This window comes from Streptomyces anthophorae (genome assembly GCF_049310305.1).
Taxonomy (GTDB): Bacteria; Actinomycetota; Actinomycetes; order Streptomycetales; family Streptomycetaceae; genus Streptomyces.
This window is the reverse complement of record NZ_JBLWQQ010000001.1, coordinates 9,337,230-9,378,844: the sequence shown is the minus strand read 5'-3', so window position 1 is coordinate 9,378,844 and position 41,615 is coordinate 9,337,230. Positions and strand designations below refer to the sequence as shown.

Sequence of the window (41,615 nt, the reverse complement as noted above, 5' to 3'; positions counted from 1 at the left end):
GACGCGGCGAAGGCACTCGCGCTGGGGGCGACCGCGGTCGGGGTCGGACGGCCGTACGCCTACGCCCTCGCGGCCGGGGGCACGGACGGTGTGGTGGCACAGCTGCGGGCGCTCCTCGCCGAGCTGGATCTCCTGATGGCCATCGACGGCTTCCCGACCCTGGCCGACCTGCGGGCAGCGGGCACCGTCCGGTACGGGCCTGAACTCCTGCGCGCAAACGGGACACCAAGATCGTCACACGGACCGGGAGAGGTACTCATGACCACGCAACAGCTGCCGTCGTTCCGGGAAGTCCTGGGCCACTTCGCCTCCGGGGGTGACCGTGGTGACCGGCATCCATGACAACGAGCCGGTGGGCTTCACCTGCCAGTCGTTCTCCTCGCTGTCCCTGGAACCGCCACAGATCGTCATCCTGCCGGGACGGACGTCCACCACCTGGCCGCGCATCGCGGCCGGCGGCCGATTCTGTGTCAACATCCTCGCCGACCACCAAAGCGACATCAGCACGACCTTCGCGACGCCGGGCATCGACAAATTCGCCGACGTCGCATGGACCCCCTCCCCCTCGGGCCTGCCCCGACTCGACGAGACCTGCGCATGGCTCGAGTGCACGGTCGCGGCGGTCCACCCCGGCGGGGACCACCTGATCGCCGTGGGCACGGTCCATGATCGCGGGACCACGCCGCACACCCGTCCCCTGCTGTTCCACCGCGGCCTCTACGCGGGCATGACCGGACTCCAGCCCCGGCCGGCCCTGCCGCACAGAAGGTCCGCGTGAACCCGGACAGGCGCCGGCTCCCCGGCAGGTCGGTGGCCGTGACGGCAGGAGCAGCGACACCGGCCGTGTTCCACGGGGGCACCCGCGCCGACGCCGGGACCGGTCACGAGCACACCATGCGACTGGCCATCGAACAGGCCAGGAAAGAACCCCAGGCGGCCCTTCGGTGCCGTCATCACCGCCACCCGCACCGGCGACGCCCTGGCAAGCAGCGCCAACGACACGGCGGGCGCCCCCTGCTGCACGGCGAAGTGGCCGCCCATGAACGACCTGCGTACGCCGCCATGGCCACCAGGGGCGGGCCACCACCCTCTACACCACGGGGGAACCCTGCCCGATGCCCAGGAGCACGACGGCCCGGTGCCCGGGCGAACCCGAGACGCGCCGTCCGGACAAGCCCGGTCGACGAAATCCGCCGTACCGGAATCCCACCGTGAGACCTCACCGCACAACACGTGGCTGCCTCCGCGAAGTCCTGCTACGCCCCGCAACTGCCCCTGGGAGGCGTACTGGAACAGCACACGAACCGCCTGTTCCAAGAGGCCCGACGCCCTGCGGAGCCGACCGCCCCCGCAGCACGGCCGGACCACGACGGCACCAGCCACGGCCGTACGACACCCCCTCCCGGACCAGCTCCGCAACAAGGGAGTTGAGAGCACGAGGTTCGACACCGTCAACGTCGGCGTGTTCCTGGGCCTGGACGCCGGCAAGACCACCCACCAAGGCGACGCGCTGCGCCGGCACTCGGGCCAGAACACACACCTGCGCCGCACTCGCCACCAACGGTGAGGACCCCGCGGCGCTACGGCCCGGGAACCGGCGGGCCGGCGGGCGGCCACGACGGCTTCCCGAACCGGGCGTCCACCAGCCCGGGCCGGTGGACGCCCGGCCGACGAGCAGCTGCCGCCTGACGTCGATTGCACACGGACCCCGCCCCCGCCCCGCCCGGGCGGGGCGCGGTGGAGTGGGGTGGGGTGGGGGGTGGGGTGGGGGTGGGGGTGGGGGTGGGGTGGGGGTGCGGTGCGGTGGCGGCGCGATGGGGTGGCGGCGCGGACGAAGAGCCGTCCTCACGCCCCCGGGCCGCTCCCGGTCAGGGCTTCGCGCACCCGCCGGAACGCTTCTTGCGGGCCAGGACGCGCAGGCCCACGCCGGTGGCGACAAGGAGCGCGGCGAGCGCGGCGAGGATGCCGCCCCGGGACTCCTGGCCCGTCTCGGCGAGCTGCGGCCCGCGCGGGGACGGGGCGGCCGGCGCCGTCGGCGGTGCCGTGACCGCCGGCGCAGAGGAGGAGGGCGCGGCGGGCGGCGTCGACTGACCGGCCGGCGGACCCGTCGTGCTCGCACTCGGGGTCGGGGTCGGGGGTTGGAGTCGAGGGCGTGGTCGTGGGAGGTGTCGTCGACCCGCTCGGGGTCGGGGAGGGCGTGGGCCGGTGCTCCCACCACCGACGACGGCGTGGGCGCGGCAGGAGTGGGGGCTTCCTCCTCGCCGTAGCCGGAGGACTCCTCCCCCGAACCGGAGCCGTACCCGTGGCCGTGGTCCTCGTCGCCGTACCCGGCCGCGGGCGCCGGGGTGTCCGCGGTCCCGTACCCGCCCTCGCCGTCCAGTGCGTCGGCCGGGACCTTCTCTTCGCTGACGGCGCCCGATGGCCCGGCATCGGCGGCCAGCGCCGAAGCCGGGGCCGCGGCACAGCCGATCGCGGCGGCCGTCACGGCCCCCACCACCACCCTGCGCACGCCGGCCGGCAGGCCCCCACGACTAAAATACGTGTAGTTTTCGTGCATAACGGTGATAATCGGGCGGCAGCCTGGCACAGACAAGGCAACGCGCCGTCCGGGCACCTGCCCCGCAGGACAGTCGTGACGCAAAACCCGACAGCGCCCCCACCACCGCCCGTCGACCGCGATCCGGTGGGACGAGGTCCGCTGCACGAAGAACCCGCAGCACCGCCCGACAGACCCCCGCACCTGACGGGGCGGCTTGTCCACGAGAACGGGGTCCGGCCTGCTCCCCGTGGTGGCGCACACCGCGTGCCGCCGACCTCCGGCCGACGGCTGGTGATTTCACCCGGAACACCCGGAAGACACCGGCGGCGAGAGGGCCGGCCAGGGAGGCGCCGCCGACGACATCGACGTAGGCCGCAGCTCCCAGAGGTACTGCTCCCGTCAGCAGCGGGCGGCCCTGTCGTGGCACTCGCCGCGGCCGGGCCGGCATCCAGGCGCAGGCCCGCGGGGATGCCCGCGGGTGTCCGGCACTCCCCCGCTCCCTCGCCTCGCACTGCCGGCCGACGGCATCAGCGGCACGGGACGCGGCCGGGAAGGAAACCCTCCGGCCAGGCAGAGCCCAGCGGGAAACCGGAAGCCGGAAGCCGGAAGCCGGGGTCGAGTGGCGGGATCCCGGGGTGCGTGGCGGGGTTCGACGGAATGTTCCCGCAGGTCAGCCCGTGTGAGGCAGGACCACGATCTGCACGTCGTCCTCGTAGATCACGCGCCCCGGGTCGGTCGACTTCACCGCGCGGCAGTCCACGCCGTGCGCTGACAGGATCTCCAGATACCCCGCCACCCGCTCGATGAGATGGGACGCCGAGGGCTTGAACCAGGCCGCGGCCCCGGGATGGACCGCCGGGTCGTACACACTCGGGTCCACCGTCGACGGGTCCGGATAGGCGGCGTCGTACCACGCATTGTTCTCGCTTCGGAACCGATCCTGCTCCGCCGTCAGCCGCCCGGTGCGGGCAAGGTTGTTGACCAGCCCGAACACACCCTTGAACTGGCCCCGCTCATCGGACACGGCCGACTGGAACCGCACATACTCGATGGACATCACCCGATCCTGCCACGCGCGTGCCGGCGCCGGGAGGGGGGTTCTCCAGGCCGTGCCGAAGCCATGCCAGAGCGGGCGGGGCCACGGGACGGCAGCCGCCAGGAAGCCGCTGCGGAAGGGCCGTTGGGGCGCTCCCCCGTGATTCGGAGTGATTCGGACGCCAACCCCCGCCAGATCACCGGCACGGCTTGCGAGGGCAACGACGCTTCAGGCGGCGGACCTCCTCCCCGACGGCTCGGAGCCCGGGCACATCGGGACACCCCGAAACCCGGACCGCGCGAACGACACCGTCACCGCACTGAAGCCGGCGACCGACACCGGCCCCGCGGCCGTCACGGCAGACGCCCGGGCACCACGGCCGAACCGGGGGGCTGCAGGCCCGTGCGGCTACCAGTTCATGTGGCGGGGCATACGGCACTTCCCGGCGAAGTCCGTCGAGGGGCAGTCGTCGTCGCCGATCGCGATGACGAGCGCCGCGCACAGCGCCAGCACGACGAGGACGACCACCAGGCCGGTACGGGTGAGCAGGAACCGGCCGAGGCGGGTCCCGGTGCGGCCGGGGCGCCGGCCGCGCGGCACCGTGGCCCGGCGCAGGTTCCAGACCGCGCAGACGGCCACGGTGACGGCCCCGAAGGCGGCCGACACCCCGCCGTCACGGAAGAGGCCCTGGGCGACGTAGGCGACCATGCCGCCGAGGAACAGCGCGTACATGACCCGGACGAGCACCTTATTGATCACCCTCGTCCCCCCGGGGTATCGGCGTGCCACTGCCACCGGCCGAAGCGGGGGCGCCGCAGGGCGGCCCTCACCGCCGTACCGCCCGGACTGCCCCGTGGCCGGCGGTGAGGCCCAGGGCGCCGCAGACGACGATCGCGACAACCCTCGCCAGGGCCCGCCTCTCCATCCCCGCCCCTCGCCTTCGTCGTCCGGCCGGGCGGTGCGGCGGTCCCACCACCGGTACAGCAAGGCTGTCGATGTGCCCAGGGGACGCTGGGCGGCGAGCCGGCCGCGGAGGAAACTGATCACGGGAGTTCGTTACGGGTCTCACACCCGCCCAAGGGGGGCGAGGAGTCCGGACAGCTCCCGGCCCGGACTCCTCCCCGTACCGACTCGACGCCGCCCTCCCCGCGAACCCGCCGCCCCACGGTCCGCCGCGCCATGCCGCCGGCCGCGCGCGAGAGGGCGCAAGCCAGCCCGGCCCGCCCTGCCGCCGATCCACACGCCGCAAACCACCCCCTGCCCAGCTTCCGCCCGGGGCGAGCGCGGAGGCGCCGAGAGCTCCCGGCTTCCGCCCACGGGCCCGCACCCGCAAGCCGCGCAGCCCCCGGCCGTGGGGTTCTGAGGGCGCCCCAGCCGTGTCGTCACCGGCCGCCCCGGCCCGCCCCGGTTCAATGACCGTGCCAAAACCACTGACCGGCGACGTGCCCGCCCCGCACCACTGCCCGTCACCGGACCGGAGACACGGGGCGAGCAGAGACAGGAGAACCCCCATGCGCATCCGCACCCTGTTCGTGTCCACCCTGCTGGCGGCCTGCGCCGTCCTCGGCGGCGCCGGTATGGCCGCAGCCGACGACGACGGCCCCCAGGAACTCACCCCCAGAGAGCAGGCCGGCCTGGAAGCCGCGACGTCGATCGTCGACGCCCTGCTCGGCGGGGGCGTACCGATCACCCGGTAACACCATGGGGAGCCCGGAGCCCGGAGCCGTCACCGACCTGTCTCCACGCACTACCCCAGGGGGCAGGGGCTGGCGGCGGGGTGTCAGGAGCAGGGCCGCAGGCCCAGGGCCGGTGGAACATCTTCCAGTTGTCGCGGGCATGGAGGGCGAGTTCGTCATGTCCTGGCCGTACGTGACGTTCGCGTCGGGGGGCCACGTCGCCCGGGCCGCGGCCCGGCACGGACAGCAAGACCTGCCGCTCGTCGACGCCGTCGCCGGCGTCGACGAGGAGGAGGTCCAGGTCCGGGCGCGTGCGGGCGGCGAGACGGGTCGCGGTCTGCTCACTGTCCCACGGGCGTCCCCCTCACTCCCCCGCGTCACACCATCCGTGAGGAGATACAGCGGAGCCACCTCCAGCGGAGCCACCTCCAGCGAAGCCCTCGGGCCGGTGCGCACCGGCGGAGACTGCCGGGCTCCGAGCGGATCCGGTCTGTCGAAAGTGGTGATCCGTACATGGCATGCTGCTCACCGGCCCGCGCGTGGCACCGGCCGGTGCCACGCGCGGCCACCCGTCCCCTGATCAGTTCCTGCCTAGGTGAGCACCACAGTGAAAGAAAAAGTGAGATTCCCCAGCGTCGTCGGCCCCGAACTGGCCGGGGTGATCGACCTGCCGGACGGCGAGGTTCGCGGCTGGGGGCTCTTCGCACACGGCTTCACCCTCGGCAAGGACTCACCGGCCGCCTCCCGCGTCAGCAAGCAGCTGGCCAAAGAGGGCATCGGCACACTCCGCTTCGACAACCTCGGCATCGGCGACTCCGACGGCGACTGGGGGGATGGCTCCTTCACCGTCAAAGTCCAGGACACCATCCGCGCCGCCGCCTTCATGGCCGACCGCGGCACCCCCGTCGACCTCCTCGTCGGGCACTCCTGGGGCGGCGCCGCCGCCCTCGCCGCCGCCCGCGAGATCCCCGGCCTGCGCGCGCTGGCCACCATCGCCGCACCCGTCGACCCCAGCCACGTCGAGCGCCAGTACGACTCGGTGCTGGACCGCGTCCTCAGCGACGGCTCCCACCAGTGGTTCGTCGGCGGGCGCACCCTCGTCCTCAAACGCGCCTTCGTCGAGGACGTCCGCAAGGCCCACCTGCGCGAGACGATCGGCGAGCTCGACCTTCCCCTCCTGGTCGCGCACTCCCCCACCGACTCCACCGTCGGCATCGACAACGCCGCAGAAATCTTCCAGGAAGCCCGCCACCCCCGCAGCTTCATCTCCCTCGAAGGCGCGGACCACCTGCTGACCGCGCGGGGACAGGCGCAGCGCGCCGCACACATCATCAGCGCCTGGGCCGACCAGTACCTCGACGAACCACGCCCCTGACCTCACGGTCCCGCGCCGTTGTGTGAACGTCTGCACTGGTGCAGAGCACCGGCCGGCCCCCGCGAGAAGGTGAAGGTGGGCGGGCACCACCGTCATGCGAGGTGAGCGGGACCGTGCGCCGCCATACCGGCCCCCGCCGGCCCCGCCACCGCCGTCGGGTGCGGCGCGGCGACGGCCCGCCACCACTTGCGACCGGGCTGCGCATCGCCTTCGTGGGCAGGACCACCATCGCCGCCCGTGACAAGCAGACGGCCGCGGTCTCGTTGTCACGGGTGGCTTCCTGCGACCTGCCCGGTGGTTTCGGGCTAGCCGCCGGGAAGGGGGTCGGGGTAGCGCTTGAGGACCTGGGCCGGCTGGTCTTCGTCGGTGGGCCAGAGCACCACGTGGTAGCGGTCCTCGCCGTCCAAGGCGTCCTCGGAGAGGGTGTTCAGGCCGTGGGAGCAGATACGCACGGCATAGTTCCCGGGGGCCAGGGGGATGCGGGGGATCTCGTCGCGGGTGTCCTGCATGGAGACCAGCAGGCGCCCGGAGGGCAGCGCGAGACGGGCCTGGGTGACGTGGTCGGCCCGCTCCAGTTCACTGTCGCCGGCCGGGGGCGTGCGGCGCACATCCACGGTGACCGGCACGGTGAAGGGGCGGGCGGCCCCGATCGCGACGACGCCGGGCGCCGTGTTGATCCAGTTGCCGGCCAGGGCGTCGAACCAGGCGTGTCCGGGCTCGCCCAGGCGGGCGTCGTCGTCCTGGAGCAGCAGGGTGGAGTAGTCGGCGAGAACGGTGAGTTCGTGGCGGGAGAGCAGGCCGGGGTCGCCGGGCGGCGCGGTGGCGGTCATCTGGACGTGGGCTCCCTCGGGCAGTGAACGGTCCGGGCCAGCGAGCCGCGAATGCGCCCCCACGCACCCACCGCCCTACCCGACGACCCGCACACAGCTGCCACCGCACCGCGACGCCACTGCAACCCCACGCTATCCCGCCCCTGTTGAGCAACCCACAACAGCCACACCCGAACACTCCACAAGCGCCTCACTGCCCGCACAGACACCCTGACAAAGCCCCCCCCAACCCCTGGAACCCCCAGCAGCAACACACGGCGAACCGACCCCGGGACCGAAAGCCGGGCCACACCCGCCGGCACCGGACGCCGCCTGCCCGCCCGCCCAGCCGGCAGCCCCCGCCGGAACACCCCCTCACGCACCGATGAACACACCGATCCGCACGGACGCACCCAAGAAAGAGGCCGGCCCCCGAACAGGGCCGGCCCCTCCCCATCACCTCGAGACGCCTCAAACGCCTCAGACGCCTCAGACGCCTCAGACGCCTACAGCGACGGCAGCGTCTGCGCCGGATCCACACCCGGCAGCGTCGGCAGCTTCGGCAGACCCTCCAGATCCGGCGCCGGCAGATCGCCACCCAGCACGATCGCGACCACCACGTTCACCGTCCCGGTCAACGTCGCCTGCAGCGCGGCGGCGGTCGCCTTCGCGTCCCCGGCGGCGGAGGCCTTCACCAGGGCGTCCACCTTGGTCTGCAGATCCGCCGCCGCCTTCGCCACCAGCTCCGGACCGGGCGCCTGCGCACGCGCCTTGCCGGTCGAAGCCTTCGCCCCGGCCACCAGAGAGTCCAGCGCCTTCTTCACCTCGGCCGCATGCTTGGCCGCCTCCTCCTTGGGCAACTTGCCATCCGGCGCCTTCAGCACACCCGCGACCAGACCGGTCACCGGCTCCACGACCGCACCCGCCCCCGCCAGCGCCGCATTCTGCTTGGCCAGCGCCTCAGCACCCGGCACAGGCGCAACCGACACACCCACCCCACCACGAGCCGGCCCCTCCGCGACCACAGCAAACGCCGGGCCCGCCAAACCCAACGCGAGCACACCGCACAACGCGCCCGACACAAGCACGCCAGCATTCCGGGAAATACGCATGAACCCATCCTCTTCACGGTCGACGAGCACTACACCACGCCCACCCTGCAAGCACCACACACCCCCCGCAACCCGAACAACACACACAGCCACCACCACACCCACCCAAACCAACCACCACCCGACACACACCACCCGACACACCACACCAACCAGCCGACCCACCGATCACGGCTCAATCAACCCCGCCCGGATCGCATACCGCGTCAGTTCCAGCCGGTCGTGCAGGCCGAGTTTGTTCAGGAGGTTGGCACGGTGGCGGTGCACCGTCTTGATGCTGATGAAGAGGAGTTCGGCGATCGACTTCGAGGAATGGCCCTCCGCCACCAGCTTGAGGACCTCCTCCTCACGCGGGGTCAGAAGATCGGCGGAGGCCTCCTCGCCATGCCGGACCCGGTCCAGGTAGTTGCGGATGAGTGCCGTGACCGCTCCCGGGTACAGGAACGGTTCATCACGCATCGCCGCCCGGCAGGCCGCGACGAGGTCCCGGTCGGCGACCGACTTCAGGACGTAGCCGCACGCCCCCGACTTCAGCGCCTGGAAGAGGTACTGCTCGTTGTCGTGCATCGTCAGCATCAGGATTCGCAACCCCGGGTGCCGCGCGGCCAGTTCACGGGCCGCCTGCAGGCCGGTCAGCCGGGGCATCGTGATGTCCAGGACCGCGAGATCCACGCCGTGGGTCCGCGCCATCTCGATGGCCTCCGCCCCGTCGCCCGCCTCCGCGACCACTTCGAGGTCCGGTTCCCGGTCCAGGATCAGGCGCACCCCGCGACGCACCAGCGCATGGTCGTCGGCCAGCAGAATCCGGATCGGGGACATCGCGGGCGCCGACGGACCGGCGGGCTCGGGACGCTCGGCCGGGGTGGGGCGGGACGGGTCGTGCATGGTCACAGCTGCTTCCTGGGGAGAGGGGCGGTGAGCCGGACACGGGTACCCGCCCCCGGCGTGGACGTGATGTCGAGGTCGGCGCCGATCAGCAGGGCCCGCTCACGCATCCCTCGGACACCGGCGCCCTCGCATGCCGTCTCCGTGCCCCGGCCATCGTCGGTGATGGTGAGTGTCACCGCGTCGCCGCTGTTCTCCAGGGCCACTTCGAGGCGCTCGGCGTCGGCGTGGCGGGCGGCGTTGGTCAGACTCTCCTGCGCCACCCGGTACAACACCAGCTCCGCCCCGTCGTCCAGCGCCGGCAGACCGGCGTCGAACCTGCGCACCACCCGCAGCCCGGTATGAGCCGCGAAATCGTTGACCAGCGAGGAGAGCGCGCTGACCAGGCCGAGGTCGTCCAGGACTCCGGGGCGCAGCCGTCGCACCAGGCGCCGCACCTCGTCCAGGCTCCCCCGGGTGATCTCCTGCGCCTGATGCAGTTCCTCGCGCAGCGCCCCGTCGGCCTCGTCCGCGGCCCGCCCGAGCACCAGCAGGACCGCCGTCATGCTCTGGCCGACCTCATCATGCAGCTCCTGCGCGATCCGGCGCCGCTCCGCCTCCTGCGCCAGCAGAACGCGCGCGCTGCTCGCCGCCCGCTCGCTCTCCAATCGCTCGAGCATCGCGTTGAAACCACGGATCAGTTCGGGGACCTCGCCGCTGCCGGTCGCCGGTAGCCGCTGACCGGGACGCAGCAGGTCAACGGTCGCCATCAGGGCCGTCAGACGGGCCAGCGGCGCCAGACCGAGCCGCAGCAGCGCACCGTTGGTGATCAGCATGACCCCCATGCCCACCACCAGAACGACGGCCTCCGTCAGCAGGATCGGCACCGAGACCGTCACCGGGGCCCACAACAGCAGAGCCGTGGCCGCGCCCAGCACCACCGCGTTCAGCCCGAAGATCCGCCAGAACAGAGACACCGCGCAACCCCTCCCTCAACAACACACCCACCACCCCGTACGACTCCACTGTCGGTCATCGCGTGGCCCGGGCGGAAACCGCGGTCCTGGCCGACGATCGGGCATCATGCCAGCCTCTCCCGGCCCGGCCCCGTACGGCGATGGGGCCCAGGCCCCACATTCCGGGGTGCGCCCTGCCCATTCCCTCCGCGACAGGTGCGCTGCCGGGTGATCGGGCCCCCTCGTCGGGAGGCGGATGGAGCCCGTGTTCCGGGGAAATGGGGCTCGCGCCCGATGGGTTCCGCCCGGCGGCCGGGCCAGGGTGGACGGTGAACGGGCCCCGACGGCCCGGCACGCGGCATACCCGCACATCCCCAGCCCCGAAGGGACCCAACATCGTGTCACTCGACGCATCCCGCACCGAGCGGCCCGCCGCTCACGAATCCCGCCGGCGTCTCGAACACGCCCGCACCGCCAGCCTCGCCCAGCTCCAGGCACTCACCGCCGACGGTCACACCGACGAGCAGCTGATGTCCACGCAGAAGGCCGCGATCGAGCAGGCGTTGCAGGACATCGATGCCGCGCTCGCCCGCATCAAAGACGGCACCTACGGCACCTGCCAGAGCTGCCGCACCCCCGTTCCCGAGGAACGCCTCGAGATCCTCCCCTACACCCGGTACTGCGTCACCTGCCGACGCCGCGCCACCATCTGACCCGCCGTATCTCCTCTCCGTCAGCCCCTGCTTCCGCCGCCCATGTCCCTCCCGCCCTGCCCCAAGGGGTGAAGTGGTGAACCACCAGACCGTCAGCGACCACAGCGCGCAGTTGTCACTCCAGGACCTCGCAGCTCTGCGGGACGACCTCGACGAACAGCGGCGCTTCCGTGAGGACCAACTGCGCCGGCTCGCCGAGGCAGCCGCCTCCCGTACCGGTCGGTCCCTCCAGCAGCACTCCCCCGCCCACTCGCAGGTCGACCAGGCGCTCGCGGCCTGCGCCCGCATGGTCCTCACCGACGTGGAGGCGGCCCTCGACCGCATCGCCGAGGGCGGCTACGGGCGCTGCCACCGCTGCCGTCGCACCATCGACCGCGACCGTCTCATGATCGTGCCGCAGGCCCGCTACTGCGCCCGCTGCCCCCACACGCCGGAGACCGGCCCATGATCCTGCTCCGTCACCGGTCCCGGTCCCGGCGTCTTCAGCACCCCGGTGTCGCCCTCGACATGGGCAGCGCACGCACCCGCGCCTGGATCGCCGGGCGGGGACTGATCCTCGACGTGCCGACCGTGACCTTCCCAGGCGCCGGGGCCATCCATCCCATTCAGCGCGGCACGATCATCGATGCGCCCGGCACGGCACGGATGCTCCAGCGGCTCCTCGCCCACCGGCTGCCCCGCTTGTCCCGGCCGCTGATCGTGGTGGCCGCACCGGTCCTGGACGGGCTCGCCTATCGCTCCCAGGCCCGCACCGCCGTCCAGGCCTTGCGTCCGCGCAGCGTGCTGACCGTCCCCAGCGCCCGTGCGGTCGCCCACGCCGCGGGCGCCGACCTGTCCCGGCCGCTGCTCGTCATCGACATCGGCGCTCATCTCACCGAGGTGACCCTGCTCGCCGACGGCGCCGTGCACGACGCGCGCCGTGCCGCTCTGGGCACCGACGACACCCGCAGCCGGACGACCGGGCCCGAGCGGATCGGCGAGGCGCTCGCCGACATGACCGCCTCGATGCTCCGTCAGGACCGCACCTGCCTGACGGCCGACGCACTGGCCCGGGGCCCTCTGCTGGCCGGCGGCGGTGCCCTCCACCCCGACATCACCTGCCGACTCGCCGACCGGCTGCACGTGCCGCTGCGTCCCGTCCCCGCGCCCCACACCGCCGCCGTCCGCGGAGCGGCTCAACTCCTGAACGCCGTACACACCCACCCCACCACCGCACACACCAATCCGTCGGACCCGCCGCGTTAGTTCGCGCGGTTGCTCCCGTCGCCATCCGCCGCCGGAAAGGAGGCACCCCCATGACCGGTGAGATTCCCCCGGCCCAGCCATCACCCACCGGACCCCACCCCGCACGTCGTCCCCGGATCCGCCTCCACCTGTGGCGGTGGAGACGCTCACCGCTGCGGCGGCCCAGCGACCGTCTGCACGCGTGGATCACCCTCACCCTCGCGCTCGCCGTACTGGTCACGGCACCGGCCGCGATGTTCACCGCCGGAAGCAGTGCTCAACGCCACTATCAAAGCACCGCCCAGCACGAGGCCCTCACCCGCACGCAGCGCCCCGCGACCCTCACCCAGGACGCCCCGCGTCACCCCGAGCCGGGGTCGGACGAGGCGAAGGAGGCCCGCTACCCGGTCCCCGTCCGCTACACCGACGCGCACGGCCACCCACGCACCGGAAAGGCCGAGGTCGCCCCGTCGCTGCCGGCCGGCCGCACCGTCCTGGTCTGGACCGACACCGAGGGCCGGCTCACCCGGCCCCCGCTGAGCACGGACCAGGTCCGCAACCACACGATGGGCTGGGCGCTCCTCGCCTTCTTCGCCGTCCCCCTCACCGGCCTCGCGGTCCACGCCGCGGCCGGTCGCCTCATCCACCGCCACAACCTCGCGCAGTGGGACGCCGCCTGGGCCCGTACGGCACCCCACTGGACCACTCACCCGTGACCCAACGAGCCCGCATGGCCGCGACCCACGACGCCCGGGTGCGGGAGGCACCCGGGCGTCAGCGCCTGAACAGCCGGTGGCAGCGCGTGTCACGTGCCCAACGGCACGTCCTTGCCCGACAGTTGGGCGCGGATGCCGTCCTTCGTGACGGCGACGTCACGCAGCCGCAGGTCGCCCGGCAGATCCTTGGGGAGCTGTGCCGAGAACTCCATCTTCTGTGCGACCTTCGGCTCCTGGAGCTTTTGCAGGCCTTCGATCAGCGACGGATCGATCCCCGCGGGCTTGAGCAGCTCAGGGTGATCGGCCAGCGCGTCCAGGGCGCCGCCCTTCACGAGCCTGTCCGGCCGGAGCGGCTGACCCGTGGCCTGTTCGGTCTCACGCCGGTCCATCTTGCTGATCACGGGAGCCGTCAGCTGCAGGCCACCGCCCTTGCCCGGCGTATAGGTGAGCAGTCCCGGCACCACGATCCGGGTGTCCTCCACCGACAGGGCCAGGCCGTGGTCCCCGGTCCGTTCCAGGTGCGCACGGCCCTGGATGCCGGCCTGCTTGCCGCCCACCGGCAGGCCGCCCTTGGCCTGCACGGTGTTCGGCTGCGCGCCGGGGGCCAACTTCACCTGGGAGGCGCCGATTTCACGGTTGAGGTCATCGAAGTCGAGGAGCACGTCGCCGCGCACCTTGCTCAGTACCGCACCCTTCACGGAGGCCGGGACGCTTCCGACGATCCGGATGTCGTCCACGGAACCCTTCACCTGCGCGACCGAGACCGGGCCCGCGGGCACGTGGGGCACATTGACCTCCACATGGTCGATGTTGCCCATGAGGACCTGCCCCAGGAAGGGGAAGCTGTCGATGTGCACCTCGGGTTCGGCGTGCAGCTTCAACCCTTCCTGGACCTTCTTCGCCGCCATGTTCTCGGCGTAGAGCACGGCCCAGCGGTCGCCGAGCGCGAGGAAGCCGAGCACCACGGCCAGGGCGACGACCAGCTTCGCGGTCGTGCGCGCGGGAGAGCGGAGCACCTTGCGCGCCTCGCGTCGACGCGCTTTGCGGGCCTTGCGGTCCAAGGGGGCACCGGAGGAGGCGCCGTGTGTCTCGTCGTACCGGTCCTTGTCGCCGGCAGCGGTGCGGGTGCCCGGGATGCGGGCCGTGGAGTCTTCGGAAGGGCCGTTCTCAATCACCGCCACATACGAACATACGACCCCGCCCGTGCCCAAGTCCCGGCTGCGCCACCGGCACCATGTGTGCAGACGTGCGGGAACGCGTAGGCGTACGCACATCAACTTCCCTCGACGGGCCGACCGTTGGCCATACCTGTCACGGCGGCCGCCACACCATGCGCATCGGTCCGAAGTCCCGTGCCCCACTCGTGAAGATTGCGTATCGACCCCGCGCCCGGCGGGAAGGCGCGCAGTTCACGGTGCTTACCTGCCGGGGTGCGGCCCGCCGCCCGACAGCAGACCGATCGCCAGAAACGGGGAGCAACACCATGGCCAATCTCCACCTGAAGACGCTCAAGTGTGTCGAGACCGAGGACTGGCTCGGCGACGACGACCCCCGGCTCGCCGTGAACGGCGAGAACGTCCCGCTGCCGCGCATGAGCGGTGGCACGAAGTACGCGATCGACACGTACCACGCCTTCGACGGTGACGTCACCATCGCGCTTCACGAAGCCGACGGCCTCCCCGGCGACCGCAGTGACTTCCTGGGCTCGCACACGCTGTCCGAGGAAGGCAGCGGCATCCTGAACTTCACCAAGGACGGCGCCAACTACCAGCTCTCGTACACCCTCACCCGGTCCTGACGCCTCCGGCCCGCTTCACACGCGGGTCTCCTCCACCGCTGTGGGCGCGACGAGGCGGCGGCCGCGCTGTGCCCGGTGTCCGGTGTCCGTGAGCAGTCGGCCGTTGGTCTCCGGGGCCCAGGCGTACGCGGTCACACCTCCGACGAGGGAGACCACGCCCATGCCGGCCATGCACCAGCCCAGGCCGAGGTGTTCCAGGCCGAGGGGCAGGAGGAAGGTGCCGATGGCCGCGCCGATCCTGCTCGCGGCGGAGGCGAGGCCCACGCCCGAGGTGCGGATCGCGGTGGGGAAGACCTCTTCGGGGTACACGCCCGGCAGGATGCTCATGATCCCGTACGAGAAGAGGTACCCGAAGAAGCAGGCGGTGCCCGCCCACACCGGCAGCCGGTGGCCGAGGGCGACCAGGAAGAGGGCGAGCGCACAGCCGAACATCGGCCAGATCAGGATGTTGCGGCGGCCCACCTTGTCGACCAGGTACCAGCCGGTGACGGCCCCGACGAGCGCGATGACCGTGCCGAGCAGTGCTCCGGCCAGCGCCGATTCACCCATGCCGATCGCGGTGAGGACGGTCGGCTGGAAGAACGTCAGGGCGAAGTACGGCAGCACGATGCATATCCAGAACGTGCACACGAAGACGGTGCGCAGGATGTAGTCCGGGGAGAAGAGCATCGAGTAGCGGGTGTCCTCGGCCTGCTCGGCGTGGATGTCGGCCGTGTCGGCGTCCATCCCGTGCGGACCCGCCGTGTGGGGCTCCTGGCCAGGGGCGTTCGTGGCGGCGGCGGAGGGAGGGGTGCCGAAGGACTGGGTCAGGACCTCGAGTGCCTCTTCGCGGCGGCCCTTCGACATCAGCCAGCGCGGGGACTCCGGCAGTCCGTGCCGCAGCATCAGGCAGATCACCGCGGGGACGGCGCTCGCGGCGAGCGTGATGTTCCAGGCGGACGGCCAGTGGGTGTTGATCAGGTAGCCGATGAGGTAGGCCACCACGTAGCCGACGTTCCACAGGATCTCGAGGACGCCGAGATAGTTGCCGCGCCGTGCGCGGGGCGCGAATTCGGCGAGCAGCGGGGAGCCGATCGAGTAGTCGGCGCCCACCGCGAGGCCCATCACCAGGCCCAGGACCATGACCTGCCAGGGGGCGGTCACGAACAGCATGAGCACGGCGCTGGCGAGGAACACCGACAGGTCGATGGTGAACATCGGGCGGCGGCCGACCCGGTCGGTCAGGTAGCCGAGGAAGAGGCCGCCGAAGAAGGTGCCGACGAGTGTCGACGACGAGATGAGGGTGGCCCAGGTGAGGGTGACGCCGATCTCGCGGGACATCGCGCTGCCGGCCAGCGCGGAGGCGACGGAGGCGAATACGAACCCGTCGATGAACATGCCTCCGCCGGTGGCCGCGGTCAGCCGCCACAGGAAGCGGCGGGGGTCACGGCGGCCGCCTCGGGGGCGGGGCAACTGCTCGGCTGTGTGCGCGGCTTGGGACGTCAAGGCGACGTGGGTCCTTCCCTGTGCGGTCGCCGGGTCTGACCGGCCACCCATTTATGTGTAGGACGCACGTGCCCGGAAGCGGCGGGGGCATTCCTGGGCTTCACGGGATCTCCCCCGGGCGGTCGTCAACGCCTCCAGCGGAGCGGGGGCACATACGGGCGAACCCGCGCAGAGTCACCCGTGACGCGGTCGTCGCCTCAGCCGGCGTCCGTCAGTTCCAGCGCCAGGCGCGCGGCCACCGAGTCCGCGAGGGCCGTCGCGGCGTCCTCTCCGAGCCGCGCCGCGTGTGCGTGGGTGCGTACGAGGTGGCGTACGGCGTCGAGTTGGGTCGCGGACAGGCAGCGGAGCTCGGCAGGGCGCTTGGGCGGGCGGCGGAACAGATGGCTCAGGAGTGACTTGCGGCGAGCGGCGCGGCCGTCGGCGGCAGGGCAGGTGGTGCCGCGGGCCGCCTCGTCCAGGGCCAGCCACACCACCGGGGTGACGGGCGCGGTGACGTCGACGTGGCCGCATTCGAGCGGTTCCGCGTCCTCGAGGCTCCGCGCGAACAGGCGGGTGACCCGGCCTTCGTCCAGGTTCGCCAGTTTGTCCAGCAGCAGGACCTCGTCCGGCGCCACCTCGGCGACCACGTCCCGCACCACGTCACGCACCCTCGCGCTCACGACGGCCCTCCCCGTCCGACCACGTGACCATGGTGCCCGGCCACCCCGGGCCGCGTCAGGGCCAGTTCACGCCGCTCCCGTACGGGCCCGGGCCACCGGCGAGTTCACCGGATCGCCCGCACTGCGGCGCGCACCGCGCCGGGCCGGTACAGCAGGTCGGTGCTGTCCGCCCATTGGTCCACGCCTCCCACCAGGGGCCGTTCACGCAGGTCGGGATGTGTGAGGGTGCGGGCCAGCGCCTGGGCGAAGCGTTCGGCGTGCAGCACCAGGAAGGGCCGGGAGTGGTAGGGGCGTCGGGTCGGGTCCAGTGGGGCGGCCAGTCCGGTGGCGTTCTGCAATGCGGCCACGGCCTCGTAGGCGTCGCACATGTGTCTTTCCCTGGTGGGGTGGTCCGGTGCCGTGAGCGCGCCGCGCAGCGACGGGGTCAGCGTCCGCGCCGCCGACAGTCGGCCGAAGGCGCTGCCGAGCCACTTGCCGTACGGGGCGTAGCGTCGGTCCAGGAGCAGGCACAGGCGCATCAGGTCGCGCACGAGGCGGCTTGCGACCAGGGCTGATCCGAGCTCGTCGCCGCTCTCGGCACAGCGTCCCACGAACGCCTCTTCCTGGGAGATGCGCTGCCACTGGCAGGCGAGCAGGTAGCGCCACACCTGGTCCGGGTACCGGGCCAGGGTGCGTCGCAGGGTGGTGAGGGTGCCGAGGTCGTCGCGGAACACGGCACCGGCGGTGGTCTCGAGGAGCCGCTGCTGGGGCATCGCCAGCCACTCGTCCACGCTCGGTTCCGCGTCGGCCGAACGCAGCCCGAGGCGCTCGGCCGCCCAGTCGTCCACCGTGTGCACGTCGACGCGGTGGTTGACAGGGCCGTCGGTGGTCCGCATGTGTCCGACCGGGTCCAGGGGGTCCGCGCTCTCCTGGAAGTGCGTGGGCCAGCCGCGTACGTGCTTGGGCAGTCGCCGCGCGAGAACGTGGTGGATGTGCGCACCGTGCTCGGCCCGGTCCTCGGGGGTCAGGAAGAGTTCGAGCCGTGGGCCCCACTCGTGGTCCGCGGAGCGTGGTGTGTCGAAGCCCAGCACCTCGGAGCCGCTGCCGATGCGGGCCGCCGCGTGGCGCAGCCCGGGGAACGTCTCCCGCAGGATCGGGCGCACCGCCTCCTCGTACAGGGCCCTGGACAGTTCGATGCCGGGGAGGAACCGGGGGTCCGAGTTCGTCATGGCACCACTGTGCTGCACGCCGTTTCGGGCGCGCACGGGGTTATCGCAGCGCTGAGCCCGATCCCGCGTCGGCGTCCCTGTCGCCCAGGGTGTCGGCGGACCAGCCCGAGATCGCTTCGAGGGCCGCGGCGACATCGCCGTGCACACCAAGGGGCAGCCGGTCCGCCCCTGCCGCGCGCAGCACGGTCTGCTCGGCGGCGTCCGCGACGACGGCCAGCGCGCCGCCACCCGCCGCCATGTCCAGGCCCGCCTCGACGAACTGCCGCGCCGCGTCGGCCGCGCAGTGTTCGGCGTCCTGGAAGTCCACCACCAGGCCGGACTGGCCCGTGGCGTCCAGGCGTCCCATCAGCGCGGCCAGCTCCGCCGCGGCATCGGCATCGAACCGGCCCACCACCTGTACGACCAGGACACCTCCGTCCTCCCAGCGCACAGGGAACCGAACCCGAGCCTGCCCCATAACCGTCCCTTCAGCCGACGAGGCGCCATCTCTCCTCGCAGCGCCCCGGCGGCGCGCCTACCCCCTCCCCGTCACTCCACGCATGCCGAAGACCGGCCCTGCGCCGCTCCCCCGGCACACCGGCCCCATCATGCCCGCGCCGCCGCGCTTTCGCGCGTGTCGGGGCGTTCGGGGTGTTTGGGGCGTCCGGGGCGTTCGAGTTCCGGTCGGCCAGGGCCATGAATGGTGTAGACCCTTGTGCCACCCCCGTGGCGCTGCCAGGATCGGCCGGGCTGGAGACCCGTCCTGAGTCATCTGAGACAGGAGTGTCCGTATGCCGTCCTTTCCCCCGCTGTCCCGCCGAGGATTCCTGGGCGCCGCCGGCGCGATCGGCGCCGCCGCAGCTTTCTCCGCGCCCGGTCCCGCCGGCGCCGCGGACAACGATGTCAAGCCCATCGAGTGGCGGAACCTGGGGTCCTATCCGGGAGCGGACGCCGCCGGGAAGCGGGTCAAGACGATTCTCGCCGGGAGCTCCCGCTACCTCATCGGTCCCTGGTACGCGGCGACGTACACGCGCTATCTGCCCGACGGGTACATCGACCTGAAGGGCACCGACGAGCGGGCGGTGCGGCTGCCCGCGATGGCCGCCGTCGCCGCCGCCACCGCGCTGACCACCCGCACCTACGACGAGCGGACGCTGTCCGCCGCCAACGCCACCATCCGGACGCGCAACCTGATCCGGACGCTCGCCGCCCGGCACCGGGCCAACAACCCGGACACCGCGACGCGTTGGGGCGGTGACTGGCAGACCGCGCTGTGAGCGTACTACGCGGCGCTCGCGGGGTGGCTGATGTGGGACGCGCTCGATGCCCCCGAGCGCGGCCAGGTGGCAGCCATGCTGGTGTGGGAGGCGGACAGGCTCACCACCGGCAATGACATTTACCTGGTCGGCACGAGCGGCCACCAGCTCTACATGACCCGCACCGACGGCACCGTCGTCTCCCCGGCGACAGCAAGGCCGAGGAGGACAACTGGAGCGCCGCCGCGCTCTCCCTCGCCGCCGTGATGCTGCCCGGCCACCCCCACAGCGCCCGCTGGACCCGCCGCAACATCGAGCTGCTGCTGGCCGCTGCGGCCTGTCCCGCGGACCTCACGAGCGACGAGACGATCAACGGCATCCGGCTGTCGAGCTGGCTCCAGGGCACGAACATCGCCGACGACGGCACACTGCAGAACCACTCCCGCCTGCATCCGCTCTACATGGTCGCGTTCGACCAGAGCCTCTACCAGGGCTTCGTGTTCGGCCTCGCGAACCGGGCCGCACCGCGCGCCGCGCTGCACAACATCGACCGCACGTACGCGGCGCTGGTCGACAAGCCGTTCCCGCTGCCCGACGGCGGCACCAGTCCCATCTACCGCGCGAACTCGCCGGAGATCTACTACCCGGAGGGCAACGACTGGGGCACCCACTTCCCCTTCTACTTCGGCAACTTCGACCTGCTCGTCTCCCTCACCGGCCAGGACACCGGCATCGACCCGGCCGCCGCCAAGTGGGAACGCCTGCACAACGAGGACCAGTTGACCCTGATGTCCCGCTTCACGGACGGCCGCACGTACGGCGCCAACGCGGAGAACACCTACTACGGCCGCGAGCACCGGATCGGCGCCATGGCGGGACAGGCGTATCTCACCCTGTTCCTCGCCCGCAACACGACGGGCAACCGGCTGCGGTGGCGGTGACGGTGGACCCGCTGTGCATAGGCTTTCCGGCATGGCGCTGAGACCGGTTCAGGTGAACATCAAGGCCCTCGACGACGCGCTCGTCGGGCGGTTCTGGGCGGATGCACTCGGGTGGGGTGTGTCCCGTGAGGCGCCCGGGGTGACCCATGTGGAGCCCGGGGGCGGCTTCGTGTGGCCGGACGCGAGTGCCGTGTGCATCGACGTGGTCACCGTTCCGCACGCCAGGACGGCGACGAAGAACCGTGTGCACCTCGACCTGGCGACCGCCTCCGCCGCTCATCAGGCGGAGACGGTCGCCCGGCTGAAGGCGCTCGGGGCGACGCCCGTGGACGTCGGCCAGGGTGACGTGCCGTGGACCGTGCTCGCCGACCCGGAGGGCAATGAGTTCTGCGTCCTGGAGCCCCGGGAGGTCTACCGGGACACCGGGCCGATCGCGGCCGTGGTGGTCGACTGCGCGGACCCGCGGGACATGGCCCGGTTCTGGGGTGCGGCGACGGACTGGACGGTGCACGAAGTGACCGACGACCAGGCGGTGTTGCGCTCCTCCGTGGGGGTCGGCCCGTATCTCGAGTTCCTGCGCTCGACCGACGGCAAGACCGTGGAGGACCGGGTCCACATCGATCTGCTGCCGTACGCCGGTGACGACAAGGAGGCGGAGGTCGTCCGCGTGAGGTCCCTCGGCGCCACCGACATCGACCCGGGTCAGGGCGACGTCCCGTGGACGTGTCTCACCGACCCCGAGGGGCACGACTTCCGTGTCCTCTGTGGCCTCGGACGGGGCTGACCGTTCCGGCCTCAGGCCTCGGGCGCGTCCCCGAAGTCCGGGATCGCGAGGCGCTTTCCGCCCTGGCGTGCCGAGTCGTGGGCGACGATGCCCGGCAGTGTGTAGCGCGCGGCCACCCAGGCGTTCACCGACGGCAGGGTGCGAGTGTTGACCGCGGTGACGAAGTCGTCCACCAGGAAGTGGTGGCTGCCCTCGTGGCCGTTGGGCATGTCGTCGTAGACGCGGGGCAGCCGGGAGCGGTCGTGGACGGGGGCCGAGCCCGAGGTGAACGCGGCGCGCAGGGCGGGCGCGATCTTCTCCAGTGAGGGGTCGTCGGGGCTGAGCGAGGGCTTCGGTTCGAGGAGTTCGGTGATGTCCCTCACCCCCTTCTTGTCCTGCCAGAAGCTGACCGTGGCGAGCTGTTCCATGCTGGCGTCGGTGCCGAAGAACCGGAAGCGTGACTCCCTGATGTGCGAGGGATAGCCGACCCGCCGGAACTCGTTCGTACGGAACGATCCGCCGCCCGCGACCTCGAACAGTGCGGTGGCGTTGGAGATGTCGTTGCCGAACTGGCTGACCTCGGTGTCGAAGACACCATCACCGCGCTCGTCCTTCACGCCGATCGCGGAGACACTGACCGCGTGGGTCCGCCACGCGCCGAGCACGCCGCCGACCGCGTGCGTCGGGTACAGCAGCGGCGGATAGCTCGCGGTCTCCTTCCAGCGTTCGCCTCCGCTGTACTGGTACGCCTCGTAGAAGCCGAGGTCCATGTCGTGGACGTAGTCGCCCTCCGCGTAGAAGAGCCGTCCGAAGGCACCCTCGGCGATCTGGTTGCGGGCGTGCACGGTGGCCGGGTTGTACTCGCTGGTCTCGCCCATCATGTAGGTGAGGCCGGTGCGGCGGACGGCGTCGATGATGGCCGCGATCTCGTCGCGTGTGACGGCCATCGGGACGGCCGAGTAGACGTGCTTCCCGGCGTCGAGGCCTTGCACGACGAGCGGGCCGTGGGTCCAGCGCTGCGTGAAGATGGCGACGGCGTCGATGGCGGGGGACTCCAGCATCGCCTCGTACGAGGGGAAGGTACCGGCGAGGCCCTCCTTGACGGCCAGTTGTTCCGCCCGCTCGGGCAGCAGGTCGGTGACGTGGACGGCGTCGACGCCGGGGTGGGCGAGGAACAGCTTGGCGAAGCCGCCGGCGAACTGTCCGGCGCCGACGATGCCGAGGGTGAACGTCATGTGCGCATGCCTTTCGGTACGTGCTGCGGTGATCACTGGTCGAGCAGGAGGTTGATCTGGTCATTGGTCTCGTCGAGGCGGCTCGCGGGCGCCCCGTTGCCGAACACGTCCTGCATGGCGGGGTGCATGAGGGCGTACACGTCGGCGGCGTAGTTGGTGAGCGGGAAGGAGAAGGTGCGGTACTGCCTGCGGTCGTCGACCGGGGTGGTGAAGGCCGAGGTGTCGATGCCCTTCTTCTGGTAGGCGGCGACGGCCGCGTCGGTCCCCGAGGGTGTCGCGGGGAGGACGATCCCGTACCTGCCGACCGTCTTCTGGCAGGCGTCGGAGGCCAGGTAGGACACCCACTTCTTGGCGCCGGCCTTGTTGCGGGCGCCCTTGGTGACGGAGTCGGCGAGGCCGTTCATCATGGTGGCGCGCTTGCCGGTCGGGCCGGTGGGGTTGCGGACGGTCCCGAAGTCGATGTCCTTGAATCCGGCGTAGGTGGAGAGCATCCAGGCGCCGTCGAAGGCGGTGGCGGCGCGGCCGGCCGCGAACTGGGCGTTGGGCTGGTTGAGTCCGGCGTTCCAGACGGTGAAGGGCGCCATGTAGCCCTTTTTCGCGAGACCGAAGTACCAGTCGACGACGGACTGGAAGGTCTTGTCGCCGTAGCGATACTTCTCGCCCCAGCGCTTCTTGTCCGTGTAGGACCAACCGGCCGAGCCGGTGAAGGGGCTCCACTGGGTCTGGCCGTCGCCGTCCCCTCCCCCGTTGGTGGCGAGGCCGTAGGTCTTGACGTGGTGCTTGTCGAAGCCGGGTTCGTCGCCGCGTTTGCCGTTGCGGTCGACGGTGAGGTGGGCGATGGCCTTCTCGAAGGTGCCGCCGTCCTTGGGGTTCCAGTTCAGGCCGTCGAGGTCCTTCGCGGACAGGTCGGCGTCGTCGAGCATCTTCTTGTTGTAGAAGAGCGCGACGGTGTCCCAGTCCTTCGGCGCGCCGTAGCGGTGGCCGTCCTGGGCGACCCAGTTCGCGGCGAGGCCCGGCTGGTAGTCGGTGTCCTCGATGCCGAGGTCGTCGAGGGGTTCGAGCACCTCCAGGTCGGCGAACTGACCGAACTTCTGGATGTGGTTGGTGAAGACGTCCGGCTCGGTGCCCGAGATGAAACTCGCCGTGAGCTTGGTCCAGTAGTCCTCCCAGCCGATCTGGGTGAACCTCACGTCCAGGCCGCGGTGCCGCTTCTCGAAGTCCTTGGCGCAGGCCTCGTAGGCGGGCAGCTGGTTGGCGTCCCACAGCCAGTACGTGACGGTGCTCGACGAGCGGGCTCCCGGGTCGCTTCCCGCGCACCCGGTCAGCGACAGTGCCAGCGCTCCGGTCAGCGCGACGAGCGTACGAAATCGCATCCGGTGCCTCCTACTTGAGTCCGGTGAAGCTGATGGAGCTGACGATGCGGCGCGCGAACACCCCGAAGAGCAGCAGCATCGGGAGGGCGGCGATCAGGGTCGCCGCCATCAGCCCGGACCAGTCGAAGCCGGATTGCGGGGTCTGCGCGCGGAACATCGCGAGGGCGACGGTGAGGACGCGGGAGCTGTCGCTGTACGACACCATCAGCGGCCAGAAGTAGTCGTTCCAGGAGGTGATGTAGGTGAGGACGGCGAGGGTGATGACGGGGGTGGACGCCATGGGCAGCAGCACCCGGAAGAAGATCCGGACGCGGCCCGCGCCGTCGAGGAGCGCCGCCTCCTCGACCTCGCGCGGAATGTTCATGAAGAACTGGCGGAGGAAGAAGACCGCGAACGGCGTCATGAACATCGTGGGCAGCGCGATCCCGAGGAGGGAGTCGATGAGTCCGAGTTCCTTCACGAGGACGAAGTTGGGCAGCAGCGTGAAGATGGCCGGCACCATGAGCCCGCCGAGGAACAGCGCGAACACGGTATTGCGGCCACGCCAGTTCAGCCGGGCGAACGCGTAGGCGGCCATGGCGGAGAACAGGATCTGGCAGACGGTGATCAGCGTCGAGACGCCGATCGAGTTGAGCAGATAGCGCCAGAAGTCGAGCCCGCCGCCCGCGCCGCCCTGGGCGACGGCCTCCTTCGTCGACTGAAGGCCGAGCGCCCGCTCGAAGCCGCCGCCCGTCGGGTCGACGGGGAGGACGGAGGTCGGGTCGGCGGCGACGCCCGGGTTGGAGGAGAGCGCGGTGCGCAGCACCCAGTAGAACGGCAGCAGGGTGATGAGCACGATCGCGCCCATCACGGTCCAGGCGGCGGCGCGGCCGATGGAGGGGCGGCGCCGGGCGGGCCGTACGGCGTGGGCGGGTGCGGTGGTGGTGGCCATGTCGGTGCTCCTCTCCTCAGCCGAGGTCGGTGTGTCCGGCGCGGGTGATCCGGTACTGGACGATGGTGATCGCGCTGAGCACGACCAGGAGGGCCACGGACATCGCGGAGGCGTAGCCGAACTGGAAGCGGCCGAACGCCGAGCCGTAGATGTAGAACTGGAGCACGTTGGTGGCGTTGGCGGGGCCACCTGCCGTGGTCACGGCGACGGTGTCGAAAACCTGGAAGGAGCCGATCACGGTCATGATGAGGACGACCGCGAGGACCGGCCGCAGCAGCGGCATCGTGATGCGGGTGAACATCCGCCACTCGCTCGCGCCGTCGACGCGCGCCGCCTCGTACATGTCGTGGGGTATCGCCTGGAGTCCCGCGAAGAGCAGCAGTGCGGTGTAGCCGACGTGTCGCCACACGTTGATGAGGGCGATGGTGGGGATCGCCCAGGTCTCGTCGGCGAGGAACGGAATGCGGTCGAGACCGATGGCGGCGATGATCTCGTTGCCGATGCCGAGCTGGGTGTCGAGCATCCAGAGCCAGACGATGCCGGCGACGACATTGGACATCAGATACGGCGTGAGAACGATGCCGCGCAGGAGTGAGGACTGGGTGAGCCGGTGGAGCAGGACGGCGATGGCGAGCGCCGACACCGTCTGTACGCCGATGTTGATGACGACGTACTCGATGGTGACCTTCAGCGAGTCCCAGAAGATGGGATCGTCCAGCATGCGCTCGTAGTTGGCGAGGCCGACCCACTCCGGTGGGGTGAGGAGGTTGAAGCGGGTGAAGCTCAGCCAGATGCCGCGCAGGGTGGGCCACAGCAGGAAGACGGCGAAGCCGAGCATGGCCGGGGCGATGAAGAGTGCGGCGATCGCGCCGTCCCCGAGGGGGCGTTTGCGCTTCCGCCTCTTCTGCCGTGGGGCGCCCTCGGGGAGCGGGAGGTGTCTCGGCGGGCTGCTGGAGGCGACGGTCATCGGGGGACTCCCTCGTCCGGGTTCGGCCTCGTCCTCGGCATGGTTACTTTCGCGGCAGAACTTTTGAACCGTCAAGACGCGTGCAGCGACTACCTGAAAGGGGTTGCCGCCGCCTGGAGTGGCTGCTTTCCTTTCGCAACAGAAGGAATGGGGAGAGGAGTTGGCGATGGGTGCGGAGGCCGACACCTGGGAGCCGCTCAGTGCGGGCGAGCGGGCCGTGGCGTTGGAGGTGCTCACGCGGGGGCCGCTGTCGCGCAGCGAACTCGCGCGGCGGCTCGGCCTGTCGGCGGGCAGTCTCACCCGGCTGACCAAGCCGCTGATCGAGACGGGTCTGCTGGTCGAGGCGCCGGAGGGACCGGCGCGTGCGGAGTCCCGTCAGGGCCGGCCGTCCCGGCCGCTGGACATCGTCGCCGAGTCCCGCGCCTTCGCCGGATTCAAGATCACCGAGGACACGGTCTACGGCGTCGTCACGACGCTCAAGAGCGACATCGTGGCCTGTCGCGACGCCCCGCTGGCGAGCCGCGAGCCGGGCGATGTCGTCGCCGCCATCGGTGAGTTGACCGAGGCGTTCGCCGCCGAGTTTCCCTCGCTGTGCGGCATCGGGATCGGGCTCGGCGGCCGCGCGCAGGACCGCGCGGTCGTCGACGAGTCGGCGTTCCTCGGCTGGCGGGACGTGCCGCTCGCGCGGCTCGTGCGTGAGCGCACCGGGCTGCCCGCGGTCGTCGACAACGATGTGAGCGCCCTCGTCGAGGCCGAGCGCTGGTTCGGGGCGGGCCGGGGCCTGGACCGGTTCGCCGTGCTCACGATCGGCGCGGGACTCGGATACGGCCTGGTCAGTGGGGGACGACGGGTGGAGACCGCAGAGGACGGGCTCGGCGTGGGCCGCTTCTGGATCGTCGACCCGTCCGGTCCGCTGTCCGCCGACGGCCGGCGCGGCAGCGCCGTCTCGCTCCTCACGATCCCGAGCATCCGCTCCCAGGTGCGGGCCGCCACCGGTGAGGACGCCGGTTACGAGGAGATCCTCGCGCGCGCCGTCGAGGGCGAGCCGCTTCCGGCGCGGGTCGTCGCGGAAGCGGCCCGCGCGCTCGGCACGCTGGTCGCGCAGATCGCCAACTTCGCGATGCCGCAGAAGATCCTGCTCGCCGGGGAGGGCGTGGGCCTCGTCGATGTGGCGGCCCCCGCGATCGAGGAGGCGATCCGCGCGAACCGCCACCCGCGGGCCGACCCGGTCAATCTGGAGACGAAGGTGTCCGACTTCCACGATTGGGCGCGCGGCGGGGCCGTGCTGGCGATTCAGGTCCTGGTGCTGGGTGCCGCCGAGCCGGGCCCCGGCGACCTCGGCGCCTCGGAGACACGGGTACCGTCACCCCGTTGAAGTCCGGCAAGATCCAAAAGGCGGTTACGCATGGCCGACGCGGCACCCGACGCCACAACATCCCCCGGCGTCACGGAAGTTGAGACCCACGGTGTCGAGCGGATTCCCGACGCGGACCGCACGGCAGGCCCCCTCGACCTGTTCCGGCTCGCCTTCGGCGGTGCCAACACCTTCGCCACGTGTGTGCTCGGCGCGTTCCCGATCCTGTTCGGCCTGTCCTTCTGGCAGGGGCTCGCCGCGACGGTCCTGGGCCTGGCGGCGGGCGCGCTCCTGCTGGCGCCGATGTCGGTGTTCGGTCCGGCCAACGGCACGAACAACGCGGTGTCCTCGTCGGCTCACCTCGGCGTGCACGGCCGCGTGGTCGGCTCGTTCCTGTCGCTGCTCACGGCCGTCGCGTTCTTCTCGATCTCCGTGTGGTCGTCGGGCGACGCGCTGATCGGCGCGGCGCACCGGCTGGCGGGGCTGCCCGAGTCGGATGTCTCGTACGGGGTCGCGTACGCGGTGTTCGCGGGGCTCGTCCTGACGGTGTGCGTGTACGGCTTCCGGTTCATGCTGTTCGTGAACAAGATCGCGGTGCTGGCCGCGTCGGCTCTGTTCGTGCTCGGTGTGTTCGCCTTCGCCGGGGACTTCGACGCCGGCTACACGGGTGCGTTCGCGTCCACGTCGACGCCGATGTTCTGGCCGTCGTTCATCGGCTCGGCGCTGATCGTGCTGTCCAATCCGGTGTCCTTCGGTGCGTTCCTCGGTGACTGGTCGCGGTACATTCCGGCGGCCACGCCGCGCGGGCGGGTCATGGGGGCGGCGTTCCTGTCGCAGATCGCGACGCTGCTGCCGTTCCTGTTCGGGCTCGGCACGGCGTCCGTGATCGCCGCGAAGGCGGGGAAGTACCTGGACCCGGCGGCGCCGAACTACGTGGGCGGGCTGCTCGCCGTCTCCCCCGGCTGGTACTTCCTCCCCCTGTGCCTGATCGCGCTGATCGGCGGCATGGCGACGGGCACGACCGCGCTGTACGGCACGGGCCTCGACTTCTCCTCGGTGTTCCCGCGCTTCAGCCGGGTGCAGGCGACCGTCTTCATCGGTTCGCTGTCGATCGCGTTCATCTTCGTGGGCCGGTTCGTCCTGAACCTCGCGCAGTCCATCTCCACGTTCGCCACGCTCATCATCACGTGCACCGCGCCGTGGATGGTCGTCATGATCCTCGGCTACGTGACCCGGCGCGGCTGGTACGACCCGGAGGCGCTCCAGGTCTTCAACCGGCGGCAGCGGGGCGGGCGTTACTGGTTCACGCACGGCTGGAACTGGCGCGGCCTGACGGCGTGGCTGGTCTCGGCCTGCCTGGCCCTGCTGTTCACGAATCTGCCGGGTCAGTTCGTCGGCCCGCTCGGCGGTCTCGCTGGCGGCACGGACATCTCCCTGCCGGTCGGCCTCGCCCTCGCGGCGGTGGTGCACCTCGCCCTGCTGTTCCTGTTCCCCGAACCGCGCGCGGTGTTCGGGCCGGACGGGCCGCGACTCGTGCGGGCCTCGCAGGCGGCGGTGCCGCCGATCACCGGCGAGGTCGCGGAGGCGGCCAACACGTCGCACACGCAGGTGAGTTGAAGCGACGACGACGCCTCGTACGGCCGTGTCCGATGACATACTCACGCCATGACGCCACGGCCCTCCGAGAACCGCATCGACACGAGCAGGCCGCACCCGGCCCGTGTCTACGACTGGCTGCTGGGCGGCAAGGACCACTATCCGGTCGACCGGGCAGTGGCCGAGAAGCTGCCGCCCGAGGCGCGCCACAACGCCCAGCGCAACCGTGCGTTCATGCACCGCGCCGCCGCGTGGCTCGCCGGGATCGGCATCGACCAGTACCTCGACATCGGCACGGGCATCCCGACCGAGCCCAACCTCCACCAGATCGTGCAGGACATCCTGCCGTCCGCACGCATCGCGTACGCCGACAACGATCCGATCGTGCTGCGGCACGCCGAGGCGCTCCTGGTGAGCCACCCGGCAGGGGCCACCGACTACATCGAGGCGGACGTCCGCCGCCCCGGGCCCATCCTCGACCGCGCCCGGACGTTCCTGGACTTCTCGCGGCCCGTCGCCCTGTCGATGAACGCGCTGCTGCACTTCATCGGTGACGACGAGGACCCGTACGGCCTGACGCGGACCCTCGTCGACGCCCTGCCCTCGGGCAGCCACCTGGTGCTTTCGCACGGCACCGCCGATGAACACCCGCACCTCGTGTCCTCGGTGACCAGCACCTACCGCAAGGGCGAGATCCCGCTGCGGATGCGTACGCGGGCCGAGGTCGAGCCGTTCTTCGAGGGCCTCGACCTGGTGGCACCCGGGCTGGTGACCGCGACCCGGTGGTACCGGTCGGGGCCGGCTCCCGCCGAGGAGCTGAGCGGCTTCTACGTCGGTGTCGCCCGCGTGCCGTGATCCCCGTGCCGCCCTGACAGGATGGCTGCGACAGGGCCGGTACCCGGAGCGTGAGAGAGGCCGTCGTGGAAGAGCGTGAACTGGACCATCTGCGCCGGTGTGTGGAGCTGGCCGCCGAGGCGTTGGACGCCGGTGACGAACCGTTCGGCTCCGTGCTGGTGGACGGCGCGGGGAAGGTACGGGCCGAGGACCGCAACCGGATCGCCGCTGGTGACTCGACCCGGCACCCCGAGTTCGAACTGGCCCGCTGGGCGGCCGAGCACCTCACCCCCGAGGAGCGGGCCACCGCCACCGTGTACACGTCCGGTGAGCACTGCCCCATGTGCTCGGCGGCGCACGCCTGGGTCGGCCTCGACCGGATCGTGTACGTGGCGTCATCGGCGCAGCTCGCCGAGTGGCTGACCGCGTGGGGCCGGCCCCGGGGCCCGGTCAACTCCCTGCCGATCCAGGAGATCGCCCCGTCGGTGAAGGTCGAAGGGCCGGTGGACGAGCTGGTGCCGGCCGTGAAGGAACTGCACCGCCGGCTGGCGCAGGGCGCCTGAGGCTCCCGGCCTCCCCGCTCAGCCCAGGCCCAGCTCCCGCTCCCCCAGCGGCGCGAAGCAGCGCTCCACGTCGGCGGCACCGACCTCGGCCAGGGTTGACGGGGACCACTTGGGGTCGCGGTCCTTGTCGATGATCTGGGCGCGGATGCCCTCCGGCAGGTCGTGGGTGTTCAGGGCCGCGCAGCTCACCCGGTACTCCTGGTCGAGGGTCTGCTCCAGGGAGTCGAGGCGGGCCGCTCGGCGCAGGGATTCGAGCGTCGCCTTCACGGCCATGGGTGACCGGGACAGGATGAGGTCCGCCGCCTCCTTGGCCGCGACGTCGCCCGTGGCGAAGAGGCGTTCCACGATCTCCTCGACGGTGTCGGCGGCGTAGCACGCGTCGATCCAGGCGCTCTGTTCGGCGAGGACGCCCGGCGGCGCCTGCTCCGTGTGGCGTGCGACGACCTCGTCGGGCTCCGCTCCGGCCAGCTCGCGCAGGAGCCCGGGCAGCGCGGCGGACGGTACGTAGTGGTCGGCGAGGCCGCACAGGAGGGCGTCGGCCGCGCCGATCGCCATGCCCGTGAGCGCGAGGTGGGTGCCGAGGTGTCCGGGCGCGCGCGTGAACAGGTAGGTGCCGCCGACGTCGGGGACCAGGCCGATGCCGACCTCGGGCATCGCGACCTTCGAGCGTTCGGTGACGATGCGGATGCCGCCGTGCGCCGAGAGCCCGACCCCGCCGCCCATGACGATGCCGTCCATGACGGCGACGTAGGGCTTCGGGTAGTGCGCGATACGGGAGTTGAGGCGGTACTCGTCGCGCAGGAAGGCCTGCGACGGGCGGTGGTCGCCGCTGCGCGCGTCGTCGTGGAAGAGCCGGATGTCGGCCCCTGCGCACAGGCCCCGCTCCCCCGCCCCCCGGAGCACGACCGTCCCGACGGCGGGGTCGCTCTCCCAGGTGACGAGGGCCTGCGCGACGGACCGCACCATCGGGTGGGTGAGGGAGTTCAGGGCCCGGGGCCGGTTCAGGGTGAGGTACGCGGCGCGTCCCTCCACGTCCCGCAGCACGGGGGCGGCGTCGGAGCTCAACGGTGGTTCCTTCCGGTGAAGATCACGGCAGCTCCATCTCTATCACCTGCGGCGCCACCCACGACGCGGTGTGCGACGGGCCGAACAAGGGGGTTCCCGCAATCGAAATTGCGGGGTACGTTTATGCAATCGCACTTGCAGATTGCTCGTTCTCCCAGAAAGCAACGCCCGTGCCTTCACCTCGCACCCCCAAGAACCCCGGCCAGGCCGACTGGCTGGGCGACGCGCTGCCCGACGTGCCGCTGTCCAAGGCCCAGGCCCGCGTCGTCGATGTCGTCGTGCGCAACCCGCAGCTCGCCTCGTACGCCGAGATCGCGCAGATCGCCGAGCGGGCGGACGTGAACAGCTCCACCGTCGTCAGGGCCGCGCAGACCCTCGGCTACCAGGGCTGGCCCGACCTTCAGCGGGAGCTGCGGGCGCGGTACCTGGTGCAGATCTCGACCGAGGACACGCTCACCGAGCACGGCGAGCACCGCAGCCCGCTGCACGACGCCCTGACGCACGACCTCGAGAACCTGCGCCAGACCCTGGAGAGCAACTCCGCGGCGGAGGCCGAGGCGGCCATCGCGGCGCTCGCCGGGGCCCGGTCGATCCTCGTCGTCGGCGTCGGCTCCTTCGCGGGACCCGCCACCGTGATGGCACACCTCGGCTCCACCATGGGCTACCCGATCACGCTGGAGAGCCGGGCGGGAGTGCACCTGGCCTCGGCCGTGAACAGCGTCGGGCCGGGCGATGTGCTCCTGGTCGTGAACATGTGGCGCTCCACGAAGCAGGTCATCGCCGCCGCGGAGGCCGCCCACGAGGCCGGGGCCACCGTCGTCGCCATCACCGACATGCGGCGTGGGCGGCTCGCCACGTCCATCGCCGACCACCTCCTCGTCGTGCCGTCCGAAGGCATCTCGTTCTTCCAGTCCGTCACCGCCGCGACATCGGTCGTCTACGGGCTGCTCGCCGGCATGCAGGAGGCGCAGCCGGAGCGCAGCCGTGCCGCGATCCGCCGCACCCAGCAGCTCTGGCGCGACCTGGACATCTACCTCGACTGACACCCCGAGCGGCGGCGGGACCCGCGTCTCGCCGCCGCCTCCCTCCCGCAAGGAGCACAGATGAGCAAGCACATCGCCGTCGTCGGCCTCGGGTCGATGGGCGGCGCCATGGCCACCGCCCTCGTCGGCGCAGGCTGGCAGGTGCGCGGGTACGACCCCTCCCCCGCGGCGCGTGCCACCGCCCAGGAAGCCGGTGTGGAGGCCGTGGACACGCTCGAGCAGCTCGCCGGCACGCCGTACGTGGTGCTGTCGCTGCCGTCGGCCCAGGTCGTCGAGGCGAGCCTGCCCGTGCTGCTGGCCGGCCCGGGCACGGTGGCGGTCGTCGACACCACGACCTCGCAGCCCGACACCTCGGCGGCGTGCGCGGCGCTCGCGGCCGGTCATGGTGTGTCCTTCGTCGACGCCCCCGTCTCCGGCGGCCGCACCGGCGCCGCGGCCGGTCGCCTGACCGCGTTCGTCGGCGCCGAGCCGGACGCCCTCGATGCCGCACGGCCCGTCCTGGACGCCCTCACCGGCGGCCAGTTCCAACACCTCGGCGGACCCGGCTCGGGCAACGTGGTGAAGCTGCTCAACAACATGCTGGCCGCGGTCAACCTGGTGGCGGTCGGCGAGGCGCTGGCCGTCGCGAAGTCCTATGGCGTCGACCCGGCCGCCTCCGCCGCCGGAATCAGTGGCGCGTCCGGCGCCAGCAAGGCGTCGGCGGCCATGTATCCGGACTGGGTGCTCAGCGGCACGTACGACTCCGGGTTCTCGCTCGGGCTGATGGCGCGCGACGCCGCCCTGGCCGTCGAGACCGCGAAGCAGCGTGGCGAGACACCTCAGTTGCTGGCCGCCGCGAGCGAGCGGTGGCAGGAGGCCCTGGCCGAACTGGGCCCGGCCGCCGACTTCTCCGAGATAGCCCGCACCGTCGCCCCGACCCTCACGCGCTAAGGACCGACGCACCATGAACACCACGACTTCCTTGATCGGCTCCGCCACCTCCGGTGCCGCCACGGCCCGCGCGGCCCTCGACTCGCACTTCCCGCAGGGGCTCGGCTCGTTCGTCGACGGACATGTCGTCCCCGGCCGCGGGGAGGCCGTCCGCCTCACCTCCGCCGCCACCTCGGAGTGGGTGGCCGACTACGCGGACGCCGGCAGGGAGGGCGCCGACGCCGTACTCGCGAGCGCCGCCCGCGGCGCCAAGGAGTGGGCCGCCACGGACCCCTTCGAGCGGGCGGCGATCCTGCGCGAGGTCTCGCGCACCGTCGCGGAGCACGTCGAGGAACTCGCCGCGCTGGAGTCCGCCACCACGGGCAAGCCGATCCGTGACACCCGCGGCGAGGCCGCGAAGGTCGCCGAGATGTTCGGCTACTACGCGGGCTGGGCGGACAAGCTGCTCGGGCACACCATCCCGGTGCCGGGCAACTGGCACACGTACACCGAGCGGGTCCCGTGGGGTGTCGTCGTGGCCATCACGCCGTGGAACGCACCGCTGTTCACCGGCGGATGGAACTCGGCGGCGCCGCTCGCCGCGGGCAACGCGGTCGTCGTCAAGCCCAGCGAGTTCACCCCCGCGTCGACCGTGCGCCTGGCCCAGCTGGCACACCGGGCCGGTCTGCCGGACGGCGTGTTCAACGTCGCCACCGGCCTCGGCTCCACTGTCGGTGCCACCCTCACGACCGACGCGCGCGTGGGCAAGGTGTCCTTCATCGGCTCGGTCGGCACGGGGCGGCGGGTGGCCGTCGCCGCGGCCGGGGCCGGCATTCCGACGGTCCTCGAACTCGGCGGCAAGAGTGCCAACATCGTGTTCGCCGACGCGGACCTGGACCGGGCGGCGGACGGTGCGGTGTCCGCGATCTTCTCGGGGGCCGGGCAGTCGTGTGTCGCCGGTTCGCGGCTGCTGGTGGAGAGGTCGGTGCACGCCGAGTTCGTGGCACGTGTCGCGGAGCGGGCGGCGCGGCTGCGGGTCGGCGATCCGCTCGACCCGGACACCGAGGTCGGCCCGATCATCACCGAGTCGCAGTTCGCCACGGTCACCTCGCTCGTCGCGGCGGGCATCGAGGGCGGCGCCCGCCGCGCGACGGCGGCCGACCTGCCCACACAGGTCACCGACTCCCCGCTCGCGGACGGGCGTTGGGTGCTGCCCACCGTCCTTGACGGGGTCAGCCCCGCCAATGTGCTGGAGACCACCGAGGTGTTCGGTCCCGTCGTCGGGGTCGACTCCTTCTTCACCGAAGCCGAGGCCATCGAGCGCGCGAACGCCACCGCCTTCGGCCTGGCCGGAGCGGTGTGGACCCAGGATGTCGCGCGGGCCCACCATGTGGCCCGCGCGGTGCAGGCAGGTACCTTCTGGATCAACTCGTACAAGACGATCCACGTGGCCGTGCCCTTCGGCGGCTTCGGCGACTCCGGGCACGGCCGGTCCTCCGGCCCCGGCGTGCTGGACGAGTACACCCAGACCAAGGCCGTGTGGACTCCCACGCGTGCCGCCGGTTCCCCGTTCCCGTCGCTCAGCTACTGAGGAGTCCTCGATGAGCCAGACACACACCGTCGCCGAAGGCGACCGACTCAAGAAGGACACCTCGGCCGGTGTCACCGCATGGGAAGGCAAGGTGCTGTCGCTCGCCCGCGGCCTGCACGCCCGTCCCGAGCTCTCCTTCGAGGAGACCGCGTCCGCGGCGGCGATCACCGAGCTGCTCGCCGAGGGCGGGCTCACCGTCGAGCACGGCACCGGTGGCCTGCCCACCGCGTTCACGGCGACCGCCGGCAGCGGCGAGCTGACGGTGGCGCTGTGTGTCGAGTACGACGCGCTGCCCGAGGTCGGTCATGCCTGCGGGCACAACCTCATCGCCGGCGCGTCGGTCGCCGCGGCCCTCGCCCTTGCCCCGCACGCCGACGAGCTGGGCATCACGCTCAAGGCCATCGGCACCCCGGCCGAGGAGCACGGCGGCGGCAAGACGCTCATGCTGGAGGCGGGTGCGTTCGACGGGGTCGGCCTGGCCCTGATGGTGCATCCGGTGCAGGACGGTGTCTCGTACAACCCGGCGGGGACCACGGCGCAGGCGGTCGGCCGCTACCGTGCCGTGTTCACCGGCCGTGCCGCGCACGCCGCGGCCGCGCCGCACCAGGGTGTCAACGCCGCCGACGGTGCCACGATCGCCCAGGTCGCCATCGGCCTGCTGCGCCAGCAGATCCCCGGTGACCATCGTGTGGCGCTGTTCGTGTCCGAGGCCGGTGTCGCCACGAACATCATTCCGGAGCGGGCGGTCGTCGACTTCGAGTGCCGGGCGTTCACCCTGCCCGAGTACGAGGCGCTCCTCGCCCGCGTGCGGCGCTGCTTCGAGGGCGCGGCCTTGGCCAGCGGCACCGAGGTGACCATCGAGGCGACCGAGCCGCTGTACGAACCGCTCGTCCAGGACGACGCGTTGGCCGGGTACTGGACGGCCGCGATGGAGTCGTTCGGCCGTGACACCACATCCGGCGGCCGGCTCGGCGGCGGCTCGACCGACATGGGCAACATCAGCCAGGTCATCCCGAGTCTGCACCCCTGGCTGAGCATCCCCGGGGCCGAAGTACCCATCCATTCCCACGGATTCGCCGCCGTCGCCGACACCGACGCGGCGTACGAGCTGATGCTCGAAGCGGCCCGCGCGCTCGCGTGGACCGTCGTCGATGCGGCGGGCGATCCCGAGCAGCGTGCCCGGTTCGTCGAGGCCGCCTTCCACCGTGACATCAGAAGGGCCGGGTGACGACATGTCCACCCTCCTCAAGCCGGACGACCGCGGCACGCGGACCCGTCAGACGCTGCCGATCGCCGGGCTCGCCCTGGTGATCGCGCTGGTCGTGCAGTTCATCGGCGAGCTCGACATCGATCTGGGCATCGGTTCCATCATCATCTTCCCGATGGTGTGGGGCCTGCTCCTTGGCCTGCTGGTGTCGATCCAGAAGTTCCGTCCGCTCGGCATCGATCTCCAGAAGGTGGCGGCCGCGCTCGTCGGCGTCGCCGTGATGATCCTGGTGGCCCGGCTGGCGTTCAACATCGGCCCCAGCCTGCCGACGCTCGCGGACGCCGGTCCCGCGCTGCTGCTCCAGGAGATCGGGCATCTGCTCGGCACGGTCGCCATCGCGCTGCCGCTCGCCGTACTGCTGCGGATGGGCAAGGCCACGGTGGGCGCGACGTTCTCGCTGGACCGCGAGCCGTCGTTCGCGATGGTCTCGGAGAAGTACGGTCCCGACTCGGACCAGTACCGCGGCGTGCTCGCCATGTATGTGTTCGGCACGATGTTCGGGGCGGTCTTCATCACGCTCCTGACCTCGCTGGTGTCGAACTGGAACATCTTCGACCCGCTGGCCCTGGCGATGGGCGCCGGTGTCGGCTCGGGGTCGATGATGGCCGCGTCCTCCGCCAGCATCGTGGCCGCCTATCCCGGCGACGAGCAGGCGATCCTGGGCATGGCGGCAGTCTCCAACCTGATCACGACGATCCTCGGTGTGTACGTCGGGATCTATGTGGCACTGCCGCTCGCGGACCGCTTCTACCGGTTCCTGACGCGCAGCGGGCGCACGGAGACCGCGGAGAGCGCACCGGCCGAACCGGGCGAGACGGAGCGGAGCGCGGCGGAGAACCGCGCGTTCCGCGAGCAGGTGGCGGCGGCCGGGGGCGAGATCAAGCTTCCGCTCTGGCTGTCGCTCGGGGTGCTGACGGTGCTCGGCCTCGGCACCGCATCGGTCGCGGCGGGGCACGTCAGCCTGGACATCATCGGCGGCTATGCCGTGCTGCTGGCCCTGGTCCTCGTCGGGCTCGTGCTGGCCAAGGTCAGCCGGAAAATCTCGGCGATCGTGTGGATCACCACCGTCGGCGCGTACGTGTCCAGCCCGTGGTTCTTCGCGTCGGACACGCTGAACCGCCTGGTGGCGTCGGTGGACTTCCTGTCCATCGCGACCATCATGCTGACGCTGGCGGGGCTCTCCCTCGGAAAGGATCTGCCGCTGCTGCGCCGCATCGGATGGAAGATCGTCCCGGTCGGGCTCGTCGCCATCACCGCGTCGTTCCTGCTCTCGGTCGTCATCGCCGAGTTCACGCTCGGGGCGTGGGGCTAGCGCCCGTCGATTGGGGCGCCCCTCACGACACCCTCGCGTGCTCCGCTCGGACAGGCCGCTCGTGCTCGGCGCGGGCGGCCTCGAGCAGGCGCCGCCAGGAGGTGACGGTCGGCCGCCGGCGCAGCAGCGCGCGACGCTCGCGCTCGGTCATGCCGCCCCAGACCCCGTGCTGGATACGCTGATCCAGCGCATGGGCCAGGCATTCGGTCTTGATCACGCATCCCCCGCAGATGCGCTTGGCGCTGCTCTGCGCGGCTCCCTCGACGAACAATTCGTCCGGGTCCGTCGTGCGGCATGCCGCCCGGTCCCACCGTGAAGCCTGTTCGTGACGCACTGCTTCCGCCCCCATTCCCGTATCGCCTCTCAGCGTAGTCGAGTCGTCACTTTAGGCCATACGTGCAGCTCGCGCACCCCACCCCCTCTGAACACATGGTCAATTGCGACTTCGAAACGGACAAAAGGCGCGCAACTGCGGGCAGTTGCGCGCCTCCGGACGGGCGTCAGTGCGCGGTCGTCGCCCCCACGGCCTCGCGGCGTACGACGTCGACGAGGGACCGGTCGGTGATCTTGAGGGCGGGTGAGACGGCGAGTGTGAGAGTCGACACGCTCATGAACGGGTTGAGGTGGCGCCAGCCCCAGTTCTCCAACGCGCCCCGCACCGCGGCCGCCTGGTCGGCGACATCTCCGGCCGGGCGTGCCGACAGCACCCCGCCCACGGGCAGCGGCATGCGGGCAGCGATCGTCTCGCCCTCGGGTCCGGCGACCACGGCGACACCTCCCCCGTCCGCGACGACGGTGGCCGCGGCGGCGGCCATCGCCGCACGGGAGGTGCCGATGGTCAGGAGGTTGTGGCTGTCGTGGGCGTACGTCGAGGCCACCGCGCCTTCGGTCAGTTCGCGGCCGAGGAGCGGGGCGAAGACCGCGCCGTCCCGTCCGTAGCGGTTGCGGACGCGGACGACGGTCGTACGGCCCTCCCACTGCACCTCGCCACCGTGGACCGGGAGCTGGACCTCCGCCGCTTCGGTGTAGGTGTCCCGCTCGTTGACCCGCATGGCGCGGAAGGTGTGCACACCGTCCGGCAGGTCGACGGTCCAGCGGAACGTGTCCGGGTCCTGCGGTTCGACGTCGACGCGGCTGCCGAGCGGGGCGACGGACGGCGCCTCGGCGCCCGCATCCGAGCGCGCGGGCGCGCCGTCGCGCCCGACCACCCGTCCGCCGGACAGCACCAACGCCGGGTCGAACGAGGCGAGTTCGCCGCGCAGCAGCACCAGATCGGCGCGCTTGCCCGGTGAGACGACGCCGCGGTCGTGCAGGCGCAGGCGCTGGGCCGGCGTCCACGTCAGGGCCTTGAGGACGACGTGTGCCGGGAATCCGGCGGCCACGGCCACCCGTGCGATGTGGTCGAGGTGGCCCTTGTCGACGATGTGGTCGGCGGCGAGGTCGTCGGTCACCAGGCACAGCGGCGGGAGCTGCGGCAGGGCGAGGAGGGCCTGGGCCACCTCCTCGTTCAGGCACTTCTCCTGAAGCATCATCGTCATGCCGAGCCGGGCCTTCTCCAGGACCACCTCGGTGCGGTTCTTGGTGTGGTCGGAGTCCACGCCGGTGGCGAGGTAGGCGCTGAGTTCGGCGCCGGTCAGGTTCGGGCAGTGGCCGTCGAGGACGACATCCTGCGCTCGGGCGGCGGCGGTGACCTCGTGCATGCGGCGGTCGCCCGCGACCACGGCCCGGTAGTCCATGACCTCGCCGAGCGCGATCACACCGGGCCAGCGCAGCATCTCCGCGATGTCGTCGGCGGACAGCGCGGCCCCCGCGTGCTCCAGGCCCTCCAGGGCGGGCACGCAGGAGGGCACGCCCCACAGCTGGGTCTGGGCGGTCTCCCGGCCCGCGTCGATCATCCAGCGCATGGCGTCGCGCCCGGCGACGTTGACGATCTCGTGCGGGTCGGCGAGCACGGTCGTCGTGCCGCGCGCCAGTGTCACCGCGGCGAACTCCTGCGGCGTCAGGAACGCGCTCTCGATGTGCATGTGCGCGTCGACGAAGCCGGGGGCGACCAGCATGCCCCTCGCGTCGATCTCCTCGCGGGCGTCGGCGGGGGTGCCCGGGGGCAGCACCGCGCTGATCGACTCGCCGCGTACGAGGACGTCGGCGGCGAACTCCTCGCCGGTGAAGGTGGACACCACGCGCCCGCCGCTGATCCGGAGGTCGTGCTGCTCACTCATGGGGTCGTGCTCCTTCAGAAAGGGGGGTCGTCACTCGGGGCGGGGCGCCGTCAGGGGACGAGTGTGTAGAAGTAGTAGCCCAGCGGGACCATGACGATCCACAGCGGCCAGGGCACCTCGCGGATGCGGCCGCTGACGGTCCTGACGAGGACGTGGGCGGCGAGCCCGACCGCGATGCCGGTGCCGAAGTTGCCGAAGAACAGCGTGGTCGCGACGGTGAGGGCCGCCGGGATCGCGTTGGTCGGGTCCTTGAAGTCGACGTTCTTGAGGGCGCCGAGCATGTTCAGGCCGATGTAGATCAGCACGGGCGCGGTGGCCGCGGAGGGGATCAGCGTCGCGAACGGCGTGACGAGCAGCAGCAGTCCGAAGCCGCACGCCGCCCACACGGAGGCGAGGCCGGTCTTGCCGCCCGCGTCCGCCGCGGCGGACGACTCCAGGTAGGCCGTCATCGACGGGGCTCCGACGGCCGAACCACCCATCACGGACACCGAGTCGACGAGGAAGGGGCGGCGCGAGCCGGGGATGTTGCCGTCCTTGTCGAGCAGCCCGGCGCGCCCCGAGACGGCGAGGAGGGTGCCGGTCATGGAGAAGAACTCGGACACGAAGAAGGCGAAGATGTACGGGAAGTACTCCGGCTTGAGCGCGCCGAGGATGTCGATGTGGAAGAGCAGCGGCCCGGGCGAGTCGGGGGCGGAGAAGAGGCTGTCGGGGACGTCCGTGACACCGAGCGGGATGCCGACGACCGTGACGGCCGCGATGGTGATGAGGAACGCGCCGGGCACCTTGCGGGCGGCGAGCGCGGTGAGCAGCAGCAGGCCGCCGAGGGCGAGCAGTCCGGCGGGCTTCGACAGGTCACCGACGGCGAGGGCCGCCTTGTCGGCGTTGCCGACCACGAGGTCGGCGTCGCGGAAGCCGATGAGGGCGATATAGAGGCCGAGTCCGCCGCTGATGGCGTACTTGAGGTTCATCGGCATCAGGCGGGTGACGAGGTCACGGATGCCGAGCAGGGTGAGGACCAGGAAGGCGACGCCGGACCAGAACACCATGCCGAGCGCCGTGTCCCAGGGGACGTGGTCCTGACCGACGATGGTGAAGGCGATCAGCGCCACGCCGCCGAGGCCCGGGGCGACGACGAACGGCAGGTTGGCGATGAGGCCCATCGCGAGGGTCGCCAGCGCGATGGCGATGATGACGGCGGTGGTCGCGGCGCCGTGCGGCACACCCGCGCCCGCCAGTTGGCCGGGGACCACGACGACGGCGTAGGCGGCGGCCATGAACATCGAGGCGCCGGCGACGAGCTCCGTGCGGGGGCTGCTGCCGCGGCCACGGACGCGGAAGAGCCGCTCGACGAGCGAGGGGGACTCGGCGGCGGCGTCGGCCTGCTCGCCGGAGGGCGGAGCGGTGGTGGACATGGGGACCTCGGCGGGATGAGGGGTGGGCAGGGAACTCTGCGGCGACGTCGGCGCGAGGGGCGAGGAGGCGCGGGGCGTGCGGGCACCCGGCTTGGGTACGGTCTCTGCAACCGGTCTCTGCAACCGGTCTCTGCAACCGGTTGCAGAGACCGGTTGCAGGTATCATGACACGGCATAAAGGGAAAGTGAACAGCGGCCCGGGCAGTTCCTTGGAACAGCCGGTGACTCGGGCCGGACCACAGACACGGCACGGGCAAGCAGGGGGCAGCAGTGGCGACGCTCATGGACGTGGCGCAGGCGGCGGGGGTGTCGAAGGCCACCGCCTCCCGGGCGTTGCACCGCCCCGACATGGTCGCGGAGGGCACCCGGCTGCGGGTGCGGGAGGCCGCGGACCGGCTCGGTTTCCAGCTCAACGCCGCGGCCCGCGCCCTGACCACCGGGCGCACGGGCCTTGTCGGCCTGATCGTGCCGACGCTCTCGAACCCCTTCTTCGCTCCCCTGGTCATCGGCGCGCAGCAGGCCGCGGAGAACACCGAGAGCCATCTGCTCATCGCCGTGTCCGAGTACGACGCGGAGCGCGAGGCCGCCCTCGCCGACCGGCTGTCCGAGCAGGCCGACGGCCTGATCATGGTGACGCCGGTGGGCACGGACGCGGCGCTGCGCGAGCGCTTCAGGCGGCAGCCGCTGGTGCTCGTCGACCGGCAGGTGGGACGCCTCCCGGCCGTCGTGGCCGACACCGCGGCGGGCCTGGCCGAGCTCCTCGGCCATCTCCTGGACCTCGGTCACCGCGAGATCGCCTACGTGTCCGGGCCCGCGGGGTCGTGGGCGGACGAGC

Annotated in this window: 43 protein-coding genes (1 of these 43 only partly in view); 24 read left to right on the top strand and 19 right to left on the bottom strand. The window is 71.5% G+C overall.

Annotation, left to right across the window (positions count from 1 at the left end):
- The 3 genes from ACNYS0_RS42850 to ACNYS0_RS42840 all read left to right on the top strand — a co-directional run.
- Nucleotides 1-342, top strand: a 342-nt coding sequence (locus ACNYS0_RS42850; protein ID WP_422482386.1) for an alpha-hydroxy-acid oxidizing protein, incomplete at its 5' end; no start/stop codon positions are given.
- A complete protein-coding gene (locus ACNYS0_RS42845) occupies nucleotides 326-778 on the top strand; it encodes a flavin reductase family protein (RefSeq protein WP_422482384.1) in 453 nt (150 codons plus the stop codon). The genes ACNYS0_RS42850 and ACNYS0_RS42845, both read left to right, overlap by 17 nt.
- Nucleotides 779-1,803: 1,025 nt before the next feature.
- The gene (locus ACNYS0_RS42840) at nucleotides 1,804-2,091 is read left to right on the top strand and encodes a hypothetical protein (protein ID WP_422482382.1); all 288 of its coding nucleotides are present in this window, start codon (nucleotides 1,804-1,806) and stop codon (nucleotides 2,089-2,091) included.
- 1,118 nt (nucleotides 2,092-3,209) lie between these two features.
- On the opposite strand, the gene ACNYS0_RS42835 is transcribed toward ACNYS0_RS42840, so the two are convergent.
- Both ACNYS0_RS42835 and ACNYS0_RS42830 read right to left on the bottom strand, forming a co-directional pair.
- The gene (locus ACNYS0_RS42835; RefSeq protein ID WP_422482380.1) at nucleotides 3,210-3,596 is read right to left on the bottom strand and encodes a hypothetical protein; all 387 of its coding nucleotides are present in this window, start codon (nucleotides 3,594-3,596) and stop codon (nucleotides 3,210-3,212) included.
- 387 nt (nucleotides 3,597-3,983) lie between these two features.
- The gene (locus tag ACNYS0_RS42830) at nucleotides 3,984-4,334 is read right to left on the bottom strand and encodes a hypothetical protein (protein WP_422470501.1); all 351 of its coding nucleotides are present in this window, start codon (nucleotides 4,332-4,334) and stop codon (nucleotides 3,984-3,986) included.
- Between the two features lie 752 nt (nucleotides 4,335-5,086).
- Between ACNYS0_RS42830 and ACNYS0_RS42825 the strand changes: the two genes are divergently transcribed.
- Both ACNYS0_RS42825 and ACNYS0_RS42820 read left to right on the top strand, forming a co-directional pair.
- Entirely contained in the window at nucleotides 5,087-5,272 is a 186-nt protein-coding gene (locus ACNYS0_RS42825; RefSeq protein ID WP_422470502.1) for a hypothetical protein, read from the top strand.
- Between the two features lie 598 nt (nucleotides 5,273-5,870).
- A complete protein-coding gene (locus ACNYS0_RS42820) occupies nucleotides 5,871-6,626 on the top strand; it encodes an alpha/beta hydrolase family protein (RefSeq protein WP_422470503.1) in 756 nt (251 codons plus the stop codon).
- Nucleotides 6,627-6,931: 305 nt separating this feature from the next.
- On the opposite strand, the gene ACNYS0_RS42815 is transcribed toward ACNYS0_RS42820, so the two are convergent.
- The 4 genes from ACNYS0_RS42815 to ACNYS0_RS42800 form a co-directional block, all read right to left on the bottom strand.
- The gene (locus ACNYS0_RS42815; RefSeq protein ID WP_422470504.1) at nucleotides 6,932-7,456 is read right to left on the bottom strand and encodes a hypothetical protein; all 525 of its coding nucleotides are present in this window, start codon (nucleotides 7,454-7,456) and stop codon (nucleotides 6,932-6,934) included.
- A 485-nt stretch (nucleotides 7,457-7,941) separates the two neighbouring features.
- The gene (locus ACNYS0_RS42810; RefSeq protein ID WP_422470505.1) at nucleotides 7,942-8,577 is read right to left on the bottom strand and encodes a hypothetical protein; all 636 of its coding nucleotides are present in this window, start codon (nucleotides 8,575-8,577) and stop codon (nucleotides 7,942-7,944) included.
- 138 nt (nucleotides 8,578-8,715) lie between these two features.
- The gene (locus tag ACNYS0_RS42805; protein ID WP_422482917.1) at nucleotides 8,716-9,366 is read right to left on the bottom strand and encodes a response regulator; all 651 of its coding nucleotides are present in this window, start codon (nucleotides 9,364-9,366) and stop codon (nucleotides 8,716-8,718) included.
- A gap of 68 nt (nucleotides 9,367-9,434) precedes the next feature.
- A complete protein-coding gene (locus ACNYS0_RS42800; protein ID WP_422482377.1) occupies nucleotides 9,435-10,388 on the bottom strand; it encodes a HAMP domain-containing sensor histidine kinase in 954 nt (317 codons plus the stop codon).
- Nucleotides 10,389-10,765: 377 nt separating this feature from the next.
- Between ACNYS0_RS42800 and ACNYS0_RS42795 the strand changes: the two genes are divergently transcribed.
- The 4 genes from ACNYS0_RS42795 (at nucleotide 10,766) to ACNYS0_RS42780 (ending at nucleotide 13,020) form a co-directional block, all read left to right on the top strand.
- The gene (locus ACNYS0_RS42795; RefSeq protein ID WP_422482376.1) at nucleotides 10,766-11,080 is read left to right on the top strand and encodes a TraR/DksA family transcriptional regulator; all 315 of its coding nucleotides are present in this window, start codon (nucleotides 10,766-10,768) and stop codon (nucleotides 11,078-11,080) included.
- Nucleotides 11,081-11,153: 73 nt separating this feature from the next.
- Nucleotides 11,154-11,528, top strand: coding sequence for a TraR/DksA family transcriptional regulator (locus tag ACNYS0_RS42790; RefSeq protein WP_422482373.1), 375 nt, complete (start codon nucleotides 11,154-11,156; stop codon nucleotides 11,526-11,528).
- Nucleotides 11,525-12,325: a rod shape-determining protein gene (locus ACNYS0_RS42785; RefSeq protein WP_422482371.1), complete on the top strand. Its 801-nt coding sequence runs from the start codon at nucleotides 11,525-11,527 to the stop codon at nucleotides 12,323-12,325. Before ACNYS0_RS42790 ends, ACNYS0_RS42785 begins: the two co-directional genes overlap by 4 nt.
- Nucleotides 12,326-12,375: 50 nt before the next feature.
- The gene (locus tag ACNYS0_RS42780; RefSeq protein ID WP_422482369.1) at nucleotides 12,376-13,020 is read left to right on the top strand and encodes an Rv1733c family protein; all 645 of its coding nucleotides are present in this window, start codon (nucleotides 12,376-12,378) and stop codon (nucleotides 13,018-13,020) included.
- Nucleotides 13,021-13,109: 89 nt separating this feature from the next.
- Here ACNYS0_RS42780 and ACNYS0_RS42775 read toward each other — a convergent pair whose 3' ends face one another.
- Complete coding sequence (locus tag ACNYS0_RS42775) at nucleotides 13,110-14,195, bottom strand: LmeA family phospholipid-binding protein (RefSeq protein ID WP_422482367.1); 1,086 nt, start codon at nucleotides 14,193-14,195, stop codon at nucleotides 13,110-13,112.
- Nucleotides 14,196-14,503: 308 nt separating this feature from the next.
- Between ACNYS0_RS42775 and ACNYS0_RS42770 the strand changes: the two genes are divergently transcribed.
- Entirely contained in the window at nucleotides 14,504-14,818 is a 315-nt protein-coding gene (locus ACNYS0_RS42770; RefSeq protein WP_422482365.1) for a hypothetical protein, read from the top strand.
- Nucleotides 14,819-14,833: 15 nt separating this feature from the next.
- On the opposite strand, the gene ACNYS0_RS42765 is transcribed toward ACNYS0_RS42770, so the two are convergent.
- From ACNYS0_RS42765 to ACNYS0_RS42750, 4 genes are all read right to left on the bottom strand, one after another.
- On the bottom strand, nucleotides 14,834-16,303 hold the full coding sequence (locus ACNYS0_RS42765; protein WP_422482363.1) for an MFS transporter: 1,470 nt from the start codon (nucleotides 16,301-16,303) through the stop codon (nucleotides 14,834-14,836).
- A 197-nt stretch (nucleotides 16,304-16,500) separates the two neighbouring features.
- Nucleotides 16,501-16,962 carry a hypothetical protein gene (locus ACNYS0_RS42760; protein WP_422482361.1) on the bottom strand — a complete coding sequence of 154 codons (462 nt, stop codon included), beginning with the start codon at nucleotides 16,960-16,962 and terminating at the stop codon, nucleotides 16,501-16,503.
- 104 nt (nucleotides 16,963-17,066) lie between these two features.
- Nucleotides 17,067-18,170 carry a DUF4037 domain-containing protein gene (locus ACNYS0_RS42755; protein ID WP_422482359.1) on the bottom strand — a complete coding sequence of 368 codons (1,104 nt, stop codon included), beginning with the start codon at nucleotides 18,168-18,170 and terminating at the stop codon, nucleotides 17,067-17,069.
- 40 nt (nucleotides 18,171-18,210) lie between these two features.
- Nucleotides 18,211-18,600, bottom strand: a complete 390-nt coding sequence (locus ACNYS0_RS42750) for a hypothetical protein (RefSeq protein ID WP_422482357.1) — start codon at nucleotides 18,598-18,600, stop codon at nucleotides 18,211-18,213.
- A 340-nt stretch (nucleotides 18,601-18,940) separates the two neighbouring features.
- Here ACNYS0_RS42750 and ACNYS0_RS42745 point away from each other — a divergent pair, with 340 nt between their 5' ends.
- The 4 genes from ACNYS0_RS42745 to ACNYS0_RS42730 are packed head-to-tail and all read left to right on the top strand — an operon-like array spanning nucleotide 18,941 to nucleotide 21,130.
- Nucleotides 18,941-19,426, top strand: a complete 486-nt coding sequence (locus tag ACNYS0_RS42745; protein ID WP_422482355.1) for a twin-arginine translocation signal domain-containing protein — start codon at nucleotides 18,941-18,943, stop codon at nucleotides 19,424-19,426.
- A 30-nt stretch (nucleotides 19,427-19,456) separates the two neighbouring features.
- The gene (locus ACNYS0_RS42740; RefSeq protein WP_422482353.1) at nucleotides 19,457-19,672 is read left to right on the top strand and encodes a hypothetical protein; all 216 of its coding nucleotides are present in this window, start codon (nucleotides 19,457-19,459) and stop codon (nucleotides 19,670-19,672) included.
- Nucleotides 19,669-20,346 (top strand): hypothetical protein, encoded by a 678-nt coding sequence (locus ACNYS0_RS42735; RefSeq protein WP_422482352.1) that lies wholly within the window; start codon nucleotides 19,669-19,671, stop codon nucleotides 20,344-20,346. The genes ACNYS0_RS42740 and ACNYS0_RS42735 overlap by 4 nt, the downstream gene beginning before the upstream one ends.
- A 31-nt stretch (nucleotides 20,347-20,377) precedes the next feature.
- Nucleotides 20,378-21,130, top strand: a complete 753-nt coding sequence (locus ACNYS0_RS42730; RefSeq protein ID WP_422482350.1) for a VOC family protein — start codon at nucleotides 20,378-20,380, stop codon at nucleotides 21,128-21,130.
- 11 nt (nucleotides 21,131-21,141) lie between these two features.
- On the opposite strand, the gene ACNYS0_RS42725 is transcribed toward ACNYS0_RS42730, so the two are convergent.
- Genes ACNYS0_RS42725 through ACNYS0_RS42710 form a run of 4 tightly spaced genes read right to left on the bottom strand, consistent with a single transcriptional unit; the run spans nucleotide 21,142 to nucleotide 25,615 of the window.
- Nucleotides 21,142-22,344, bottom strand: a complete 1,203-nt coding sequence (locus ACNYS0_RS42725; RefSeq protein WP_422482349.1) for a Gfo/Idh/MocA family protein — start codon at nucleotides 22,342-22,344, stop codon at nucleotides 21,142-21,144.
- Nucleotides 22,345-22,376: 32 nt separating this feature from the next.
- Complete coding sequence (locus tag ACNYS0_RS42720; RefSeq protein WP_422482347.1) at nucleotides 22,377-23,717, bottom strand: ABC transporter substrate-binding protein; 1,341 nt, start codon at nucleotides 23,715-23,717, stop codon at nucleotides 22,377-22,379.
- Between the two features lie 10 nt (nucleotides 23,718-23,727).
- Complete coding sequence (locus tag ACNYS0_RS42715) at nucleotides 23,728-24,648, bottom strand: carbohydrate ABC transporter permease (protein ID WP_422482345.1); 921 nt, start codon at nucleotides 24,646-24,648, stop codon at nucleotides 23,728-23,730.
- A 16-nt stretch (nucleotides 24,649-24,664) separates the two neighbouring features.
- Nucleotides 24,665-25,615: a carbohydrate ABC transporter permease gene (locus ACNYS0_RS42710; protein ID WP_422482343.1), complete on the bottom strand. Its 951-nt coding sequence runs from the start codon at nucleotides 25,613-25,615 to the stop codon at nucleotides 24,665-24,667.
- Nucleotides 25,616-25,781: 166 nt separating this feature from the next.
- On the opposite strand from ACNYS0_RS42710, the gene ACNYS0_RS42705 reads away from it, so the two are divergent.
- The 4 genes from ACNYS0_RS42705 to ACNYS0_RS42690 all read left to right on the top strand — a co-directional run bounded on the left by ACNYS0_RS42705 (nucleotide 25,782) and on the right by ACNYS0_RS42690 (nucleotide 29,962).
- On the top strand, nucleotides 25,782-26,990 hold the full coding sequence (locus ACNYS0_RS42705) for an ROK family protein (RefSeq protein ID WP_422482341.1): 1,209 nt from the start codon (nucleotides 25,782-25,784) through the stop codon (nucleotides 26,988-26,990).
- A gap of 30 nt (nucleotides 26,991-27,020) precedes the next feature.
- A complete protein-coding gene (locus tag ACNYS0_RS42700; protein WP_422482339.1) occupies nucleotides 27,021-28,586 on the top strand; it encodes a purine-cytosine permease family protein in 1,566 nt (521 codons plus the stop codon).
- Nucleotides 28,587-28,634: 48 nt separating this feature from the next.
- Complete coding sequence (locus ACNYS0_RS42695) at nucleotides 28,635-29,420, top strand: SAM-dependent methyltransferase (protein WP_422482337.1); 786 nt, start codon at nucleotides 28,635-28,637, stop codon at nucleotides 29,418-29,420.
- Nucleotides 29,421-29,485: 65 nt separating this feature from the next.
- On the top strand, nucleotides 29,486-29,962 hold the full coding sequence (locus ACNYS0_RS42690; protein ID WP_422482335.1) for a nucleoside deaminase: 477 nt from the start codon (nucleotides 29,486-29,488) through the stop codon (nucleotides 29,960-29,962).
- Between the two features lie 18 nt (nucleotides 29,963-29,980).
- Here the strand turns inward: ACNYS0_RS42690 and ACNYS0_RS42685 are convergent, their stop codons facing one another.
- Entirely contained in the window at nucleotides 29,981-31,027 is a 1,047-nt protein-coding gene (locus ACNYS0_RS42685; RefSeq protein WP_422482332.1) for an enoyl-CoA hydratase/isomerase family protein, read from the bottom strand.
- Nucleotides 31,028-31,197: 170 nt separating this feature from the next.
- On the opposite strand from ACNYS0_RS42685, the gene ACNYS0_RS42680 reads away from it, so the two are divergent.
- From ACNYS0_RS42680 to ACNYS0_RS42660, 5 genes are read left to right on the top strand one after another with little or no spacing between them, the layout of a single operon-like run.
- Complete coding sequence (locus ACNYS0_RS42680; protein ID WP_422482330.1) at nucleotides 31,198-32,070, top strand: MurR/RpiR family transcriptional regulator; 873 nt, start codon at nucleotides 31,198-31,200, stop codon at nucleotides 32,068-32,070.
- Between the two features lie 60 nt (nucleotides 32,071-32,130).
- Complete coding sequence (locus tag ACNYS0_RS42675; RefSeq protein WP_422482328.1) at nucleotides 32,131-33,000, top strand: NAD(P)-dependent oxidoreductase; 870 nt, start codon at nucleotides 32,131-32,133, stop codon at nucleotides 32,998-33,000.
- A gap of 13 nt (nucleotides 33,001-33,013) precedes the next feature.
- Nucleotides 33,014-34,570: an aldehyde dehydrogenase family protein gene (locus tag ACNYS0_RS42670; RefSeq protein WP_422482326.1), complete on the top strand. Its 1,557-nt coding sequence runs from the start codon at nucleotides 33,014-33,016 to the stop codon at nucleotides 34,568-34,570.
- Between the two features lie 10 nt (nucleotides 34,571-34,580).
- Entirely contained in the window at nucleotides 34,581-35,798 is a 1,218-nt protein-coding gene (locus ACNYS0_RS42665) for a M20 family metallopeptidase (RefSeq protein ID WP_422482324.1), read from the top strand.
- 4 nt (nucleotides 35,799-35,802) lie between these two features.
- A complete protein-coding gene (locus ACNYS0_RS42660) occupies nucleotides 35,803-37,149 on the top strand; it encodes a DUF3100 domain-containing protein (RefSeq protein WP_422482322.1) in 1,347 nt (448 codons plus the stop codon).
- A gap of 22 nt (nucleotides 37,150-37,171) precedes the next feature.
- Here the strand turns inward: ACNYS0_RS42660 and ACNYS0_RS42655 are convergent, their stop codons facing one another.
- The 3 genes from ACNYS0_RS42655 to ACNYS0_RS42645 all read right to left on the bottom strand — a co-directional run bounded on the left by ACNYS0_RS42655 (nucleotide 37,172) and on the right by ACNYS0_RS42645 (nucleotide 40,780).
- Nucleotides 37,172-37,483, bottom strand: a complete 312-nt coding sequence (locus tag ACNYS0_RS42655) for a WhiB family transcriptional regulator (RefSeq protein WP_422482320.1) — start codon at nucleotides 37,481-37,483, stop codon at nucleotides 37,172-37,174.
- Between the two features lie 166 nt (nucleotides 37,484-37,649).
- The gene (locus ACNYS0_RS42650; RefSeq protein WP_422482318.1) at nucleotides 37,650-39,368 is read right to left on the bottom strand and encodes an adenine deaminase C-terminal domain-containing protein; all 1,719 of its coding nucleotides are present in this window, start codon (nucleotides 39,366-39,368) and stop codon (nucleotides 37,650-37,652) included.
- 50 nt (nucleotides 39,369-39,418) lie between these two features.
- On the bottom strand, nucleotides 39,419-40,780 hold the full coding sequence (locus tag ACNYS0_RS42645) for an NCS2 family permease (protein ID WP_422482316.1): 1,362 nt from the start codon (nucleotides 40,778-40,780) through the stop codon (nucleotides 39,419-39,421).
- 270 nt (nucleotides 40,781-41,050) lie between these two features.
- On the opposite strand from ACNYS0_RS42645, the gene ACNYS0_RS42640 reads away from it, so the two are divergent.
- Nucleotides 41,051-41,615 carry the 5' portion of a LacI family DNA-binding transcriptional regulator gene (locus ACNYS0_RS42640; RefSeq protein WP_422482314.1) on the top strand. The gene runs 413 nt beyond the window's last position, so only the first 565 of its 978 coding nucleotides appear in the window; the start codon lies at nucleotides 41,051-41,053; its stop codon lies beyond the right edge, outside the window.

What these genes read in the sequence shown, in the direction of transcription:
- ACNYS0_RS42835 (WP_422482380.1), bottom strand. Translation starts at nt 3,596, where the DNA reads ATGTCCATCGAGTATGTGCGGTTCCAGTCGGCCGTGTCCGATGAGCGG.
- ACNYS0_RS42825 (WP_422470502.1), top strand. Translation starts at nt 5,087, where the DNA reads ATGCGCATCCGCACCCTGTTCGTGTCCACCCTGCTGGCGGCCTGCGCC.
- ACNYS0_RS42815 (WP_422470504.1), bottom strand. Translation starts at nt 7,456, where the DNA reads ATGACCGCCACCGCGCCGCCCGGCGACCCCGGCCTGCTCTCCCGCCAC.
- ACNYS0_RS42805 (WP_422482917.1), bottom strand. Translation starts at nt 9,366, where the DNA reads ATGTCCCCGATCCGGATTCTGCTGGCCGACGACCATGCGCTGGTGCGT.
- ACNYS0_RS42785 (WP_422482371.1), top strand. Translation starts at nt 11,525, where the DNA reads ATGATCCTGCTCCGTCACCGGTCCCGGTCCCGGCGTCTTCAGCACCCC.
- ACNYS0_RS42780 (WP_422482369.1), top strand. Translation starts at nt 12,376, where the DNA reads ATGACCGGTGAGATTCCCCCGGCCCAGCCATCACCCACCGGACCCCAC.
- ACNYS0_RS42770 (WP_422482365.1), top strand. Translation starts at nt 14,504, where the DNA reads ATGGCCAATCTCCACCTGAAGACGCTCAAGTGTGTCGAGACCGAGGAC.
- ACNYS0_RS42755 (WP_422482359.1), bottom strand. Translation starts at nt 18,170, where the DNA reads ATGACGAACTCGGACCCCCGGTTCCTCCCCGGCATCGAACTGTCCAGG.
- ACNYS0_RS42745 (WP_422482355.1), top strand. Translation starts at nt 18,941, where the DNA reads ATGCCGTCCTTTCCCCCGCTGTCCCGCCGAGGATTCCTGGGCGCCGCC.
- ACNYS0_RS42740 (WP_422482353.1), top strand. Translation starts at nt 19,457, where the DNA reads ATGTGGGACGCGCTCGATGCCCCCGAGCGCGGCCAGGTGGCAGCCATG.
- ACNYS0_RS42730 (WP_422482350.1), top strand. Translation starts at nt 20,378, where the DNA reads ATGGCGCTGAGACCGGTTCAGGTGAACATCAAGGCCCTCGACGACGCG.
- ACNYS0_RS42725 (WP_422482349.1), bottom strand. Translation starts at nt 22,344, where the DNA reads ATGACGTTCACCCTCGGCATCGTCGGCGCCGGACAGTTCGCCGGCGGC.
- ACNYS0_RS42720 (WP_422482347.1), bottom strand. Translation starts at nt 23,717, where the DNA reads ATGCGATTTCGTACGCTCGTCGCGCTGACCGGAGCGCTGGCACTGTCG.
- ACNYS0_RS42715 (WP_422482345.1), bottom strand. Translation starts at nt 24,648, where the DNA reads ATGGCCACCACCACCGCACCCGCCCACGCCGTACGGCCCGCCCGGCGC.
- ACNYS0_RS42710 (WP_422482343.1), bottom strand. Translation starts at nt 25,615, where the DNA reads ATGACCGTCGCCTCCAGCAGCCCGCCGAGACACCTCCCGCTCCCCGAG.
- ACNYS0_RS42705 (WP_422482341.1), top strand. Translation starts at nt 25,782, where the DNA reads ATGGGTGCGGAGGCCGACACCTGGGAGCCGCTCAGTGCGGGCGAGCGG.
- ACNYS0_RS42700 (WP_422482339.1), top strand. Translation starts at nt 27,021, where the DNA reads ATGGCCGACGCGGCACCCGACGCCACAACATCCCCCGGCGTCACGGAA.
- ACNYS0_RS42695 (WP_422482337.1), top strand. Translation starts at nt 28,635, where the DNA reads ATGACGCCACGGCCCTCCGAGAACCGCATCGACACGAGCAGGCCGCAC.
- ACNYS0_RS42675 (WP_422482328.1), top strand. Translation starts at nt 32,131, where the DNA reads ATGAGCAAGCACATCGCCGTCGTCGGCCTCGGGTCGATGGGCGGCGCC.
- ACNYS0_RS42670 (WP_422482326.1), top strand. Translation starts at nt 33,014, where the DNA reads ATGAACACCACGACTTCCTTGATCGGCTCCGCCACCTCCGGTGCCGCC.
- ACNYS0_RS42665 (WP_422482324.1), top strand. Translation starts at nt 34,581, where the DNA reads ATGAGCCAGACACACACCGTCGCCGAAGGCGACCGACTCAAGAAGGAC.
- ACNYS0_RS42660 (WP_422482322.1), top strand. Translation starts at nt 35,803, where the DNA reads ATGTCCACCCTCCTCAAGCCGGACGACCGCGGCACGCGGACCCGTCAG.
- ACNYS0_RS42650 (WP_422482318.1), bottom strand. Translation starts at nt 39,368, where the DNA reads ATGAGTGAGCAGCACGACCTCCGGATCAGCGGCGGGCGCGTGGTGTCC.
- ACNYS0_RS42645 (WP_422482316.1), bottom strand. Translation starts at nt 40,780, where the DNA reads ATGTCCACCACCGCTCCGCCCTCCGGCGAGCAGGCCGACGCCGCCGCC.